This window comes from Kangiella marina (assembly GCF_039541235.1).
GTDB lineage: Bacteria > Pseudomonadota > Gammaproteobacteria > Enterobacterales > Kangiellaceae > Kangiella > Kangiella marina.
Map to the genome: position 1 here is coordinate 57529 of NZ_BAABFV010000001.1, position 57671 is coordinate 115199.

Genomic DNA, 57671 nt, shown 5'->3' on the forward strand with positions numbered 1-57671 from the left:
GATGGTGAGCGTATTGGCGGTTATGAAGACTTAAGAAGGCACCTCGGTAAAAAGGTTAAGGATCCAGATAAGAAGACTTATCGTCCGGTAATTGTGTTGTTTGTGATGGCGGTGTTAACGGCGATTGCTGCGAGCTTTGCGAGCTCAGGTGATGCGTTTACGATTAAAACAGCCGAATGGTTTGTGAGTTTTGCCATGGTGCTGTTGGCGATGCTTAAGTTACAGGACGTTGAGAAGTTCTCCACCATGTTCTTGAACTATGACTTATTGGCTAAGCGCTGGGTGCCTTATGGTTACGTCTATCCTTTTGCGGAAGGATTGGCTGGTGTGTTGATGGTTGCTGGCGCTTTGACTTGGATTGCCGCTCCCGTGGCCTTGTTTATCGGTACGGTGGGCGCTGTGTCAGTCTTTAAAGCGGTGTATATCGACAAGCGCGAGTTGAAATGTGCTTGTGTCGGTGGTGGTAATAATGTGCCGCTGGGTTTTATTTCCTTAACTGAGAACTTGATGATGGTTGGTATGGCGATTTATATGGGAAGTAAGTTGCTTTAGTTGTTTGTTGTTGGGTTACGAGTTGATTCCTTACCAAGAAAACTTCTAACCCAACCTATGGTGACTAGCCAGTCGAAGATCCCAAATTACCTAAAGGTATTTCCGCTGGTCACCATTTGGGATGACAGGCCTGCAAGTTCTGCAAAAAGCTTGTCATCCTGAGCCGTGACCAAAGGAAATCCCCTTGCGGGAACCCAGGATCTTATTTGGGTTAAGCAAGATTCCAAATTAAATTTGGAATGACAAGACGGTAAGTACATCGTATTCACTTGTAGTACTTATCAATAATCGGATTCATGACTTTTTTCCATAGTGGTGGCACTAAAGCCAATAACACCATGGTTGCGTAGCCTGCTGGTAACTGCGGGCTATCCTCATGATGACGCAAGACTTGATAGCGACGTTTAGGGAAAGCATGATGATCCGAGTGACGCTGCAAGTGAATCAACAGGATGTTGGTTAGGAAAAAGTTAGAGTTCCACGAGTGGTGGTGGGTGACGTATTCATACTTGCCATTGTCGCGTTTCTTGCGGCGCAAACCGTAGTGTTCAACGTAGTTGATAATTTCTAGTAGAACAAAGGCAACGATGCTTTGCCCTAAGAAGAATGTTAGGCCGAGCCAGCCAAAAGCGACGAATGATAGTATTGCCCATAGCGCACTAAGGCCGTACCAAGTAAAGAGCTCGTTATCCAAACTCCAGACAGACTTTCCTTTGCGGGATAATCGAATAGATTCGAGTTTCCAAGCGTTAGTAATGTTATGCCAAATGGCTCTTGGCAAAAAATGGTACAGGGTTTGATTATAATCAGCGGAAGAGGGATCTTCCGGAGTAGAAACGTTGACGTGATGGCCGCGCACATGCTCGACTTTAAAGCCACCATAGCACACTAAGCTGAGCAGTAGACCACCACAAAAGCGCTCCAGTTTGCTGTCTTTATGGATTAATTCATGAGCCACATTAATTGCCAAAACACCACTGACCACTCCAATACCCAACACCCAACCAATTTGGCCAGAGATTCGTATTTCAGGGCTTGCAAACTGCACTAAACCTAAGACCAATACTGCAAGCATCAGCGGAACCGTGAGCAGCGTCAGCCCAGTATAAAAGTATTCACCGGAAATGGCCTTGGTCAGTTCTTGTGGCGCATTGAGGCTGTCGCGCCCCAGCAATGCATCAAGAACAGGAATAACCCCAAAGAAAAACAGCAAGATAAAGTAGGGGGCTTGATTGAGTGATAACAGCTGAGAATCGGCAAGAGCAAGGGCTATAAAAGGAACAGCCCCAGAAATCAGAAACATGCCATAGGCGTATTTTTTCAGAGTAAAAGCCAGCGGTGGGCGGCTGATAGCGTTAGTTTCACTCATGGTGCTGCAAATGTTCAGTGATCAGACCTCTATTATTAGCTTGTTTGGCTTGTGTTGTAAATACGGTCGTTAATGACGCTATTTTAGATCAAGGACTTGTCGCAACAGTGGAATAAAACTAGTATGGTTTTTTGCTTTCATGATTGGGGACTTTTATGAACTGGGCTGATATTGCAACGGCAGCGGTGACGTTATTTTTGATCATGGATCCGCTGGGTAATGTGCCAGTGTTTAATGCCGTATTGTCGAACCTTGAGCCGAATAGGCGTGTCAAGGTTTTGGCCAGAGAGCTTGTGATTGCCTTGGTCATTTTGTTTGGGTTCTTGTTCGCGGGGAATGCTATTTTGGCTTTCCTTGGGCTGACTCAATCGTCTTTGAACATCGCAGGTGGTGTCCTTTTGTTCATCATTTCTCTGCGCATGATTTTCCCGGGACGGAGAGAGCCTGGGGACGAGATTGAGGAAGAGGAGCCTTTTATAGTGCCGCTGGCGATGCCCATGATTGCTGGGCCTTCGACCATTGCGGTGTTGTTGTTGCTGAGTTCGAATCAACCCGGGCAGATGGTCGAGTGGAGTCTTGCGCTATTGTCGGCGTGGGTGGTGTCAGCGGTATTGCTCATTCTATCGCCGAAGATTCTTGGCCTGATTGGGCAAAAGGGCTCGCGAGCCCTTGAGCGACTGATGGGCATGATTCTGATTATTTTAGCGACACAAATGTTGCTTAATGGTATTCGTGATTTTGTTGAAAGCTTAGCCTAAAGCTTGCTTGCTGTATAAATAATCAGCAGTTATAACCGATCATCAATAGCTTACCGCTATTAGGGTGATTTTCTTAACTTTGAACGAGAAATCACAGGTTACTTTTCGGGGCTGTTTGTGGAATAATCAGTCTAATTTTCGTAATTCTTATAAACATTTCAGTCAGTAGGTAATTTTGATGGATGACAACAAAAAGAAAGCGCTCGGCGCTGCTTTAGGTCAAATTGAGCGTCAATTCGGTAAAGGCTCAATTATGCGTCTTGGTGATGGCTCGGTAGCCAAAATTGGGGCGATTTCGACAGGTTCACTAGGTCTAGACATCGCGTTAGGTATCGGTGGTTTACCGAAAGGCCGTGTTGCTGAAATCTATGGCCCAGAATCGTCGGGTAAAACGACTTTGGCATTACAGGCTATTGCTAGCTGTCAGGCTGAAGGCGGTACGGCGGCGTTTGTCGATGCGGAGCATGCATTAGATCCGGTTTATGCTGAAAAACTAGGCGTTAACCTTGATGACTTGATTGTGTCTCAGCCAGATACGGGTGAGCAGGCGCTTGAAATCACCGACATGTTAGTACGTTCTGGCGCGGTTGATATCCTAGTCGTGGATTCGGTTGCAGCCTTGACGCCGAAAGCAGAGATTGAAGGCGAAATGGGCGACTCGCACATGGGTCTTCAAGCTCGTCTAATGTCACAAGCTTTGCGTAAGTTAACGGCAAACATCAAGCGTTCGAACACACTGTGTATTTTCATCAACCAGATTCGTATGAAGATTGGTGTGATGTTCGGTTCGCCAGAAACTACAACGGGTGGTAACGCATTGAAGTTCTACGCTTCAGTTCGTTTAGATATTCGTCGAATTGGTCAAATTAAGCAGGGCGACGAGATTATCGGTAATGAAACTCGCGTTAAAGTGATTAAGAACAAAGTGGCACCACCGTTTAAACAGGCAGAGTTCCAGATTTTATACGGCGAAGGTACTTCGCTAGAAGGCGAGATTCTGGATTGGGGCGTTAAAGAAGACTTGGTTGAGAAGTCGGGTGCTTGGTATTCTTATCAAGGCAACAAAATTGGCCAAGGCAAGCAGAACGTTATTCAGTTCCTTAAAGATAACCCTGAGATCAAGAAGGAAATCGAAGGAACGTTACGCAGTAAGCTGCTGGTGACCTCCAAGCCTGCGGACGAAGAAGAAGCGCCTGAAGAGGCTTAATTCGTCATTGGTCCTCGTTTAATCCTCATTAGCGGATTAGTTTATGGGCTTTAAAAAGCCACCACGCGACTATAAAGTTATCGCGATGGATTTATTAGCACGCCGGGAACATTCCCGGCGTGAGCTTATTGATAAATTAAAACTTCGCGAATTTGAAGGTGAAGAGGTCGAGGCTTACCTAGACCGCTTGGCTGAGAGAGGGTTGCAAAGTGATGAACGCTTTGCGCAAAGCTTCATTCGGCAACGCTCCCAGAATGGTTACGGCCCTTTAAGAGTTCGTCAAGAATTACGTCAAAAAGGGATTGAAGATTCAGCCATTAGTCGCCATTTTGAATCTATGGGCGTTGATTGGCATGAAGTCGCAGTCCAGGCATGGCGCAAAAAGTATCATCGTGCGCCAGGGCCAGATATGAAATTACGTGCCAAGCAAACTCGTTTTCTACAATATCGAGGCTTTGACTTCGATATGATTAATTACGCGTTATCATCCGATCCGGGTGATGATGAAGATTTTTATTAGAGATTTAGTTATTTTAAATCAAACACATAAAAGTGAATAGTAAAGTAAAAGGTTAATGTAAAGTGAGCATGACAGCTAAGACAATGACAACCAATGATATCCGAAAAGCTTTCTTAGAGTTTTTTGAAAAGAATGGACATAAGATGGTGGATAGCGCACCTTTAATCCCTGCTAATGATCCCACTTTATTATTCACCAATGCAGGTATGGTACCTTTTAAAGATTGTTTCTTGGGTACCGAACAGCGCTCTTATACTCGTGCCACAAGTTCTCAGCGGTGCGTACGTGCAGGCGGGAAACACAACGACCTAGAAAACGTTGGCTATACCGCTCGTCACCATACCTTTTTCGAAATGTTAGGTAATTTCAGCTTTGGTGATTACTTCAAAAAAGAAGCCATACATTACTGCTGGGAGTTACTGACAGAAGTCTTTAAGTTACCGAAAGAGAAGCTTTGGGTAACGGTTTATGCAGAAGACGATGAAGCCTATGATATTTGGGCGAAAGATATTGGCTTCCCTGAAGAACGAATTAGCCGTATTGGCGATAATAAGGGTGAACGTTATGCATCGGATAATTTCTGGGCGATGGGCGATACCGGCCCATGCGGACCTTGTTCAGAAGTGTTCTACGACCACGGCGAGCATATTTGGGGAGGCCCTCCAGGCACGCCAGAAGAAGATGGCGACCGCTTTATTGAAATCTGGAACTTGGTATTTATGCAGTACAACCGTCACAAAGACGGCACCATGGAGTCGCTGCCTAAGCCTTCTGTCGATACGGGGATGGGGCTAGAGCGTATTTCGGCGATTTTACAAGGCGTTCATAGCAACTACGAAATCGACACTTTCCAATATCTAATCAAGCAAACAGCAGAGCTGCTTAAAGTTGAGGACTTAGATAATAAGTCACTGCGCGTGATAGCGGATCATATTCGCTCGTGCTGCTTCTTAATTCTCGACGGCATCGTGCCGAGTAATGAAGGCCGTGGTTACGTTTTAAGACGTATCACTCGCCGCGCTATTCGTCATGGCCATCAGCTTGGCGCTAAAGGCAGTTTCTTTTCAAAGTTGGTGCAGGCTCTGGTCGATACGATGGGTGATGCTTATCCAGCACTTAAAGAGCAGCAATCGATCATTGAAGGCGTATTGGCTAAAGAAGAAGACGCATTTGCGAAAACCTTGGATAAAGGTATGCAGATTCTTGAAGCCGATATGGCGGATATTAAAGATAAAACCATTTCCGGAGAAACCGTTTTTAAGCTCTACGACACTTACGGTTTCCCACAAGACTTAACCGCAGACATCGCCCGTGAAAAAGGGTTAGAAATTGACTGGGACGGCTTCGAGAAAGCGATGGAAGCCCAGCGTGAGCGTGCTCGCGCATCAAGCAACTTTGGCGTTGACTATAATGATTCACTGAAGCTTGAAGAGGTGTCTGAGTTTACCGGCTATGATTATCTGAGTCAGCAAGTGAAAGTACTGAAGTTGCTCAAAGGTGATGAGGCGGTGGAAGCACTGAGCGAAGGTGAGAAGGGAATTATCATTCTAGAGAAAACACCATTTTATGCTGAGTCAGGCGGTCAAGTTGGTGATAAAGGAAGCCTCTACGGTTGTGGCGCTAACTTTATCGTTGAAGATACGCAAAATATTGGCGATGCGATTGCTCATATCGGCTATGTTGACAAAGGTGAGGTTACGACACGTTCAGAGCTAAAAGCGGATGTCGACGGCGGTTTACGCCAGAGCACGATGCGCAATCACTCAGCGACGCACTTATTGCATGCCGCTTTACGCGAGGTGTTAGGTTCTCATGTGCAACAAAAAGGTTCGTTAAATGATCCAGAGCGTTTGCGCTTTGACTTCTCAAATCCAGAAGGCGTCTCACGCGAGGATTTAGCGATGGTTGAGCGCATGGTTAATGAGAAGGTTTTTGAAAATCACCCTGTAGAAGCAGCTGTCATGTCGATGGATCAGGCTAAAGAGCAGGGCGCAATGGCGCTGTTCGGTGAGAAATATGGTGATGAAGTTCGCGTCTTAACCATGTCACCTTTCTCTGTTGAGCTTTGCGGTGGTACTCACGTTAAACGTACCGGCGATATTGGCCCATTCAAAATTGTTTCTGAGACAGGTATTGCCGCCGGTGTTAGACGTATTGAAGCCGTTACAGGAGAGCGAGCAGTCGCTTGGATGCAGCAGTCCGAGAGCAAGCTTCACAGCCTCGGAAAGCTTTTGAAAAGTGATCCGGCGCAATCGGTTGAAAAGGTTGAACAACTACTCGATAAATCCAAGCAATTGGAAAAGCAGATCCAGCAGCTGCAAAGTAAACTAGCATCGAGTCAAGGTAGTGATTTAGCCGAAAGCGCGGAAGACATAAACGGCGTAAAGCTATTGGTTTCAAATCTTGAAGGCGTTGAGCCTAAAGCGCTCCGTGACATGCAAGATCAACTTAAAAACAAGTTAGGTTCTAGTATCGTGGTTCTCGGTATCGCGGGAGATGACAAGGTGAGCTTAATTGCTGGAGTCAGCAAAGACCTTACGTCAAAAGTCAAAGCCGGGGATTTAATCAAAATGGTTGCTGAACAAGTCGGCGGTAAAGGCGGTGGCCGTCCTGATATGGCACAAGCTGGCGGCAAAGATCCTGCTGCTTTGCCTGCTGCACTCGATTCTGTCAAACCATGGGTTATGGAAAAACTTGCTTAAAAAGCAAGGATATACATTTGAGTAGGGACGCTGTATTCTTGTAACAGAAAGTATTTTTGTGACAGGACGCTCAAAAGTATAGTCTTGAATCCAATTTATTGATAGAATTCGCGACTTCCGGCGCTAGTGTCGGCTTTCTTTACACGAGTATTTGTAGATTTAAAATTTGTAGATAGTTGAGAGCGGCTTGGATTCAGCCAGGGATGCTCTCTAGGATAGAGGAGACTGGAATGTTAATTTTGACAAGACGCGTTGGCGAAACGCTTATGATCGGTGATGAGATCACTGTTACAGTATTAGGCGTTAAAGGCAACCAAGTACGTATCGGCATCAATGCACCTAAAGAAGTCGCTGTTCACCGTGAAGAAATCTATTTGCGAATTCAGCACGAAAAGCAAATGGAGAATTACCAACCAAATCAACCAGGTAATAATTCAGACGACGACTATAATTATTAAAAAAAGTTGGATTGGAGTGTTGCATTTTATCCTGAATAAGGTAACATTCCGTCCGCGTCAACGGTGAGGTGGCCGAGCGGCTGAAGGCGCTCCCCTGCTAAGGGAGTATACCCTAATCCGGTATCGAGGGTTCGAATCCCTCCCTCACCGCCATTATTTATTTATAATGGTCGGCGACAGATTAAAGAAAAACCTGCTTCTGGCAGGTTTTTTTATGCCTATCATTTATAATCCTTTTCGATATAAGGCGGATTGTTTGCGTCGGCTAAAACAGTTTTTTCTAAAAATTAATAACGGTAATTTTTATTTGTAATTCAATCGTTTTTAGGTAATATGAATTTAGATCCTGATAAAAATAAACCAATGAAGCCTAACCGATTAATTAAATATCTTTTTTTCTTGCTCTGTGCAATTTACGTCGTCAGTGCGTCCTACGTTGTTGAAAAATCTTTATCTGCTATATCAGCAGAGCAGATTCAGGAAGAGCGAATAGACTTTGCTAATGAAGTATCATTGGTACGCTCTAATATTGAGTCTGCTATATACTCAGAAATATATATTGCTAACGGTTTAGCGACAGTTTTAATGGTCGATAAAGATTTGGCTCTTTTTAAGTTTGAGCAACTTGCTGAAGCATTAATTAGTAATGGCAAATACGTTCGAAACATTGGCATTTCAACCGGCTACACCATTTCTGATGTCTACCCGCTGGAGGGTAATGAGAAAGCTCTTGGTTTTGACTATAGAAACGCCCCTAGTCAATTACAATCTGTTGAGGCGGCTAGAGAAGCTGGAACCATGACTTTAGCAGGACCACTGACTTTGGTGCAGGGTGGGAAGGCTGTGATTGCCCGTTATCCTATTTTTGATGACTTTCCTGATAATACAGTTTATTGGGGCGGCGTCAGTGTCGTTATCAACGTAGACCAGTTATTTGACGGTTCAGGGCTGTCTCAAATTTCTGAAGAGCATGCTATAGCGCTTAAAGGCGTTAACGGTACTGGTGCGGAAGGTGACATTTTTTATGGTGATGAATCGACATTTGATAACCCAGATGCCTACTTTTCAATTGATGTACCAAATGGTAGCTGGGTCATTGCCGGCAAATTAAAATTGAATAGGGAAACTGCCGGGTTTGCTTTTTCAACGATTTTACGAGTTCTAGGTTATGCTGTTGCACTCCTGTTAATTGTTTCTGCTACGCTACTGTATAGAGCGTATCAAGTGGCAACAAGTGCATCCTATAAAGATACATTAACAGGGCTTCCTAATAGACGATACGCGACAGAAGTGATGAGCAAGCTGCTTGCCCAAAAAGGTAGTAACGCTAAGTTTTCCGTCATTATCATCGATTTAGATAACTTCAAGTATATCAATGATACCTTCGGTCATGATGCCGGTGACTATGTTTTGAAGCGTATTGCAGAAATCTTAACTTCTACGCTCAGAGAGTCAGACTATGTCTTCCGATTAGGTGGGGATGAGTTTCTAATAGTCATACCATCGGTTAATATAAAAGAGCACCTAGATATTATTGTTGAAAAGATAAAGTCGGCAGTGTCAGAGAAAGACTACCAGTACAAAGGCGAACTGATCCAAGCTTCTTTCAGTGCGGGTTGTGGCCGATATCCGGATGACGCAACAGGATTGACTGATTTATTGAGTATAGCTGATGAGGCAATGTATGAAGATAAAAAGTCTCAAAAAGATAAAACTCAACAAAGCTAACTCGCTTAAGTTGGTGTTTTCGGGGGATGCAATTTAGTCATTTATTGATTTTTCAGGATGTTTTTTAAACAGAAAGTGTATAGTAAACATACAGTTAAGTGCTTTTCTTAAATATTCTGGAAAAAATTATAAAAGAGCGTTGACATATAAAAAGCTGGTGGCATAATACGCCCCACTAACGAAGCGCGTGTAGCTCAGTTGGATAGAGTACCTGGCTACGAACCAGGCGGTCGGAGGTTCGAATCCTTCCACGCGCGCCATTATTTAAAACCTCGCTACGGCGGGGTTTTTTATTGCCTGTATAAAAGTGGTGTTCAAGAACCTTCAGTTACAAGGAAGGGTGCTGGCAACGATCACCCGAATGGACATGAACAACAGTCGAATAACAGTTCTTATCCAGAATTTACTCCTTGCAATTCCGGTCTTATAGCCTCATGTGGTGACTTCCCCGAACCATTATCCCAGAAGGAGAGTCTGCATAACGACTCCACATCTAATTTGATGAAGTTGGACTTTATCCGCTGTGTTGACTAATATCTTTACAAAAGGAATGAATATTATAAATTATGAAAAAGCTATTGAACCCTTTGCTGGTGTTAATCATCATCACTTGTTTAGGAGTGGTGTTATATAAATTAAAAGATAACGGTTATATCAAGTTAGCAAAGCATGTTACTTGTCATTCAGTTCCACTAACAACAGTCTATAATGATGATTTAGACTTAAAAGCAGTTCACTTACTAAAACGGTGTGATGATTCTGATACCATAAAAAATACTGTTTTAATAGAAAATAAAGAGACAGGCTCTGAAGTTGTTTATCAGTCTGAGTTGGACTTCTCCGAAAGAATTTACTTGGTATGGGAGCAACACGATGGCTTGGTTATTGCAAAGCCTGAGCTGAGCGATGATTTGACTTCAAAGAAGTATCGGACCATATACAGCGTGACGTATTTACCGCTTAAGGAATTTAGGGTTGCGCTAGGACATGCTTTGACTGATTACAAGCACTCTTCTTTGAACAATGTTAACTCTCAGTAGTTATTTGGAATTATCATTTTTATAGTGGGTTATCTTGAGAGTGTTCCTAGAGCGAAATTTTTTGTGGAATAGACTCGACTGATTATCTGCTATAACTTTTTTATTTCTTACCTTTGTTTATACTAGCTCTATTGTTAATTTAATCTTATTCATGGAGTGGCTGTGATGAGTGTATTTAAATCTTTTATCGCTTTTGTGGGATTGATGTTTGTCTGTGCGAGCTATGCTGAGCCGTACGATGCTGAACTAGCAAAAGAGCTGGACGCTGACGACTACGGTATGAAGTCTTATGTCTTAGTGATTTTAAAAACTGGCGAGAATGATGAGTCCATAACTGATAAGGAAGAGCGGGCCAAGTACTTTCGGGGGCATTTCGATAATATGAAGCGTCTAGCTGATGAGGGTATGCTGGTTTTGGCAGGCCCTTTGGCTGAAGATGCTCCGAAGCGTGGATTGTTTATTTTTAATGTGGACTCTTTGGCTAAAGCAGAAGCTTTAGTGAAAACAGATCCCGCGGTCAAGGCGGGTATTTTTACATACTCTCTCACTAAGTTTTATGGCTCGGCAGCATTAATGAAAGTTAATGATATTCACAAGAAGATTCAAAAGAAACCGATATAAGTGTAATGAAAAGCCCAGTAATCAGCTGGGCTTTTTTAGACTTATTATACGACTTTTAGTCTCACATCCACACCGCCACGAGTGGCGTTAGAGTATGGACAGACTTGGTGAGCTTTCTCAACTAATGCTTCAGCGTCAGCTTTATCCATTCCTGGGATTGAAACCTGTAGCTCTACATCGATGGCAAACCCTCCATCTGTAGGGCCAATACCAACTTCTCCAGTGACGCTCGTATCTTCAGGCAGTTTTACCTTTTCCTGGCCAGCGACGTGTTGCATCGCGCCGATAAAGCACGCTGAGTAGCCTGCCGCAAAAAGTTGCTCAGGGTTGGTTCCGTCGCCGCCAGCGCCGCCTAGCTCTTTTGGTGTCGATAGGGTTACTTCTAATTTTCCATCGTTGGTTTTCGCTGAGCCTGTGCGTCCGCCTGTGGCTGTCGCTTTAGTCTTGTATGCAATTTCATTGGGTTTTTTCATGTAAAACTCCTTATGATTTCAGTGATTTCATATCAATAACAAAACGGTACTTAACGTCAGAGTCCATGACTCGTTTATAGGCAGTGTTGATATCCTGCATGTCGATCATTTCAACGTCTGAAACAATGTCATGTTCTGCGCAAAAATCGAGCATTTCTTGGGTTTCAGCAATACCACCAATCAATGATCCAGCGATACGTTTACGTCCAAGAATTAAACCGCCACCACTTAACTCAGGTAGCGGGGTTAAAGCGCCAACGATTACCATGGTAGCATCACGCTTTAGTAAGTTGACGTAAGGGTTTAGATCATGGGATACCGGAACAGTATTGAGGATAAAGTCAAAACTTCCAGCATGTTGCTTCATCGCTTCTTCGTCTTTTGACACTAAGACTTCATTAGCGCCCAAGCGCTTTGCATCGGAACCTTTTTCCGGCGACGTCGTGATCATGACGACTTCCGCGCCCATCGCATGAGCAATTTTGACACCCATGTGCCCAAGGCCGCCGAGGCCAACAACGCCAACTTTATCGCCTTTTTTAACGTTCCACTGACGCAGAGGAGAGTAGGTAGTGATACCGGCACACAGTAGTGGAGCGACAGCTTTAGTATCCAACTTTTCAGATACATTCAGCACAAACTTTTGATCGACGACGATTTGATTCGAATAACCGCCATGAGTTGGGCCGCCTAGTATTGGATCTTCGCTACCATACGTCATGACAGCACCATTTTCACAATATTGCTCAAGGTCATCGTCACAAGCGCTGCAAGACTGACAAGAATCAACCATACAACCGACCCCGACTAACTGTCCTTCTTTAAAGTTTGAAACTTTTGAACCGACAGCTTTAACGCGCCCGATGATTTCATGACCAGGGACTACCGGGTAGACAGTGCCGCCCCAATCGTTGTGAGCTGTGTGAATATCGCTGTGGCAAACGCCACAATACTCGATGTCTATATGAACGTCGTCATCTTTGAGTTGGCGGCGTTCGATTTCGATGGGGGTTAAGTCTGAATCGGCTGATTGTGCTGCATAGGCTGCTGTTTTCATTATTTCTCCTAACTCGTTTAGGGAATGTATTTAATCGATACGTTTATTTAATCTCGACTTATTATAGGTCTTTCAAGTGAAAATTTTGTTTAGACACTCACCATCTCTGACATATTTAATCTTTGACATACCTTAATATGGGGCTTTTTGAGGGTGAAACAAATATAAAGACTTAATTGAATGGTTGATTCTGTCTATGAGATCAGCTTTTAAACTTCACAAGAACTTCACTGATCATCGTTAAGATTAAGAAATCGTAGCTAAAGTCGTGAGCAGGGCGATCCTTGAACAGTTCATACCATCAAATCAAACTGATACTGGGAGACCAGTTAAATGCACAGCACAGCTGGTTTAAAGAGACCGATAAAAACTGTCTTTACGTGATCGCTGAATTGCATCAAGAGATGGATTACGTCAAACATCATGTCCAAAAAGTGTGTGCCTTCTTTCATGCGATGCAAAGTTTTGCAACTGCCTTAAATAAGGCTGGTCATGATTGTTTACATTTAACGCTCGATGACACCCAAGACTTTCGTAGTCTTCCAGCCCTGGTTAAGTCGTTAGTTGAAAAATATGACGCTTCTAAGTTTAGTTATCAACTTCCCGATGAGTACCGCTTGAGAAACCAGTTATCGTCTTTGTTACTTAACAATGTAGAGGTTGAGGTTTTTAGTACGGAGCACTTTTATTTAGAAGATGCGGAGCTTGGAGACTACTTTACACAAGACAAGCACAACAGGATGGAGTCCTTCTATCGAAAAATGCGGAAACGGTTTTCGATTTTAATGAGCGATGATAAACCGCAAGGCGGGCAGTGGAACTATGATCAGAAGAACCGAAATAAACTCAAGTCAGCGGATTTAGAGGATATTCCAGAGCCACTTCTGTTTGCCAATGATATGAGTTCTATCCTGAAAAGGCTTGAGCGGCACCAAGTAACAACTTTTGGACAAGCGGCAAGCTCCTTGTTGTGGCCGACAAGTCGACAGCAGTCAAGAGAGTTACTCAACCACTTTTGTCAGTACTGTCTTCCTCGGTTCGGAGAGTTCCAAGATGCCATGACTTTTAAATCCGATCATAAATGGTCACTTTATCATTCGCGGCTATCTTTTGCTTTAAACGCTAAAATGCTATCGCCCCAAGAAGTTATTAGTAAAGCGGTTGATGCTTACAATCAGTCGCAGAGTGTAGATATTGCACAAGTTGAGGGCTTTGTTAGGCAGATACTGGGCTGGCGCGAGTTCGTTCGTGGTATTTATTGGACTCATCCCAATTATGGTCACAACAACTTCTTTAAAGCTCAACGAGATCTGCCGCACTATTTTTGGACCGGTGATACTCGAATGCGCTGCCTCTCAGAGGCTATCAAGCAATCCTTAGATTATGCTTATGCGCACCATATTCAACGCTTAATGATCACTGGCAACTTCTGCATGTTGACTGAAATCGATCCCGATCAGGTTGATGATTGGTATCTGGGCATTTATGTGGATGCTATTGAGTGGGTGGAAATGCCCAACACGCGAGGAATGAGCCAGTTTGCAGACGGTGGGATTATTGCTACTAAGCCCTATGCGGCAAGCGCCAATTATGTGCACAAAATGTCCGACTACTGCTCTGATTGCTACTATTCTCATCAAGATAAAACGTCGCAACGTGCCTGTCCGTTAAACAGTCTCTACTGGCGCTTTATTGATGTTCACAGAGATAAGCTTGGTAATAATCAGCGAATGGGGATGATCTACAATGTCTGGGATAAGAAAAGCAACGACGAAAAAGAACAAATTTTGAACAAGGCGGCGGGTGTTTTAAGAAATATTGATGCTCTATAGTCCAATAGCTACTTTTTTATAGTGATTTTGTTACACTTAACCCACTATATAAATACCGAAGTAATTCATGGATTTCACTGCCTTTATTTCTGAAAACATGCCTCTGGTCATTATTCTTGGAGTTTTGCTTTTAATCGTTTTGCTCCTAGTTATTATGGTCAGTAAGCAATCTAAGACGATTCAGTCGATTGCGGAATCACAGTATGGCGCGACTGATGGTGTGAAAGCTTTAGAGCAAAAGCAAACCATGGCATTTGAATATGCCAAGGCAGACCTTCATCGTATGGCTGAGCAGAGTCAGCGATCATCAGAGAACTTCATCGAAAAGCTTCAAGGCAACCAGATTAAACTGGGCGAGTCGTTCCAAGCATTTCAAAATCAATTGCAGAAAGATCTGACGGGCTTTAAAGACAATTTACAAAAAGACATCTTCAAACTGAAAGAGCAAATCGAAACCAATCAAAAAGAGTCTCAAGCCCAGTTACACGAGCAGTTTAGACGAGGAATCAAAGACGTCAGGGAAGAACTGACCATCAGCCTTAAAACTCAAGGCGAAAATATTGAAAAGAACATGACCGGTTTAACCAAAGCGACTGACGAACGCTTAAAGGAAATCAGCGGACAAGTCGAGAAGCGATTAGCGGATGGCTTTGAGAAAACCACCAAAACCTTCCAAGATGTATTAAAACGTCTTGCGCTGATTGATGATGCGCAGAAGAAGATTACGGAACTATCCAGTAACGTCGTGAGTCTACAGGAAATATTATCGGACAAACGCTCACGAGGAGCTTTTGGTGAAGTTCAGCTGGAGTCTTTGGTGTCGAATGTAATGCCAACGACGCATTACAAATTCCAGCACACCTTTAACAATGGCAAAATTGCTGACTGTGCTTTGTTCTTGCCGGAACCGACGGGGGTGATTGGTGTTGACGCCAAATTCCCGCTAGAAAACTACCAAAAAATGGTTGATGTGGAATTGTCGAAACCTGAGCGAGATGCTTCTCATCGTGCCTTTGTGCAGGACATTAAGAAACACGTTAAAGACATTGCCAGCAAATACATTATTGATGGTGAAACGGCCACTGGTGCTGTGATGTTTATTCCTGCAGAAGCGGTCTTTGCGGAAATTCATGCGCATCACCCTGAGCTGGTCGAGTTTGCTCAGCAGAGTAAGGTGTGGATGGTATCACCAACCACCATGATGGCTTTATTGACCACTGCCAGCGCTGTACTCAAAGATGAGGCAACTCGTAAGCAGGTGCACATTATCCAGGAGCATCTTGGTAAACTATCGATTGAGTTTGGACGCTTTAAAGATCGTTGGGGTAAACTCAATACCCATATTGATCGTCTAACCAAGAGTGCGAAAGATATCGACACCACAGCGGACAAAATTACTCGCCGTTTCGATCAAATTGAACAGGTAGAATTACAGGATGACGATGACGACGATGATCCTATCGGTATTGGTCATCAGTCTTAGTAAACAAAGGTTATATTCATGCTTAAAAAATTGATACTGCTTACGACGTTAGGGCTAGTGTTTTCCTTGGCGCAGGCACAAGAGCCGTTACTGCTATCGCTCAAGGGTGATTTAACACAAGGGGGGTTAGTCGTTGGGCAAACGGTTAAAGGTGCCAAGGTGACTTTTGATGACACCAGTCTGGAAGTCAGTCCTGAGGGGTATTTTGTATTTGGCTTCCACCGTGACATGCCTGAAACCGCTGCTTTGACAGTAGAGAAAGGCGACAAGAAAGAAGTCCAGAAATTATTTATTCGAAAGCGTGATTATAATATTGAGCGCATTGATGGCTTGCCGCCATCAAAAGTAAATCCTATGAAGCCTGAAGTCCTTAAACGCATACGAGAAGAGGGCGCCTTGGTTGCCTCGGCTAGGAAAAATAGCAGCAGAGACATGTTTTTTATGCAGGACTTTATTTGGCCAGCGAAAGGTCGTTTGAGTGGTTTTTATGGTAGCCAGCGGGTACTGAATGGCGAGCCGAAACGACCCCATTATGGCGTAGACGTCGCAGCGCCAACGGGAACGGAAGTAGTTGCGCCTGCCGATGGAACTGTTCGTTTGGCTTATGACAATATGTTTTATTCTGGCGGTACTTTAATCATAGATCATGGTTACGGCGTATCCTCGACCTTTATTCATCTTAATTCGATTGACGTTGAGGAAGGACAGAAGGTTAAGCAAGGCCAGCGTATCGCCACTATTGGTGAGACAGGGCGTGCCACAGGCCCACATTTAGACTGGCGAATTAATTGGTACACCTCACGTTTGGACCCACAGTTATTGGTTCCTCCATTTGAACAAGAACAATAAATTACTATGAATATTGATGAATTTCGCAACAACTTCAATTTACTCGATTTTGTCCGAGAGCATTTAGAAGGGCATCAGCCTTTTTCAATGTCGCTTGATGACTTTTTAGTGACCTTTCACGACGTTGGCATTATAGAGTTTAAACCCAACCATGAGTCGCAACAATACTTAGCACTTTCTGCCGGGGTGCACGGTAATGAAACCGCGCCGATGGAAATCGTGTCTGACATGGTTCACGATTTACTTAACGATAAGCTCAAGTTGTCCTGTCACTTGTTGGTGATGATTGGACATCCAAAAGCTATGCTCAAAGAGCAACGCTTTGTTGATTTTAATTTGAACCGTATGTTTAGTGGCGAGTGGAAAAAGTATTGGCAGCAGCGTGATGAGATTTGTGAGGTCGAACGCGCCAAGCGATTAGAGCAAGCGGTGAGCGACTTCTTTGCCCAAAGCTGTGCTAACGACACTCGCACTCACTATGATCTACATACCGCAATAAGAGCGTCAAAATATGAAAAGTTTGCGATTTATCCCTACTTGGATAATCGCGAGCATAACCCCGCTCAACTGAACGTGATGCAAGACCTTGGCGTTAATACTGTTTTGCTTTATCACAAGCCAAGCACAGTTTTTTCATACCACTCAAGCCATAACTTTAAGGCTGACAGCATTACCGTCGAGTTGGGTAAAGTAAAACCGTTCGGTGAAAACAATCGTGAAGACTTTGCGGAGGCTGAAAAAACGCTTCGACAACTGGTCGAGTCTACTTATAGTTATGATCATACCTCGCGCTATAAAACCAATGGCCAAAAACTCTTCAAGGTAAAGCGTGAGTTGCTGAGAGTGAGTGATGATTCGCACCTCAATGTCGATGATGCTTTACCAAACTTCACAAGCTTTGAGAAAGGCTTTGAGTTACTCAGCGATCCAGAGGAGCCTTACATTGTCGAAAATGACGGAGAAGCTATCGTGTTTCCAAACAATAAAGTACCAATCGGACAACGAATGGCGCTGGTGGTAGAAGAAGTTTAGTTTATTTCTGTAGGTTAGTACTAAAATACCCCGTAAAAGTTAGCCTCTCGATACAAAATCATAGTGTGAACTGGGCATGGACAGCCCAGTTCAGCAAAGACGAAACATGGATGTTTCGTTTTGCGGCACGTTAAATTATTTTGAATCGAGAGGGAAGCGCAAGGCGTCTAACTTTTGGGGCGAGTTTTTTGGTTCGTTTTTTGCTCGTCAAAAAATGAACATATTAAGAATATTATAAATGTAGGTGCTTATAATCATTATATTGGTAATTTAGAGGTTTGCTAAAAGGCACTAGATCCCGCGGTTAAACCGCGGGATGACAAGAAAAGCCTAAAAAATCCTTCTTTCTATTCCTGTGTCATTCATAATCTTAACGGCCAATTCTTCCACCGATCGCGAGGTTGTATCAATAAACGGGATTCCTTGGCGGCGATACAGCGCTTCGACTTCGCGAGTTTCATACATACACTGCTGGAATGAAGAGTAGGTGCTATTGGGGCGGCGTCCTGTTCGGATTTCATGCAATCGCATCGGATCGATAGTCAGGCCATAGATTTTGTGTTTATTGCTCTGCAAACCGGGGCGAAGCTTGATATTGGGTAAGTCCTCATCGGTAAAAGGGTAGTTTGCCGCAAAAATACCAAATTGCATGGCTAAGTACAGTGAGGTGGGTGTTTTACCGCAACGCGATGGGCCAACAAGGATAATATCCGCTTGGTCATATTGCTTGGTGCTGGCGCCATCATCATTGTTTAACGCAAAGTTCACCGCGCTCATTCGGGTGTCATAGGCTTGCATATCATCGGTCGAGTGCGATTTACCCACACTAAACGAACTGCGTACACCTAATTCTTTTTCTAGCGGCCCTATATACGTGTGAAAGAAATCGAGCAAGATGGCTTCGGACTGCAAAATCGTTTTACGAATCTCCGGGCGCACAATGGTTTCAAAGACAAGAGGAGGGACTCCATCTCTTATGGCTGTTTGATTGATTCGCGCAACTGCTGCTAATGCTTTGTCCTCATCATCAACGAACGGAATAGTGTGGTACATAAATTCGACATGATCTTCGAATTGTGCGGTAAGGGATTGGCCGAGTAGTTCGGCCGTTATGCCCGTTCGATCTGAAATAAAGAAGACTGTACGTTTCATATTTGCGCAATAACCAGTAAAATGGCGACCTTTAATGACCAATGAGTGTGTGAATTTAAGCATTTACGCCTGTTTTCAGCAAGTAGCTGCTGGGATAGAAGGCGATTTTCTTTAATTTGCAGACCACAACGGGAGAGATACTTTGGATAAGTACGTACTTTGGTATGAAGAGTTAGGCATGGGTGACGTCGAGCGCGTAGGTGGTAAAAACGCGTCTTTAGGCGAAATGATCAGTAATCTAAGCAACATGGGTGTTAGTGTACCTGGCGGTTTCGCCACTACAGCTGATGCTTTTCGTGCATTTTTAGAGCAAAGTGGCCTAAACGAAAGAATCAACCAAGAGTTAGACGGATTAGACGTTGATGACGTTGAGAAGCTGGTAGAAGTCGGCGCAAAAATCCGTGGCTGGGTGATGGATACGCCGTTTATTCCTGAAATGGAAATGGCCATCACTGATGCTTACAACAAATTAAAAGGCGACTCTAACGAAGAGTTTGCCGTTGCTGTTCGCTCTTCTGCGACCGCTGAAGATTTACCGGATGCTTCTTTTGCGGGGCAACAAGAGACGTTCCTTAACGTTCGTGGCTTAGATAACGTCATGAAAGCGTTAAAAGAAGTGTTCGCATCACTGTTTAACGACCGCGCGATTGCTTACCGTGTACACCAAGGCTTTGAGCACAAATTAGTTGCTTTATCAGCGGGCGTCCAGAAAATGGTTCGCAGTGACATCGCTGCCAGCGGCGTGATGTTTACGATGGATACTGAGTCGGGTTTTAACGACGTTGTATTTATTACCGGCGCTTATGGTCTTGGAGAGACTGTCGTGCAAGGTGCAGTAAACCCTGATGAGTTTTATGTTTATAAGCCGACGTTAGAGCAAGGTCGTCAAGCGATTGTGCGTAAAACATTGGGCGGTAAAGCTATTAAGATGGTTTATACCGATAACAACGAGCACAACAAAAGCATCGAGACAGTTGATGTTGAGCACAATGAGCGCATGAACTTCTGTATCAACAATGCGGAAGTCCAAGAGCTAGCAAAGCAGGCCATGATCATCGAGAAACACTACAAGCGTCCGATGGACATTGAGTGGGCGAAAGATGGTGCTGATGGCAAGTTATATATCGTTCAAGCGCGTCCTGAAACGGTCAAAAGCCGTTCTGACAAAAACGTTATTGAACGTTACCAGCTAAAGAACAAGTCTGAATTAGTTGCGACAGGGCGTGCTATTGGCCAGCGCATCGGTAAAGGTAAAGCGCGCGTGATTAGCTCTATCGACCAAATGAAGGAAGTTCAAAAAGGCGACGTCTTAGTGACCGATATGACGGATCCGGATTGGGAGCCTGTCATGAAGCGCGCAGCGGCAATCGTGACCAATCGTGGCGGTCGCACCTGCCACGCAGCGATTATTGCTCGTGAGCTTGGTATTCCAGCTGTCGTGGGTTGTGGTGATGCCACAGACCGCATTAAAGATGGTGTCGAAGTCACGGTAAGCTGCTCTGAAGGTGATACCGGTAATATTTACCAAGGCTTGTTGGACTTTGAAGTTAATAAAAGTTCTATCGACAACATGCCTGACTTACCATTCAAAGTGATGATGAATGTGGGCAATCCAGATCGTGCTTTTGATTTTGGTCAGCTGCCGAATGCTGGCGTTGGTTTGGCACGTTTAGAGTTCATCATTAACCGCATGATTGGTGTTCACCCGAAAGCTTTACTTAACTATGACAAACTGGAAGACGATAACTTGAAGAAGACTATCGCCATGCAGATGTCAGGTTACGCCAACCCGAAAGAATTCTATATCAGCAAACTAGTAGAAGGTATTTCGACGATTGCTTGTGCCTTCGCGCCAGAAAAAGTGATCGTTCGTATGTCGGACTTTAAGTCGAATGAGTACGCGAACTTGATCGGCGGTAGCTTGTACGAACCACACGAAGAAAACCCTATGATTGGGTTCCGCGGTGCTTCGCGTTATATTTCGGAAGACTTCCGTGACTGCTTCGAACTTGAGTGTGAAGCGATTAAGCGTGTTCGTAACAAGATGGGCTTCAACAACGTTGAAATCATGATTCCATTTGTTCGTACGTTAGGCGAAGCGAAACGTGTGATCGAATTGCTTGAAGAGAACGGTCTAAAACGTGGTGATAATGGCCTTCGTGTCATTATGATGTGTGAGTTGCCATCTAACGCGGTATTGGCTCAAGAGTTCTTGAAGTACTTTGATGGCTTCTCGATTGGTTCGAATGACTTAACCCAGCTTTCGTTAGGTTTGGATCGTGACTCTGGCATCATCTCGCATTTATTCGATGAGCGCGATCCAACAGTCAAAGTGTTACTGGCAAACGCTATTAAAGCGTGTAAGAAAGCCAATAAGTACATCGGTATTTGCGGTCAAGGGCCTTCTGACCACCCTGACTTTGCTAAGTGGTTGATGGAGCAGGGCATCGATAGCGTTTCCTTAAACCCTGATACCGTACTAGAAACTTGGTTGTTTTTAGCGAAAAACGCTTAAGTTTCGGTCCTTCGGGGCAAGATTGAGCCGAAAGACTTGCCTCGAAGGCTGTCATATCCTATCAGTGATGCGTAGTTTTGCGCATCACGCCTCTTCTCACCACTCTAAATCACACGTTTACATCTCAGTCCTAACGTCACACTTTAAGGAATTTTACTTTGCCAAACGTCATCCGCGTGGCATACTTATCTGCGAGTTATACAGAAAATTCTAACTATATTAGGAGGTTAGCTCGATGAAACGTTTAGCTATAGCACTTTTGGCTTCAACTTTAGTGATTGCTTGTAGTGATGAAAAGCAAGAAGAAGTCAAGAAAGAGAGTAAAGAAGCCGTAGAGGCAATGAAAGATGCAGGTAGTGAAGCGATGGAAGCTACCAAAGAAGCCACAGCTACCGCAGTTGAAAAAACTAAGGAAATGGCTTCAGACGCAGCAGACGCTACAGCGCAAGCCGCTGAAGATGTGAAGCAAGCGACTGCAGATGCTTATGATGCGACTAAAGCAGAAGCTCAAGAAATGTTAGCCGACGCTGAAGATGCCCTTGATGAAGCGAAAGCAGACTCAAAAGCGGCCTTAGCCGAAGCAGAGAGAGAGCTTGAAGAAGCAAAAGAAGAGCTTGAAGAAGAAGATAACGGCAAACATTAATCTTTAGTGTTTGATTGAAACGAAAGCCACTTGACGACTCAAGTGGCTTTTTTTATACCTTTAATCGATGAAAATGATGATACAAGAAATTGAAATCAATGACGTTTACCCTTTACGTCAACGGGTCTTGAGACCGGGGCAGCCTATTGAATCTTGTCACTTTCCTGAAGATACGTTGCCTGGCGTTTTTCATTTAGGTGCGTCAGTAGAAAGTGTTATTGTTGGGATCGCATCATTCTATCCAGAAAAGCACCCCAAACTCGATGGGGCAGAGCACTGGCGACTTCGCGGTATGGCCACTGACGAGAGAGTGCGTGGTCAGGGATTGGGTCGAGAATTGTTACTTGAAGGTATAAAGTCTTGCGCTGAAAAGGGCGCTGATTTGTTATGGTGCAACGCAAGGGTCAGTGCCGCTGATTTCTATCACAAACTTAATTTTGAAATACATGGCGAAGCGTTTATTATAGAAAACATCGGACCACATTTTTTAATGTCCTATAAATACTAAAGATAACATTAATGGGTAGGAAAATAGCGTATGAGTCACTCAGGGGTTAGTCAGTTAGAGTTAGAAAATACTTTGTCAGCGTTCTATCGCTGGGAAAAGATTAAGGCGAAGCAACCATTTTTGCGCCAACCTTTTGGTAACGACTGGAAGGAATACACATGGGAAGGTGCGGGCCAACAGATTCGTAAAATGGCCAGTTACCTTAAACGTGAATTACCCGCCAACAGCAAAGTGGCTATTTTGTCTTACAATTGTTCGCATTGGGTTATGGCGGATTTAGCCATCATGCTGGCTGGCCATGTTAGTGTGCCAATTTATCCCAGTGCTGGTTCAGAGACTATTACCACTATCCTTGAGCATAGTGAATCCAAGCTAGTCTTTATTGGCAAGTTCCCTGAGTGGTCTAAAAAATCTGATGCTATTCCAGACAGCATTGCGACTATTGGGTGTCATGAATCACACCAAGGCGTTAAAGACTGGGATGAAATTATTGCAAGCGAAGAGCCTTACAATGAATCACCGATTCCAAATTTTGATGAACTAGCTACCATTATTTACACCTCAGGAACAACGGGAATCCCTAAGGGTGTCATGATCACGCATAAGATTTTATCCAATGGCGCGGCCGCAGCAGCAGCCTTCATTGATGTTAAAGAGGAGCGCTGTTTTTCATATTTGCCGCTGGCTCATTGTGCAGAGAGGGAGCTGACAGAAATTATCAGCATCCATACCGGAAGTGTGATTTCTTTTACTGAGTCATTAGAGCGTTTCCAAGAAAATATTCGTTCAGTAAGACCGACCATATTTTTTGGCGTGCCTCGGATTTGGTTAAAGTTCCAGCAAGGCATCGAAGATAAAGTTGGCAAAACAAAGCTCAAAGTGTTGCTCAAAATTCCTCTAATCAATCGCTTGATAAGAAAGAAAATTCTCAACGGATTAGGACTTGATGAAGCGAAAATTTGTTTGTCCGGCGCGGCTGCGTTGCCTGAAGGTACTTCGAAGTTCTTCCAGTCGATTGGTATTCGTATCTGCGAGGCATATGGTTTGACCGAGACCATGGCATTCTCACACGCCTCGTCACCAGAAACCTGGAAGCAAGGCTCTGTTGGCATCACCATGCCGACAGCAGAAGCGAAAATTGCTGAGTCTGGCGAAGTTCTATTGAAAAGCCCGTGTGTGATGCAAGGGTATTATAAGGAACCCCTTAAAACTAAAGACGTTATCGATGACGATGGTTATTTCCACACTGGAGATCTGGGGGAAATTGATGAGGATGGTTTCTTATTTATCACCGGCCGGGTCAAGGATATTTTCAAAACCTCCAAAGGTAAGTATGTATCTCCAGTCCCTATTGAAGCTACATTGGAGCCAGAGCTTGGGGTTGAGCATTTGTGCGTTATTGGCGATGGTTTACCATCACCAATCGCCATCGCGTCGATCTACAATAAACAGTTCCAGGACAAAGACGCCTACCTTCAGGAAGCTGAGCAATTGCTGCAAAAGATTAATAATAACCTGGAAGGTCACGAAAAACTGGCTAAGCTTATATTGGTTAACGAGGAGTGGAGCCCTGAAAATGGCTTGATTACGCCTACGTTAAAAATGCGTCGACAACAAATCGAACAACATTATAAGCCAAAGCTTGATAGGTACCTTAAATCAGAGAAGATCGTGCTGTGGGATGAGTAGCTAAGCCCGAATTTTGTCTTACTTTTGATAAAGTTAACGTTATTTTACGTTCAGTTAACAAACTTTATCATGCCTTGTGGCATACTGTTTATGGTCAATAATCAACATGATTAAGGAGTAATGACATGGGTATTTTAACTTGGATTGTCGTCGGACTGATTGCAGGTGCATTAGCAAAGCTGATTATGCCTGGTCCTGATAAAGGCGGCTGGATAATGACAATAGTGCTTGGTATTGTTGGCGCTTTTGTTGGTGGTTTCGTCGGTAAGTTTTTAGGTTTAGGCGGAGCTCAAGCGACAGGCTTTAACATTGAAACCTTATTAACTGCTACTGGCGGTGCTATTATTATTCTGTTTCTATACCGTACTTTCAGTAAGCCTTAACCATCATTCGGTTCATCTTCGATTCAGTTGAACCTGAGTAAACTGTCTCCTGAAATAAGCCAACTTTGTTGTTTGGTATCAGGAGACAGATTATGAAACTTACACAAAAACTCATTATCACATCTATTGCGCTATCAGCGCTTACCGTTCCATTAGCCGCACAGGCTGATCATAAATACAAAAAACATGCGCACTATGACAGTCGTTATGAACATGGGCACTTTGTTCGTGGTAAAGTCGTGGATGTTGAACCTGTTTTCGCGGCTGGTTACCGTTACAATGAACCCGTAAGAACTTGTCATTCAGAACGAACTCGTTATGATGCAGGAGACCGTCGTAAAAAAGCTCTAGTAGGGGGCGTCGTCGGCGGCTTAATCGGTTATAAGCTTGGTGATAAACAACGCCACAAGAATGCCGGCGCTGTTGCTGGTGCCTTGCTCGGTGCGACTATTGCCAAAAGTAGTTCTGGTGATAGAAGAACCCATTGCACTACGCATTACGAGGATCGCTACGAGCGAGGTCGTATCGTCGGTTATGATGTGGTTTATAAGTACCGTGGACGTCACTACACAACCTTTTCTGAATACAGACCAGGTCGTTGGATTGAAGTAGTGCGTCCAAGAAAATATCATCATTAATACATTGAATTCGTCAGTAACGGTGTTTAAGAGAATTAAATGATTAAGAAATTAACGCTTTTAGCTATATTGGTAACCGTTTTCAGCTATGGCCCGAGTGCTTTTGGAGCCACTGAAAAACGGTTGCCGACTCCTCAGCTACAAGAAAAAAAGTCCTGTACTCCCATTGGTAAAGGTGCCGCGATGAGTGCTGCTGCTCGAAGAATTGATAGCAAAGTGTTGTCTGCCAGTTTAAACATGCGGGCAAGACCTCCTGTTTATCGTGTCAAGGTACTCACAGATTCTGGGCGAGTTCGTTATATTTACGTAGATGCATGTACGGGACGTTTGGCTTAGTCGGGCAACGATTAAGGTTAAGAAATACTAGGGGTTAAGAACAATGAAAATACTCTTGATGGAAGACGATGACGCATTGCGTCAGCAGCTGGTCACGGCTTTGGAGAAACAAAGCTATGTTGTAGAACAGGCGCCCAATGGAGAGGAAGGCTTGTATTTGGGGCGAGAGTTCTCGTTTGATTTAGGCATTTTTGATCTTGGTCTTCCTGATATTTCAGGTATTGAAGTGATTGAAACTTTACGAAAAGAAGATATTGGCTTCCCAGTATTGATTCTGACTGCCCGTGGACACTGGCAGGATAAGGTCGATGGCTTAGCCGCTGGCGCAGATGATTATTTGGTTAAACCGTTTCAGATTGAAGAGTTATTAGCCCGCGTTAATGCTTTGCTAAGACGTGCATCAGGTTATGCTAAACCTGAGATCGTAAAAGGCCCGATTAGCCTTAATAGCCTAAAGCAAGAAGTTAAAGTTAACGATCAAGCGATGGATCTGACGGCTTACGAATATAAGGTTCTTGAATACCTAATGTTGAACCCAGAAAAAGTGGTGTCAAAAACTGAGTTAACAGAGCATTTATACGCCCAAGACTATGACCGAGACTCCAATGTTTTAGAAGTTTTCGTTGGCCGTTTACGTAAAAAAATTGATCCTGATGGTAGCTTAAAACCGATTGAAACCCTAAGGGGGCGTGGCTATCGCTTAAACAGTGATTTGGAAAAGTCGTAATTAGGAAACTTCCGTGGCGGAGCAGTCTGAGAACAAGGTTAAATTACCCAAGTCGTCGTACTCCTTACAAAGACGACTGTTATTAAATACCAGTATAGTGCTGGTATTTTTTATTGTTGCTATGAGTTTCGTTCTTCTCGACTCTTATAAAACAGGTATTCGCCAAGCGACTTTCGAGCGTCTTTATGCGCAGTTTTATAGCTTGTTATCTTATGCTGATGAACTAGAGCCTGGTGATTTGTTCCTGCCAGAAGAAATCCCTTCGGATAAACGTTTTAATCAATATAACAGTGGTCTGTCCGCTTTGGTTTACGATGAAACGGAAAGCTTAATTTGGAAGTCACTATCTGCTCGCTATGATCAAGAGCAACATAAGGTTCCACTGCCGTTAAGCTTACCCGGCGAGGGGACTCTCGCAGAAATCACCATGGAAGACACCGATTATTTCCGCTTTCATTACATTGCTGAGTGGGAATCGCCTGAGGGTGCGGTCTCTTTATATCACTTTGTCATCTTGGAAAATAAACGCCCATTTGACCAAGTAATTTCTGCTTACCGTAATCAATTATGGTTCTGGCTCTCCATTATGGCATTGTCACTGCTTGCCATTTTGTTTGTGGTGATGCGTTGGACTCTACGCCCAATTAGACGTGCGGTGAAAGAGCTTCGCCAGATTGAAAAGGGTTTACTCAATACGCTTTCAGATCAATATCCGCAAGAGCTTCAGCGCTTAACTGAAAATATTAATCGGTTTATTCAAAGCGAGCGTCATCAAAGTAAACGTTATAAAGAAACGTTGGGGAATTTGGCGCATAGTCTGAAAACACCACTAGCCGTGATGCATACCGCTTTACAAAACCAAAACGATGCTGATGAGTTATTGACAATCTGTTCCGAGCAAATAACACGGATGGATCAAATTGTTGCTTATCAATTACAAAGAGCCACCAGTGGGCCACAAGTGATGATGCGCTCGATGGAAGTGGAGCCAGCACTAGAAAAGCTCGCGACAAGCTTATCTAAAGTTTACCAAGACAAGGCTGTCTCCATCGATGTTGATGTCAGCAAAGGCTTAATGATTGCACTTGATGAAGGAGACTTTTATGAAGTCTTTGGTAATGTCTTAGATAACGCCTGCAAATGGACTCAGTCAAAAGTTCGAATCAAAGCGCAGCGAATTGCTGGTAAAGTCCAAATTACGGTAGAAGACAATGGTCCAGGTATTCCTGAGAACGTTCGACTCGCCATTCTGTCTCGTGGCAAACGACTTGACGAATCCGTTGAAGGGCAGGGAATTGGCATGTCAGTGGTTACGGAAATTGTCGCAGCTTATAATGGCAAGGTAGAGATTGATAGAAGTGAACTGGGCGGGGCTTTGATGAGGTTGAGTTTTTAATAATAAGACGCCCTCTAAACTATAATCATCAAGGCTCTGTTTTATTCTTTTCCGTTCCAGCATAAAATAAGTGATGCCTGACGCCTTACCTGAAATCCAAGCCAGTCGAAAAATTATCCATGTGGATATGGATTGCTTTTATGCAGCCATTGAAATGCGGGATGATCCTTTGTTACGTAATGCGCCAGTGGCGGTGGGTGGCTTGCCGGATAAGCGTGGTGTCATTGCGACCTGTAATTATGAAGCTCGATCTTACGGCGTTCACTCAGCGATGGCTTCAGCTCACGCCAAGCGTTTGTGTCCTAACCTTATTATTGTTCCGCCAAACTTTGAGAAGTACCGTCACGACTCTAAAGTCATTCGTTCGATTTTTGCACAATATACGCCTTTGATTGAGCCGCTATCATTGGATGAGGCATTTTTAGATGTTTCCGACTCGGTCGAGTACAAGGGGAGTGCGACTTATATTGCTCAAGCCATTCGTCATGATATTTATCAGGAGTTAAAGTTAACGGCTTCTGCTGGAGTCGCGCCCAATAAGTTTTTGGCAAAAGTTGCTTCGGATTGGGAAAAGCCTAACGGGCAGTTTGTTATAACGCCAGATGCGATTGATGCGTTTATGTTGGAGCTTCCGGTAAAGAAAATTCCAGGTGTTGGCAAGAAAACCTCAGAGAAGCTTCATAATATTGGAATTTACACCTGCGCGGACTTACAGGAGTTAGAGCTTATCGATCTGACTCAGCGCTTTGGTAGCTTTGGCCAAAGCCTGTACTATTTAGCGCGTGGTATCGATCAGCGTCCAGTGATTACCCATTATCCCCGTAAGTCACTGAGCGTCGAAAATACTTACGATAAAGACTTGTACAGCCTCGAAGACTGTTTAGCTGAAATTCCTCAGTTGCTCAGCACATTACGCCAGCGATTGGCGCGCTCAAAAGTGGATGCGCCTATTAATAAAATGTTCGTTAAACTCAAATTTAGTGATTTTTCAGCGACGACAGTAGAGCGAACCAGCTTTGGTATTAATGACGATATGTTTTATGAATTAATGGATGAAGGCTTTCATCGTCGTGAAAAGTCTGTGCGTTTATTAGGGCTCGGTGTGCGTTTTCAAAATGCCGAGTCATCCAACTTTGTGCAATTGCCCCTAGAGTACGCGGATGGGGCGTTTGACGAAGACTGATGATCAATAAAGTCACTAGCCAAGCTTTTCTCATAATGGTAAGGTTAGCCGATAATTTTAACTTATAAGTGTTATGGGGATCATTTCTTGGACATTATAGAAACAATTAAAAACGGACTGGATTTTCTAGATGGATTTCTAGGTTCTGCGGATTATTTTCCGTATTTATTAATTGGTGTAGGTTTATTTTTTACAATTTATCTGGGTTTTCCACAGGTTCGATACTTTGGACAAGCGGTTCGAATTGTAAAGGGTAAATACAGTAAAAAAGATGATCCAGGTGATACATCTCATTTCGCGGCCTTATCTACGGCTCTTTCAGGTACTGTCGGTACCGGTAACATTGGTGGCGTGGCGCTAGCAATATGGATTGGTGGCCCAGCGGCGATTTTCTGGATGTGGGTGACAGCCTTCCTAGGTATGACGACTAAGTTCGTGGAAGTGACCTTATCTCATAAATACCGTGAGAAAACTGAAGACGGCACCATGGCGGGTGGCCCCATGTATTACATGGAGAATAAACTCAACATGAAATGGTTGGGTATCATATTCGCTATCGCAACGATTATCAGTAGTTTCGGTACGGGCAATATGCCTCAAATCAATAATATTGCTCAGGTTATGAATGACACATTCTCGTTACCTAACTGGATTACGGGTGTTGGTCTGGCAATTTTATTAGCCATGGTTATTATCGGTGGTATTAAGCGTATTGCTAAAGTTGCTGAAAGGGTGGTCCCTTTTATGGCGGCTCTTTATGTCATCGGTGCTCTTTTGGTTATTTTCTATAACTATGAAAATATTATCCCTTCTTTCTCAGCAATTATCGGTAGTGTATTTTCTGGTTCATCTGCAGTGGGCGGCTTCTTAGGAGCGAGCTTTGCTTATGCAATGCAGCGTGGTGTTAACCGTGGCTTGTTCTCGAACGAGGCGGGTCAAGGTTCGGCAGCAATCGCACACTCAGCGGCGAAAGGCAAAGAACCCGCGTCAGAAGGTATGGTGTCATTATTAGAGCCTTTTATTGATACGCTAATCATCTGTACTTTAACCGCACTAGTGATTCTTTCTTCAGGCGTCTGGAAAGATAAGCATCAGAATACATTCGATAGAACTGATATGAAGTTTGTTGCTGGAGATTGGACGGATCAGAATTCTGAAGACATTGAGCAGTTGCGTCTATATCTAGAGCCGAAAAGTAAAGATAGCTCTGAGGTGAAGCCGTTCAGTGGCAGTATTTCATTGCAAGATGGTGAAGCAATTTCCGACGGTTACACACTTCTTAACGCTAACTCAGTGGCGGAAGAAGTTACTTACATGGAACTAGATACTAAGACTGAACAGCTCTCACCAATTACAGGTGTTATTACTGTAAAAAATGGTAGCTTAGAAAATCAAGATATTATCGTTCAGGGTAAGTCACTCATTCACTCAGCGAGCTTGACGGCCGAAGCATTTACGCGTGGATTTATGGGTGAGCATGGTAAGTATATTGTCTCAATAGGCTTGCTGCTATTCGCATTTACTACCGCCATTGCTTGGTCTTATTACGGTGACCGTGCGGTTATATACTTATTTGGCCATAAGGGTGTAATGGTCTACCGAGTTGTCTATGTGGTGATGTTTGCAGTTGCCGCAGTTATTGATACCACGGTGGTTTGGAAGTTAGCTAGTGTGGCTATTGTGATGATGACCCTGCCAAACTTACTCGGGATTATGCTGCTTCATAAGGATATGAAGCAAACCGTGAAGCAGTATTGGGATGACTTTAGAAAGGGTGATGCCCACTAAATAATCCAGCCTCATCGAAAGCCCCGACTCTATGTTGGGGCTTTTTTTTTACCCCAAACTTGTGCAAATCATAAACTGCGCTAGACAATCCTATTTTCTTTTTCCTATACTAAGCTGGTCAGACCAATTAAGAAGTTAAATAAACAGCAGTAATTGTAGGAGAACGTATGCAGTATCAAGCACCTGTAGATGACATGATGTTTCTTGTCAAAGATGTCTTTTCGCTAACAAAGCGACTAGGAGATATTGCGGATTTTTCGGACTTCGATGATGAGCTTTATGCCGCTATCTTAGAAGAGGCAGGTAAGTTCGCTAGTGGCGTACTACAACCTATTAACCGCTCGGGTGATGAAGAAGGCTGTCAGTATAAAGATGGTGTGGTGACGACACCAAAAGGTTTTAAAGAGGCTTACCAAGCTTATGTCGAAGGCGGCTGGCAGTCGATTACGGCTGATCCAAATTATGGTGGACAAGGTTTGCCGAAAGCGTTGCATGTCTTAATTGAAGAAATGTTTTACTCAGCGAACACCTCCTTTTGTCTCTACGGTAGTTTAACTGGCGGTGCGACTCAGCTTCTACAAGCCCATGCAGATGACGCGACAAAACAGCAATACTTGCCGAATCTTATCAGTGGTCAATGGTCTGGCTCTATGTGTTTAACCGAAGCGCATGCTGGTTCCGACTTAGGCTTGCTTAAAACCAAAGCCGAGCCGAATGATGATGGTAGCTATTCGCTCGAAGGCTCTAAAATCTTTATTACCGGCGGTGAACATGACATGGCTGAGAATATCATTCATCTTGTGTTAGCACGTTTGCCGGATGCCCCAGCAGGGCCGAAAGGGATTAGTTTGTTCTTGGTGCCAAAGTTCTTGGTTAATGATGATGGTTCATTAGGCGAGCGTAACGGAATTGAATGCGGCTCTATTGAGCATAAAATGGGTATTAAAGCTTCGTCTACCTGTGTGATGAACATGGATAATGCCAAAGGGTGGTTGATCGGGCCTCCGCACCAAGGGTTGCGCTGTATGTTTACGATGATGAACTTGGAGCGCTTGTCGATTGGTATTCAGGGTATTGGACTAGGGGAGATGTCTTTCCAGCAAGCCGATACTTACGCCCGTGAACGATTACAAGGTAAGGCTTCGGATGGTGAAGCACCTGCCGCTCTTATAAAGCATGGTGATGTCCAGCGAATGTTAAATACCATGGAGTCTTTCAACAAAGCAGGGCGGGCTTTAGCGGTCTGGCTTGGTAGCTATTTGGATGTCACATTCCACAGCGACGATAAAGAAGCCGTTAAAACAGCGGATATTATGTCGGCATGGTTAACGCCTATCGCCAAAGCCTATTTTACCGATGCCGGTTATGAAACCTGTACCATTGGTCAGCAGGTTTTTGGCGGCCACGGTTATGTCCGCGAGTGGGGGATGGAGCAGCACGTTCGTGATTGCCGTATTGCCCAGATTTATGAAGGAACTAACGGCATTCAGGCGTTGGATTTGATTGGTCGTAAGCTGATTGGCAGTCGTGGGGAGAGCCTTCAGGTATTCTTGTCAGAGATTAAGGTCGATTTAGAAACACTACCTGGCTCGGCACACAAAGAGAAAGTCGTCGAGTTGTTGAAGGAACTGGAAGCGTTATCGCTACACATCATGGAGCAAAGTCAGAGTGATGCAGAGATACCTCAGCTAGTTGCTTGTGACTATCTACACTATGTGGCTTTAGTCACTTATGCATACCTGTGGTTAAAGATGGAAGTCGCGGCAGGCGGAAGTCTTGATGAGAAGTCGAGCTTTTTCTTCAAGCGTGTATTGCCAAGATCGCTTGGTCTTAAAGCGAGTATCGAAAACGAGCTGTAGCACTTGATTCTTCAATGTCAGTAAAAGCCTCGCCAATGAGGGGCTTTTTGTTATCTACCAATAACTTTTGCACAAGATTTAACCTAAGAAGTTGAAATCCGACAAAAATTAGCAGGATTTATCTTCGGATACTTGAGTGATAAGTCTAAATATGGTGTTATTAGCGGCTAGGATCAGTTCCTTCCTATTACAATAAACAATTAAACGGTAGAAATAATGGCAACAAATAGAGGTCAATTTAACTCTCGTCTAGGGTTTGTGCTGGCTGCAGCAGGTTCGGCTGTAGGCTTAGGTAACATCTGGAAATTTCCCTTCGAAGTTGGTGCCGGTGGCGGTGCTGCATTCGTAGTTATTTATTTAGCATTCTGCTTTTTATTGTGTTTCCCGGTTATGATCTCGGAGATCGCGATTGGCCGTAAAACACAGTTAAATGCGGTAGGCGCGTTCAAAAAACTAGGTCACCACAACTGGGCTTGGATTGGCTTGCTAGGCATATTGGCCGGTGTATTTATTCTATCGTTCTATAACGTTGTTGCAGGCTGGGCATTCGGCTACTTCCTTCAAATGGTGCAAGGCAACTTTGAAATAGGTCAAAATTTCGGTAGCTACATTAGCAAGTGGGAATCGATCGGGCTCTATGGTTTAGTCTTCATGGGTGTTACGGCTTTGATTGTCTCTAAAGGTATTCAGGGCGGTATCGAGAAAGCGGCAAAAATTTTGATGCCAACGCTATTTGCCATGATTATTGGCCTTATGATTTATGCTTTTACGTTAGATGATGCTATGGCGGGTATCGAATACTATTTGATTCCTGACTTTTCTGAAATCACCGGTGAAGTCATATACTCAGCATTAGGTCAGGCTTTCTTCTCCTTATCACTCGGTATGGGCGCTTTGATTACTTACGGTTCATATGTATCGCGTAAGCAAGATATTGTTCGCTCGGCAGCAATGATTACCCTGACGGATGTATCGGTTGCATTCCTAGCCGGTTTAATGATTTTCCCGCTGGTTGCTTTCTTGAACTCGGGTGACATGAGCAGTGTTTCGGGTGGCGCAGGCCTTATCTTCGCAACCTTGCCAGGTGTTTTTGAAGGCCTAGGGCCAATCCTGGGTATTGTTATTGGCGCAACCTTCTTCTTGTTATTGTCATTTGCGGCTTTAACTTCGACGGTTTCGCTGCTTGAGGTTCCTGTTGCTTACTTAGTTGATGAAAAGAAAATTAAGCGTCCAGTTGCCGTATGGGGCATGGCGACATTAATTTTTGTATTGGGTATTCCGTCTCTGCTTGGTAATGGTGCCGTTGAGCAATTAACGAGCTTCATGACATTGTATCGTGATGGCCAGGAACAAATGATCTCATTCATGGACTTCGTAGAGCTGATTGCCAGCGATACATTCTTACCATTAGGCGGTACGGTAATCGCTATTTTCACAGCTTACGTTTGGAAGAAGCACAACCTAAACGCAGAACTTATGGAAGGACGTGAAACTAACTCGCAATGGATGATGAACTACATCAACTTTGCCGTTATGTTCTTCTGCCCAATCATTCTTGGAGCCATTACCATCATTACGATTTTAGAGCGCTTCTTCGGTATCCAAGTATTTTAATCATTCATTTATTTTGGGGATTGCACTTATGTTAGTAAATAAATTCTCAAAATCCTTCTTAGCAGCCTTCGTTGGGGCTGCTTTTTTGGTTGGCTGTGGTGAAGATGAGCCAGCAGTCCACCCGAAGGATTCTGATAGCCAAGCTTTTGTTTCTCAGTATAAAGCTAAAGAATATCATCCTGTACTAATTAAAAACGCGACCATTTTAACTGCGACCGGTAAAAAAATTGAGAACGGTAGCATTTTGTTCAGCGATGGAGAAATTGTTGAAGTCGGTACGGATGTTGATGAGTCGGGCGATAATTTAGAAATTATCGACGCTCAAGGAAAGTGGGTAACGCCGGGGATCATTGATGTGCATTCACACTTGGGCGTTTATCCTGCGCCTGGCGTCGAGTCGAGCGCAGATGGCAATGAGATGACAGCTCCAGTAACCGCTGACGTTTGGGCAGAGCACTCAGTTTGGCCGCAAGATCCACAGTTCCAACTGGCTATCGCTGGTGGCGTTACAGCTATGCAAATCCTTCCGGGCTCAGCGAACTTGGTTGGCGGACGTGGCGTGACATTGAAGAATGTTCCAGGCCGTTCAGTTATGGAAATGAAGTTTCCTAACGCACCGTATGGCTTGAAAATGGCCTGTGGTGAAAACCCGAAACGTGTTTATGGCGGCAAAGGTCAAGCGCCAATGACTCGTATGGGTAATGTGGCGGGTTATCGTAAAGCTTGGATTGATGCGCAAGAGTATATGGAAGCTTGGGATAACTATGAAGCTGGCATGGGTAACGGCAAAGCACCTAAGCGTGATCTTCGTTTAGAAAGTTTAGCGGGCGTTTTGCGGGGTGAAATCCTCATCCAAAACCACTGCTACCGTGCTGATGAAATGGCGGTCATGATGGATATCGCTAAAGAATTCGATTTTAAAGTAACCACGTTCCACCATGCTGTTGAGTCTTACAAAATTGCTGACAAGCTAGCTGAAAATGAGGTCTGCTCAGCAATGTGGTCTGATTGGTGGGGCTTTAAACAAGAAGCATACGATATGGTGCCATCGAATGTCGCGTTGGTTGATAAGGCGGGTGCATGCGCAGTCGTACACTCAGACTCCGCAACGGTTATTCAGCACCTGAATAAAGAAGCTGCTAAAGCCATGGCTTCAGGAAATCGTTTGGGCATGGATATTTCGCCAGCTCATGCGATTAAGTGGATTACTATCAATGCTGCCAAAGCTATTGGAGTTGAGGAGCAAACTGGTTCACTCGAAGAAGGGAAAATGGCTGACATCGTACTTTGGGATGGCAACCCGTTTAGTGTTTACACCAAAGCCGAGAAAGTATTTGTTGATGGCGCATTAATGTATGACCGAAAAGACGCTACTAAGCAGCCAGTCAGTGACTTAAGACTCGGCACGTCAGAGTTTAATCAGAAAACACAAAAGGGGAGTCGACTATGAAATTTTTAGTTAAAACAATAGCTGCTCTTTTGATGGTAGCCGTTTCTTTTGCCAGTAACGCGCAAACTATCCTTATTAAGAATGCCAAAGTGCATACGCAAACATCGGCCGGTGTGTTGGTCGATACTGATATCCTTATTGAAAATGGTTTGATTCGAACCATTGGCGAAGGTTTAACTGCTGATAGTGCCCTTGAAATTAATGCTAAGGGAAAAGTAGTAACGCCAGGTATTTTCGCCGTGATGAACCAAGTTGGTTTAGTTGAAATCGGTGCTATCGCTGGAACTAACGATGCAGGCGTTGAAGAAATTGATGGCTTGGGTGCTTCGTTAAGCGTTGATGAGGTTTTCAATCCGAAATCCACATTAATACCGATGAATCGCGCAGGCGGTGTCACTCGTACTTTAATCAAACCTTATAACGGAACGTCTTTATTTGCTGGGCTCGGTTCGGTTATGGATATGTCGGGCGACTATGATTCGTTAATCGTCAGTGATGTTGCGGTTTTTGCAACTTACGGCGAGTATGCCGCTTCTCTAAATGGTGGCTCTCGCGCAGCAGCACTTCGCGATCTTGAGCAGGCATTCTCACAAGCTAACGAGTATCTAGACAATGCAGGTGCAGTTAAAAGCGGTGAGTATCGCGAACTCGATTATAGTTTAAGTGATTTAGCAACGCTGGGCAGAGTGCTCGACCAAGAAATTCCGCTTGTGGTCAGCGTTAACCGCGCTAATGATATTCTTACGGTACTGGATTTTGCCAAGTCGCATGAGCTAGCTCTAGTATTAGAAGGGGCGGCAGAAGGCTGGAAGGTCGCTGATAAAATTTCAAAAGCTGGCGTGCCTGTTATTTTGAATCCGATGGATAATATTCCAAGCAGCTTTGAGTCATTAAACAAGCGTTATGAAAATGCTGCGTTGTTGAATAAAGCGGGTGTTAGAGTGATGTTCTCAAGTGAAACGCATAATGCGCAAAACGTGCGTTACGCAGCCGGTAATGCGGTGGCCTATGGTTTGCCGTATGACAAAGCACTTGCAGCGATGACTAATGCTCCGGCTAAAGTGTTTGGCGGTGCTAGTAACTACGGCAAGCTGATGCCTGGTTTTAAAGCTGAGTTGGTGGTTTGGAGTGGCGATCCACTTGAAGTTACGACTCATGCTGAGCAGGTCATTATCGATGGCAAAGTGACGGATATGATGACTCGTTCTAAACGTTTAGAGCAGCGTTACAAAGACATCACTAACGATAACAATACTTACTACCGTAAATAAGAGGTTTTCATGGCAGATACATCAACCCGCCAACCGAGTATGCTACAAGCGCTATTACCGATAGGGCTTCTAGTCATTCTGTTAGCGTTTTCCGTTTACATTTACGGCAGCGACTCATCTTACGGCGCGAATCAAATTGCACTGGTTATTTGTGCCGCAGTAGCTTTACTGGTTGGTTTGCGTAATGGACAGACCTGGAAAGAGTTAGAGCAGGGCGTGGTTGATGGTATTAGTATTGCTCTTGGTGCGATATTAATCTTGTTAATGGTTGGCTCGCTAATCGGTGCTTGGATCCTCGCTGGTACCGTTCCGACCATGATTTATTATGGCTTGCAGATCTTATCACCAGAGTATTTTTATGTGGCGACTTGTGCGATTTGTGCTCTGGTTGCGCTGAGTATCGGTAGTTCATGGACTACGGCAGGTACGGTGGGTATTGGCCTTATTGGTGTTTCCCAAGGCCTAGGCTTGTCGATGGAAATAACAGCGGGAGCCATCATTTCTGGTGCCTATTTTGGCGATAAAATGTCGCCATTGTCAGATACAACTAATTTAGCGCCTGCTGTGACCGGCACGGATTTGTTTACTCATATTCGTCACATGGTTTGGACAACGGCTCCAGCTTTAGCAATCGCTTTGGTTATCTTCACGATTATTGGGTTAAATGCTGACAGTGAGCAACAGGTTTTGGTGTTGCAAGATACACTTAACTTATTAGATAACAACTTTAATATTTCGCTGTGGACCCTCATTCCGTTAGTTGTAGTGTTTGTCATGGCCTTCAAGAAAATTCCGGCTGTAGCGACCATTTTAGTGGGCTCTTTGTTAGGCGGTATTTTCGCTATCATTCTTCAGGGTGATGTGATCAAAACTTTCGTTAATAAACCTGAAATGCATGTGGCTTTGGTTTACTTAGAAGGTGTTTGGACATCGTTATTCTCCGGCTTTACCGTGTCCACAGGTAACGAGGTCTACGATGACCTTCTCAGTCGCGGTGGCATGGCGAGCATGTTGAACACGCTTTTCTTAATCATCACTGCGATGAGTTTTGGTGCAGCGATGGAAGTTACCGGACTTTTGCATAAATTGATCAAGACGGTGATCGGTTTGGCTAAATCGACCGGTGCTTTAATTGGCTCCGTGCTTGCCACCTGTATTGGAATGAACTTCATTACTGCTGATCAGTACATCTCAATTGTACTGCCGGGACGTATGTACAAAGCCGAGTTTAAGCGCCGTGGGCTTGATGCGAAAAATCTATCGCGGACTCTTGAAGACTCAGCCACTATCACCTCTCCACTAATCCCGTGGAATACTTGTGGTGCCTATATGGCCGCAACCTTAGGTGTTGCCACTGGCGCTTATTGGATTTACTGCTTCTTTAATTTGCTTACTCCAATTGTGTCGTTCATCTACGCCTTACTTAACTTCAAAATCACTCCGATAGAAGGCGATGAAATCGACGGTTAGTACTTTAAGAAATACGCTGCTAAAACTGATCCTTTTAGCAGCGGCTTTACTGCTCGTTTCATCCTATTCTCCATTCCAGCGTCTGTGGGATTCCGCTTCACCAAAAAGTTTTACTGAGTGGTACCAAATTAACTGGCAAGGCCAGGTTGTTGGCTGGGCTAAAAAAAGTCTTGAGCAAACGTCAGATTATTACAAAGTTACAGCAGTCGAGCATTTTGAAGGCCGTGTCCGTGGGCAGCGTGTTAAGTTTATCTATCAGCACACATACTTCTTTGACAAAGAAGCTCCCTATAATGTCGTCAAAGGTTCTGCAAAGCTTGTCGAGCCACAATTAACGATGACGACGCAGTTTTATAACAACGAAGCGCTTAGAGTTGAACAAGTTCGAAATGACATAGCTTCAAATGTTATAGAGCCGCAGGTAAGTTACCATTTAGACGATTATCTTGCTAAGCGACAGTGGATAGAGGGCCAACCCACTAAAGGCGATTCACTGACGTTCTTAACGCTCAATCCCCATAGCTTGAGTACTAGCCCTGAACAACTCACCGTAACGCGTAACCCTAGTGGGCGACATCAGCATTATCAGTTACAAACGGATAGCGGCAAAAGGTTTGAGCTCAGTTTACAGGGGCAGGTACTGGTTGAGCGCCGTGATCGTGGTATTGAGCTTGTTGCTAGTAAACATAAACCTAGTTTTAACCCAGAAATGCAAAGTGACTTGTATTCCAACATTGGCTTGCCAAGCAATAAACCGTTAGGTGATATCTATAAAGTTAAATCATTAGTATTACAACTCAATGAGAAAACTGCTGATTGGCTAACAGTTCATCCTACTGCCACAAAAGATAAAACGAGCCTCATTATTCAGTCTGGTGCTAGTCATAAGTCTACACCCGATGAAGTGAATCATTGGCGGTTCGAACCCATTAGTGACATTGTTGATAAAATACAGCCTGATCTAAGCGAGGTTGTTAACGATAAAGACAAAGTTAATCACTTGGTTAAATTTGTTCATGATTATCTGTACTATCAACCAACCCCAACAAGCTTCACCACAGAAGAAGTGATCACCAACGGCTATGGCGATTGCACCGAATATACGCAGTTGTTGCTTGCGCTACTCAACGCACAAAGAATCCCTGCGCGTGAAGTGAGCGGTTATATTTATCTTGGCGATGATGAGCAACGTTTTGGAGGGCACGCCTGGGTCGAAGCCTTAATCGATGGTCAATGGGTGGGGGTTGATCCGACTTGGAATTTAACCTCACTGACAGCGGGTCATCTGCCGATCACCATCCCACAAGAAAAGTCAGTCTCAGACTTGGATTTTACCGTCGAGCAGATACACTATAAGTAACTTTTCAAAAGACAGGTTATTTATGTCGAATTCAGTGAGCTCGAAAACCTTTTATTCAATTAATGGAAACAGTCAAAAGCTTGATGGCGGCGCTATGTTTGGTAACGCTCCCAAGGCTTTGTGGGAGCGATGGACTGAGGTGGATGAGTTAAACCGCATACCACTCGTTTGTCGTGCCATGCTAGTGCAAGACCAAGGAAAGAATATCCTTTTTGAAACGGGCATTGGCGCTTTCTTCGAGCCTAAATACCGCGATCGATACGGTGTTCAAGAATCTCACCATGTGCTGCTAGAGTCTTTAAAAGAATCCGGCTTTAGTCATGAAGATATTGATATTGTGGTGTTGTCGCATATGCACTTTGATCATGCGGGTGGTTTATTGACGCAATGGGAAGAGGGCAAAGATGCGGAGCTGTTATTCCCTAATGCTGAGTTTGTGATTGGACAGGAAGCCTGGGATAGATCGGTAAATCCACACCCAAGAGACAGGGCCTCTTTTATTCCTGGCTTGACCAATCTTCTTGAAGCTACGGGCAGATTACATCTCGTTCAAGGCGAAACCTCCGATTTGCTAGGCGACGATTACACGTTTCATGTCTCTAATGGACATACTCCGGGAATGTTAATTACTGAAATCGCGACCTCAGATGGCCCTGTTGTTTTTGCAGCAGACTTGATTCCTGGGGCGCCATGGATGCATCTGCCTATCACTATGGGGTATGACAGGTTTCCTGAAAGTTTGATTGATGAAAAACGACGTTTGTTAGATCGTCTATTGGAAAAAGGTGGTAAGGTTTTCTTTACTCATGATCCTGTAGTGGCCCTAGGGGAAGTTGCTAAAAACGAGAAGGGCAAATTTTTCGCAGATAAGCCACTTAAAAATGTTATTAACTTATCGCTTTAATTTATTGAAATATAAGTATTTACTTGTTTTCAGAGTAGAAGTGAGATTGGTATCTAAAAAAATATCCCATAAAAGCGGAACTTATTAGTCAGAGAGTGCTCAAAGATTATACAAGTAGCAAATACAGCATTTTATGCTTAGATGCTTACTTGGTTGTCATTGTCACTTCTCTTTAATGAGTAAATTCTCATACCGGGCCATGTTAAATGGCCCGTTTTTTATGTGTTATCATACCTTCAATATTTTGCTTCTCAGTTCCGTACTAACATCACGGCTAAGCTCAAGCCGAGCTTAGCTCCTAAACCAGAACAGATACTATGCACTTTAAGTTTGATAGAGAATATCAGTTACAGATAAATCATAACAAAATCAATGTCGTCGAATGGGGAGATCCCGATGGGGAGCCTGTGCTGTGCCTCCATGGCTGGCTTGATAATGCCGCCACTTTTCATTATTTGGCACCCTTGTTAACTAACACTACAAAGTATCGTTTAATTGCTATTGAATTTCCCGGGCACGGTCAGTCCGAGCACTTACACCCAGCCGCTGATTATCAGTTTATTTCTGGTATTGCGATTATGGATGGTGTCATAGATATCTTAAAGCTCAATAAACCCAAACTTTTAGCACACTCGATGGGCGCTGCTTTATCGTCAATTTATGCTGGCGTGTTTCCACAGAAAGTAGCGAGTATTGTTTCATTAGATGCGCTCGGAGCCTTAGTCTCAACGCCAGAGGGAACGGTAAAACAGTTGGCGAAAGCGCTAGAGCAAAGAAAAGCGAAGCGCAATAAGAAGCGATACTTCCAGACACTGCAAGAAGCAGCTCAAGCCCGGGCGCAAGTAAGCGAACTGCCTGTTAATATTTTGCTGCCCCTGATTGAGCGAGGGGTGACCTTATGTGAAGATGGTTACCAATGGTCAAGTGATGCTCGTTTAAAGCATTTATCATGGTTACGGCTGACCGAGCCGCAGATGGAAGCTGTGATGCGTGAAATTGCATGTCCTGTATTGGTCGTGATGGCTTCTGATGGCCTATACAAGGATTATCCTGCCATTGAGCAGAGGTTTGATTATTTACAGCATGTTGAGCGCATCGATATTGAAGGCGGTCATCATTTACACATGCAATTTGCTGACCAAATTTCAGGAAAAATACTCGAATTTTGGTCTAAAAATGAGCAAAAGAGTTTAAACTAACAGTAAGTGGTCGGAATAGTTGCGATAAGTCGTGGAATCATGTAATTTTCTTGTCCAACAATTCATAATCCATTCGCATATCTAATAGGTTTATTCATGGAAAAAGTGTGGCTTAAAAATTATCCAGAAAAAGTACAGCAAACAATCGATACTGATCGCTATGCGAACTTGACGGATATTTTGTCTGAAACGGTTGAAAAGTACGGTGATAAGCCCGCTGTAACCAATCTAGGCCTAACGCTTACTTATAGTGAACTTGCGCAAAGAGTTAATGATTTCGCAGCTTATTTACAAAACGACTTAGGCCTAGAAAAAGGCGATAAGCCCGCGCTCATGATGCCTAATTTGTTGCAGTATCCGATAGCCTTGTTTGGCGCATTAAAAGCAGGTCTTGCCGTTGTTAATGTGAACCCACTGTATACACCTCGTGAATTGGCCCACCAGTTAAGTGACAGTGGCGCTAAATCGATTGTTATACTGGCTAACTTTTCGGACACGCTAGCGGAAGCACTTGATAAAGTAGAACTTGATAATATTATCGTGACTCAGGTCGGTGATGTCTGTCCTCAGCCTAAACGTTTCGTCGTTAACTTTGTGGTGAAATACATCAAAAAGATGGTGCCTAAAGCAGCATTGCCTAACACCATTAATTTTGTTGACGCTCTGCAAAAAGGAAAGCGTAGCACTTTCAAGAAAGTCGAAATAGGTCATGATGATGTTGCTTTCCTTCAGTACACCGGCGGTACGACAGGGGTAGCCAAAGGCGCAGTTTTGAGCCACAAGAACATGGTGGCTAATGTACAGCAAACCTATGCTTGGATGGGGCCTTTCCTAGATGAGGGTAACGAAACTATTATTACCGCATTGCCGCTGTATCATATTTTTTCATTGTGCGTGAATTGCTTATTGTTTACCAAAGCTGCGGGCCATAATATTTACATCACTAACCCACGTGACATGAAGGACTTCTGTAAAAGTCTTCGCGCTTACCCGTTTACTACTCTTACCGGTGTTAACACTTTGTTTAATGGGTTACTGAACCAAGAAAGTTTCCGCCAATTAGATTTTTCACAATTAAAACTCACTGTCGGCGGCGGTATGGCGGTTCAAAAGTCAGTGGCAGAAGAGTGGCAAAAATTGACGAAAACACCTTTGCTAGAAGGTTACGGTCTCACCGAAACGTCACCAGTGGTGAGTATGAATCCGTTAGATTTAGAGGCTTATAATGGCACCATTGGTTTACCAGTGCCTTCTACCGATGTTCAGATCCGAGATGAAGAGGGCAATGAGCTGGGTTTCGATGAGCCGGGCGAGTTATGGGTAAAAGGCCCTCAAGTTATGGTTGAATACCTAGGGCGGCCAAAAGAAACCGACGAGGTGCTACAGGACGGTTGGCTAGCGACAGGTGATATGGCGACTATTGATAAAGACGGGTTTTTGCGAATTGTCGATCGCAAGAAAGACATGATTTTAGTCTCTGGTTTTAACGTGTATCCAAATGAAATTGAAGATATTGTTGCGCTGCACCCCGGAGTGCTAGAAGTCGCGGCTATCGGTGAGCCTGATGACGTTAAAGGTGAAGTGGTAAAAATTGTGGTCGTTAAGAAAGATCAGTCGCTTGATAAAGACACTTTGATTGAGCACTGTCGAGAACATCTAACCGGTTATAAAATTCCTAAAGTGGTAGAGTTCAGAGACGAACTGCCGAAATCCAACGTTGGAAAAATTCTACGCAAGGAACTGCGTAAGTAGGTTATATATTGAGTCGATTTGAATTAGATCATCATTCCGAAGTAGTCGCTGTTGAGAAAGTTACAACCGAGCAGCGACTGCAAGAACTCTGCCAGTCATGGGTCAAGCAAGACGTTTTAGCGATCGATACCGAGTTTGATCGCACCAATACCTATTTTCATAAGTTGGCTTTAATCCAACTCTATGATGGTGAGGAAGTTTACCTTATTGATCCTTTGCAAATAGACGATTTAAGTGCGCTAGGGCCTGTTCTGGGGAATGAAGAGACTTTAAAAGTCCTACACAGCTGTAGTGAGGATTTAGAGGCCTTACATAATAGTTATGGCTTCCCTATCAAGTCGATTTTTGACACCCAAATCGCTGCTGCGCTATGTGGCCTCGGGCCGATGCTGGGTTATGGCAATATGGTTGATATCATGCTCGGACTGACACTCGATAAAGAGCATACTAAAACCGACTGGTTGAAGCGTCCTTTGAGCGAAGAGCAGAAAATTTATGCGGCACAAGATGTTCAGTTCTTACTGCCGTGTTTTTTCCGGTTGCGTGAAAAGTTACTGGAAAAAGGTCATTTTGGCTTTGTACTGGAAGATACTCAATCAATTTACGAAGCCATAAGTCACTTGGATGACTTTGAGCACGCTTATCTAAAGGTTAAAGGCGCTTACCGCCTGAAGCCACAATACCTTAATCGGTTGCGTAAAGTCGTCGCTTGGCGAGAAACAGCGGCACGAGAAAAGGATATTCCTAAAACCTTTATTTTTCGCGATCATCACTTATTAGAAATTTGTCAAAATCCAAAACCTTCTACCAGCTTGTTGTTACAGCTAGGCTGTAATCGAGCCAGTATCCGCAAGCATGGGTCGGAACTGTTGAGTCAGATTTCGAAAGCCGATAAAGAGGATGCTTCAGAATGGCCCGAAGCTATCCAAGCATTCCATAAGCTTCCTGAATCAAAACAAAAGCTTAAAGCATTAAAGCAAGAATCCGCTAAAGTTGCAGATGAACAAAATATTCCTGACCAAGCATTAAGCAGTAAACGTCTGTTAGAATATGTCATACAGACTGATTTGGGTTTAATGTCACGTCCTAATCAGTTTTGGAATAGTTGGCGTAAGGAATTGCTCCAAGAGCGATTTCAAAAACGTCTATCTGAATTTTCTTAACGTTTAAACCTAAAGAGATTGTTACCGCTATGATGTGCAGTGTTTATAAAAGCGCAAAGAAGCCCGATACCTATTTGTATGTACCTTATGACTGTGACTTTGAAGAGTTACCGGAAGGACTGACAAGTGTTTGGGGTGAGCCAGAACTTGTGATGCATATTGACCTTGCTAAACGGGATAGGCTGGCTTTGGTCGATATTAGTGAGTTGAAGTCAAAACTAGAAGAGGATGGCTATTATTTACAGATGCCTCCTACTCAGGAAGAGCTTGCTGGCTTGATTGAAAGTAACTCAAAAGCGCAAATTACTCGTTAATTTAAAAGGCAGACAATCAGCAGCCGTGAACACTCCCGTTGATAAATTTTGGCTAACTACGCCTATGCATGAAATGTCTCATGAGCAGTGGGAGTCTTTGTGCGATGGGTGTGGGAAATGTTGCCGCATACAGTTTCTGGATGACGACGATACTATGCTCATGCAAACGGATGTAGCTTGCGGATTACTCGACACAGATACTTTGCGCTGTACTGATTATGATAATCGCCTTAGTAAAGTGCCGGATTGCGTTCAGATCACCCCTGAGACATTGAAAGACTATTACTGGCTACCGAGAAGTTGTTCCTACAAGGTTGTTGAGCGAGGAGAGGACTTGCCACAATGGCATCACTTAGTTTCTGGCGACCCTGATCGTATTCATACGCTAGGGCATAGTTTACAGGGGAAGTTGGTCAGCGAGCGCGATGTTCCAGAAGAGCAAGTCGAAGAGCGTATTATTGAGTGGATAGCCATAACTGATTGATATTTAGCCTTTTTGTATGCGTTTTAAACGTTTTTAGAAAAAATTAAATAAAATCGAAAAAAAGTGTTGACGAGATCCGAGAACGCCAGTAATATGCGCGTCGTTGACCGATGAGGTCACCCAGCAAAACACTCTAACAAAGCACTTTCGAGTACTAAGTTAGACATCGCGGAGCGGTAGTTCAGCTGGTTAGAATACCGGCCTGTCACGCCGGGGGTCGCGGGTTCGAGTCCCGTCCGCTCCGCCACTATTTAAAAAGCAGCCTTAGGGCTGCTTTTTTTGTATCTGTCAGTGAAAGGGCGAGAACTCGCGACTGTAAGGAATCCATTTAGGGAGAAGCGGTGTTCGACAAAATCGTCTGGAACGATTTTGAACATCGGAGCTTGCGACGATGGCCACGAAGTGGTCAATAACATGGACGTTATTGATAGTCCCGTCCGCTCCGCCACTATTTAAAAACCTGCACACTGCTGCAGGTTTTTTTATGCCTGCCTTTTATGCTTTGCATTGTTAAACAATGGGTTCGTATAGGTTGGGTTAGAAAGCGATCTATTTCGTAACCCAACGTTTAACTTGATGGGTTACGCTGAGAGCTAACCTATCCTATATGTAGATGTTAAGCGGTAAGTTAATTTGAATCATCGGTTAGATAACAAAAAAGGCAGCCGAAGCTGCCTTTTCAGTATTGCTGATTAAAGCAATTATTTGATCTCACACATACAGTGTAGGTACGCATGGTTTGGATCATTGTAGTCTGTCACCAGCTTATACGCTTCACGAACTTGTGAGCTGATAGCATGAACCAGTGGGTTAGACTGTGCAGTTAAAGCTTGAACTTTGGCAACATCACCAGAAGCTTCTGCGTTGTTTAAGATATCACGAAGCATTTGCTCTGTTGGGTTAATGTCGCGCTTGATAAATCTGACTTCATAGTCGCTGACATTCGCGAGCTTGGCAGCTGACTCTACAGCATCATCCAAGTCGCCCAGCTTATCAACAAGACCAAGGCGGTGTGCATCTTCACCCGACCATACACGGCCTTGAGCAATCTTATCGACTTCCTCTACAGTCATGTCACGGCCATTCGCAACAAGCGTTAAGAACTCGTCGTAGCCATGCTCAATGCTTTCTTGAATAAGCGCTTTTACGTCTTCAGAAAGTCCTGACATGACGTCGAATGAGCGTGACCACTTTGTGGTACCAACACCATCACGGTATACGCCTAATTCATTCAATGGCTGTTCAAAAGTAGGAATCATTCCGAAGATACCAATCGAACCAGTGATCGTCGTAGGGTGCGCCCAGATTTCGTCAGACGTTGCTGAAATCCAGTAACCACCCGATGCAGCCATGCCTGCCATAGAGGTAACGACTATTTTTCCTTCTTTTTGCGCTTGGACGATCTCGCTACGAATAACTTCGGAAGCAAAAGCACTGCCCCCAGGGCTGTCTACACGCATCACAATGGCTTTCACTGAATCGTCTAAACGAGCCTTACGGATAAGCTTTGCAGTGCTATCACCGCCGATTGTGCCTTCTTTGCGACTACCGTCAACAATCTCGCCTTTAGCAATAATGACCGCAATCTGATCCTTACCACTCGGTAGCTCGACTAATGGACGGCGTGCTTTTAAGTAATTTTTGTAGCCAATCGCTTGGTACGAATCTTCTTCATCGTTGAAGCCGACTAGGTCGATCATGTAATCGCGGAATTCTGCACGCGTAACTAGCTTATCGACAAAACCGTTGTTAACAGCAACTGCAGCGGCATCACCTTTTTGCGCTTTCATTAGTGGCAAGAAGTTTTCAATAAAGCTGTCCATTTCGGCTGAGGTCATGTCTCGAGAACCTGCGATGTCGTCACGCATATGACCCCACAAGTCGCCTAGCCATTCGATATTCGCTTCTTTAGCTGCTTCCGACATGCTGTCACGCAAGAAAGGCTCTACGGCAGACTTAAAGGTTCCTACGCGGAAGACATGAACATTCACACCCAACTTGTCGAGTGCAGACTTGTAGTAAGTGCCTGTACGCGCCATACCTTCGAACATCAATGCGCCACGTGGGTTCATTAATACTTCATCAGCGGAAGAGGCGAGGTAGTATTGGCCTTGACTATAATTGTCACCAATAGCAATCACTTTCTTACCAGAGGTTTTAAAGTCATCAATGGCTTTTCGTAAGTCCTGGTACTTACTGATACCACCGTAGGCACCGGCTAAGTTGTTGGTTTGCAGAACCAGCACGCTAATGTTGTCATCGTTTTTTGCGTACTCAATAGCATCCAACAAGTCATACACTGACGTTTCAGGGTTTTTAGTGCCCTGAGCATCTGCGATGATTTCTTCAATCGGATCCATATAAGTGGTTTGCTCAACTAACGTACCTGTAGGATTAAGTACAAGCGCAGAGCCTTGATTAACTTTTGGTAAGTCTGGTCCGCTTACGCAGCCTCTTACTAAAAATACAAGGATGGTAATTGCGATTAAGCCGATCAATAATCGACCAGCAACGTCTACTGTTTTCCAAATGCGGTAAAAAAATCTACCGATCAATGAGTTAGGTTTTGTCACGTCTTTTCCTTCTCTAACTAGTTAAATATTACGAAACTGCGCTAATTCTAACCAAATTGCTTATTTTATGACTAGTACATAAATGTAACGAAATGATAACTTACTGTTTTATATAGAATAATCGCCAGTTTTTATTGTAATGAAATATGTCTGTAAGCATTGCATGATACTGGTTATACCAGTAGACTTAAGCTCAAGAGTCAAGATACTAAGAGACAACTGACAATCGTGAAATATCCAAAGCTACTAGAACCCCTTGATTTAGGGTTCACCACACTTAAAAACCGTGTCCTCATGGGCTCGATGCATACCGGCCTGGAAGAAGAAAAGGGCGGTTTTGTGAAGATGGCTGAATTTTATGCCGCACGTGCTCGTGGCGGAGTTGGCTTGATGGTTACTGGCGGTATTTCACCAAATTTTCGTGGTCGTCTTGGGCCTCATTCTTCTCAACTGAGTAACCGGCGCCACGTTAAAAAGCACAAAATCGTTACCCAAGCCGTGCATAATGCTGGTGGTAAAATTGCCTTGCAAATTTTGCATGCAGGTCGCTACGCTTATCATCCACTTTCAGTTTCTGCATCAGACATTAAGTCACCGATTACACCATTTAAGCCCAAAGCTTTAACCGAGCGGATGATCCAGAAAACCATCAAGCACTACGCTCGTTGCGCACGATTAGCGAAAGAAGCAGGCTATGATGGTGTGGAAATTATGGGATCAGAAGGCTACCTCATTAACCAGTTTATCGTGACTCGAACCAACAAGCGTGATGACAAGTGGGGCGGCTCCTACGACAACCGAATCCGTTTTCCTCTAGAAATTATCAAGGCCGTTAAAGAAGCGGTTGGTGATGACTTCATCACGATTTACCGGCTTTCAATGATCGACTTGGTAAAAGGTGGCAGTAGTTGGTCTGAAGTTGTTCAATTAGCTAAAGAAGTCGAAAAAGCTGGCGCCACCATTATTAACACCGGTATTGGCTGGCATGAAGCGAGAGTTCCGACGATTACGACGTCGGTACCAAGACGAGCTTTTACTTGGGTCACTAAAAAACTTCGTGAAGAAGTGAACGTGCCTCTAATTACTTCAAACCGTATTAATACGCCTGAAGTTGCCGAGCAAGTGTTAGAGGACGATTGTGCGGATATGGTGTCGATGGCGAGACCACTGCTTGCAGATCCTGACTTTGTGGTAAAAGCTGAAAAAGAGAAAAGTTATACCATCAACACCTGTATTGCCTGTAATCAAGCGTGCTTAGACCATGTCTTTAAGCAACAACGTGCAACCTGTTTGGTTAATCCCAAAGCCTGTTATGAAACAGAGCTGATCGCGCAACCTCTAAACTTTAAGAAAAAATTGGCGGTCGTGGGCTCCGGGCCTGCGGGACTAGCATTTGCCACTGAAGCGGCCAAGCGTGGCCATGAAGTACACCTTTTTGATCGAGCAAAAACCATTGGTGGGCAGTTAAACATTGCGAATCAAATTCCTGGCAAAGAAGAGTTTTACGAAACCATTCGATACTTTAAGCACCTACTTGAAGAAACAGGGGTTAACCTCCATCTAGAGACAGAGGCAAAAGCAGAAACTTTATCGAAAGATTTTGATGAAGTCATTGTTGCGGCTGGCGTTAAACCTCGAACTCCTGGCATTCCAGGTGTCGAGCATGAAAAAGTGTTGTCGTACATCGATGTCTTATTGCATAAAAAACCTGTTGGCGAGAAAGTCGCTGTTATAGGTGCTGGTGGCATCGGTTTTGATGTCTCGGAATATTTAGTGCACCAAGGTGACTCACCAACCTTAAATCTTGAGGAGTGGCTAAAGGAGTGGGGCATTGACCGTTTGTATCAAGATGAAGGCGGTTTATTGGATGAAGCTGAAATCACGCCTCCAGCTCGACAAGTAACCATGCTTCAACGTAAAGAAAGCAAAATGGGGAAAGGGCTGGGTAAAACCACTGGCTGGATCCACCGTACCAGTTTGAAGCACAAAAAGGTCAAGATGGTTACGGGCGTAGACTATAAAGAAATCAATGATGAAGGCTTAGTGATTGAACACAAGTCTTCAGGCAAAACTGAAACGCTAAGCGTTGATAATATCGTATTGTGTGCTGGTCAGTTACCAAATAGAGATCTAGCTCAAGAGCTGGAAGAACTGGGCAGCACTGTTCACTTAATTGGCGGTGCCGATGTTGCCGCTGAGCTTGATGCGAAGCGAGCGATTCGCCAAGGTACTGAACTCGCGCTAAGCATTTAACAAGCACATTTAACAGAATCATTTTTGGAGAAATAGATGTCACAACCGACAGCACATCTTGATGTGGAATTAACCGAACATACTTATAGTATTGGCGAGGAAATTGCCAATGCGATGAGTCATGCTATTGGTGCTTTATTGAGTGTGGCCGCAATGACCATGATGATTATGGTATCTTTGGAGCCGCTCAATGGCTGGAAATTAGCCAGCGCTATTGTTTATGGGTTTAGCCTTGTCGTTTTGTTCACGACATCAACCCTTTACCATAGTTTCCAACCAGAAAACCTAAAAAAGATCTTCCAAACATTGGATCACTGCGCCATATACTTTTTGATCGCGGGAACCTACACGCCGTTTGTACTGATCAGCCTTAATGGTATTTGGGGCTGGTCGCTATTTGGTGTTATCTGGGCTTTGGCAGTATTTGGTGTGACCTTTAAAGTTAAGTTCAAACAACGCTTCCCGAGAGTGTCCTTAATTACCTATATTTTGATGGGGTGGGTCATTGTCGTCGCTGCCCCTGAAATGTTGGACAAAGTCGCTCCCGGCGCATTATGGTTACTTCTAGCGGGCGGTTTATCTTACACTTTAGGTACCGTTTTTTACGCTGCAGACCGCAAGATACCATTCAACCACGCTATTTGGCACCTATTCGTCCTCGGCGGCGCCGTGTGTCACTTCCTCGGCATTTATTTGTTCGTGTTTTAAGTCCTAAGCAGCACCTTTCCAATAGGACGGGTTAGCATTGAAAAGATGCGTCACCCATCAATATCACTCCCAGCAATTAACGTTTTCCTCTTGGCCTTCTTCGAGAATAAATGTACTCTGACCCATTAATTTTTTCCAACGTCTGTGGAGCGTCTAATAAAGCTTAATAAGATACTTGAGCCAAACCAAGGCGCCATTAATTGGGCTGCATGTACATTATTTTGCGGTTACTAGGAGGAACTAATGTATTTTGAAGATGGTAGTATTTACGACTATAAGTTAAAGCACCCTTTTACCCTAATAAAAAATATTGGTTGGTTGGACAGTAAGCACCCTTATACACAGGGAAGTGTAAGCGAAGAGTTTTTAATGAAGTTATCTTCTGTACTCTTTAAAAGAGGGAGTTGCGAGCCTACTTTTAATATAATTAGAGGAACCCATCGGTGCAATTTATGTAATGAAACTGAAGTTTGTATTTACCAAAGCCAAAGCGGCAACTCTAAAAGGTTGGGGGGAAGTGAAATCCTTATTCCAAATGTTGTTGGGGAGGGATATTTTGCTTCACCATCAATGATATATCATTATATAGCAAAACACTCCTACATGCCTCCAAGAGATTATATTGACTCGGTACTAAACTTTGATTTAACGCAACAATTTAATGCTGAGGAACTTTATACAAAGTTGGTTGATGATTCGTATAATAATAAATAGAATGGATTTAATGTGGTCAGTAAATTAATTTTTGGCTTACAGGGAGAGTAGCATTTGACTGCTTCTCGGTTGTTCCTAAATAAATGTACTCTGACCCCATTAAGTTTTCCACTTGGCCTTCTTCGAGAATAAATGTACTCTGACCGCATTTATTGAGTTTATTGTTATAATAAACACAATTAATGCAAAGAGGTGAAATCTGCAATGATTAATAGAGAAGAATTAGCTAGAGAAACTAGAAGCTTGGTTAAAATGTTAAAATATTACGAAGAAGAGTACCCTGCAGCAGGTGAGCTACTCAGAAGAAAACAAGAACTATTTAGCTCAGCAGTCGAAGAGAGGATATCAACCCCACTCAGAGAAGGCTTTTTCCCTGAAGAGCTTTGGATGGATGGGGAGTTATTTGAACTAACAGGACTTTGTGACTGTGCTGCTCGTTTTAGTATATTACTCCAAGGCTGGAGTTCTATCGAAGAGTTTCGTCCAGAATTAATGGGGTCAGAGTAAATTAATCCTCAAATTATAATTAATGGGGTCAGAGTTAAATTAATCTTTGGCTTACAGGAAAGCATTTTAATAGTACGGGGTGGCATTAATTTAAATACGTAACCCATCAACACCATTCTAAAGTTCACGTTCTCCTCTTGGCCTTCCTGGAAAATAAATGTACTCTGACCCCATTAAGTTAAGTCGCTCCTAAAGTAATGGGGTCAGAGTACAATTATTGATATTTCTTAGCAAAAAGGCGCCAAGCGGCGCCTTTTCTTTTATAGGAGCACGATGGGTTACGGCTATCGCCTAACCCATCCTATAAAATTACCAACCGCAGTTACGGCCTTCGTTTTGCTCGTCTAACCATGTTTTCAGTGGCGCGTAGTACTCAAGTACTGCTGTTGCGTCCATTTCACGGCTGCCAGTCATGGCTTCAAGTGCGTCAGGCCATGGACGTGAAGAGCCCATTTCTAGCATCTTGATGAGCTTTTCGCCGACTTCTTTGTTGCCGTAGAACGAGCAACGGTGAAGTGGACCTTTGTTGCCAGCCATGTCACACATTTCACGGTAGAACTGGAACTGCAAGATGTGTGCTAGGAAGTAGCGTGAGTAAGGCGTGTTGCCTGGAATGTGGTATTTCGCACCTGGATCGAAGTGGTCTTCAGTACGAGCCACTGGCGCTTCAATACCTTGGTACTTTTCACGCAGTTCCCACCAGCCTTGGTTGTATTCTTCTGGCGAAATTTCACCGTTGAATACTTTCCAGCGCCATTGGTCAACCATTAAGCCGAACGGTAAGAAAGCAACTTTGTCCAGCGCTGAGCGCATTAATAGTGCAATATCAGCACTTGCGTCTGGCTCTTTGTCGATTAGGCCAATCTGCTTCAAGTATTTTGGAGTAATTGATAGTGCTACTGTGTCGCCGATTGCTTCGTGGAAGCCATCGTTAGCACTGCCTTTGTAGAAGATCGATTGATCTTTATAAGCACGTTGATAGTAGTTGTGGCCGAGTTCATGGTGAACGGTTTGGAAATCTTCACCGTTGATTTCGGTACACATCTTAATACGAATATCTTCTTCGTTGTCGATATCCCATGCGCTAGCGTGACATTGAACATCGCGATCACGTGGCTTGACGAATAACGAACGCTCCCAGAATGTTTCTGGAAGAGGGGCGAAGCCTAATGAAGAGAAAAAGTTTTCAGCAGTTTTAACCATCTTCTTAACTGCGACTTCTTTTTCTTCATGGCTGACGTTTTCTTTGTCGACGCCATAGTGCTTACGCAAGATAGGATCGATGTCGATGCCTTTGCCTGCATTTTTAGGGCCTGCGATGTCGTAGATATTGCCCCATTGCTGTGCCCACATGTTGCCTAATAGGTGTGCTGGAATCGGCTTATCCATCGCAACAACCTCGTCGCCATACTGGTCATTCAACTCAGCGCGGACGTGGCAGTGTAGTGCTTTATAAAGTGGTTGCACCTGACCCCATAAGCGATCCATTTCAGTGGCGAAGCCGTCAGCGGGCATATCGTACTTAGAGCGCCACATGGTGCCGGTATCAGCGTAACCAAGTTCTTTTGAACCTTCGTTAGCGATGTCAACCATTTGCTTATACAGCGGACGCATTTCTTTAGAAATTTCACGCCAGCCTGTCCAAGCTTTTAATTGCTCGTCAGCGTCGCGTGATTCTCGTAAAACTTGGCTTAATTGACCAAGGCTACGACCGTCAGGGCTCTTGCCTGTGGCATAAATACTGTCTAGTTTAGACGTGATTTGTGCCAATTGTTTGGTTTTGTCAGCATCAGCTGGAGCCGGTAAAGTCAGGCCTAGCTTGATCATTTCAATCTTACGATTAACGTCGTAAGGTAAGTCCAAACCGTTAAACTTCTTCGCTTTATTCGCTAGCTCAACGCCTAGCTTAGTGTAGTCTTCACCAACCTGAGCGTTTAGCGCCGTGGTGTCATGAGTCACAAAATTCGCATTAACCCATGCAATGCGTGCGGCATATTCTGCAATTTCTGTTAATCGCTTTTCCGCATCAGCAACAAAAGCAGCCGCGTCTTCGGCAGTGACTTTTTGTTTATGATCGTCGGCGATAACAGGTTGTCCTAATAAAGCACCTACCAATACCGCAGTACTGACGGCTTTTTTAAGCGTTATCATAGAGTTACCCTTTATTGTTTAAGTTGATAATAATCATTATCGTTTCATAGTCGCGCACCATTATAGCGACTTGTTTTCATTTGAGAAATGGAATTCATCATGGTCGTTATTTGGCGGATCGGTTATCATACGGCTCATTGGTATTGGGCGTATGCTCTTTACGTTTGGTCATTCCCGCCTTCGCGGGAATGACGTGTAGATAAATAATACAGGATACATTATGCCAATTGGCCCTTTGATGCTGGATCTTGATGGTCTAGAGGTGAATGCCGCAGAAAAAGATATGTTACAAAATCCGCTATTAGGCGGAATCATCTTCTTCAGTCGTAATTATGCCAGTCCACAACAAATTGCAGAGCTATCGCAAGCCGTTCGCGAAACAGCGGGACGCGATATTTTAATTGCCGTGGATCATGAAGGAGGGCGTGTTCAACGTTTTCGTGATGGCTTCAGTCAAGTGCCAGCTATGGCCAGCATTTTGCAGAATGCTAACGATTTAGCTGAAGCGAAAGCGTCAGCCTATCGCTGGGGAAGCTTGATTGCGATTGAAGTTCAGGCCGTAGGCATTGATTTCAGCTTTGCTCCAGTTTTGGATTTAGGGAATGAGATTAGCCGCGTTATTGGTGATCGGGCTTTTTCGACTCAAGTTGATGAAGTGATTGAGCTAGGTCGTGAGTTTATCAAAGGCATGAACGATTTTGGAATGGCAGCGACCGCAAAACACTTCCCCGGTCATGGCTCTGTTGAAGCGGATTCACACGTCGATATTCCTGTTGATGAACGTCCGCGTGAGCACATTATTAGCCAAGACATGCGTGTTTTTGCAGAGTTAGCCCAGAATTATCAGGCGGTGATGCCAGCCCACGTAATTTATCCCAACGTTGATTCTCAGCCAGCAGGTTTCTCAGAGTTGTGGTTACAGGATATCTTGCGCAAGCAGCTAGGTTTTGATGGGGTTATTTTTAGTGATGACCTAAGTATGAAAGGAGCGGAAGTGGTCGGTGGTTATTACGAGCGCGCCAAAGCAGCGGTAAATGCCGGTTGTGACATGGTTCTTGTCTGTAATCATCCGCAAGAAGGTCGGCAACTCATGTCGCAGTTTGACCTAAAGGTTTCTCCAGACTCTGCTGCAAGATTAGAAATAATGAAGGGCAAATCGCTCAACTATTCGTTAACACAAGTACGTCAAGGTAATCATTGGCAACGCTTACAGCACGACTTACATCTTGATAACCTTGTTTAAATTAAATTCTTAAAATATTGATTTTATTATGAATAAAGATATAAATCCTGGACAAAACGACACCCAGCAGAAAACAGACAGCTTTACTCAGCTGACGCCTCGCGAAGAGCTGGTCGCCAAGCTGAATGGCGAGACCGCAGTGGTCGAGTGGAAAGAAATCGAGCGCTTTTTCGCTAAAGGCAACTTGCTTTTGATTGATCAAAGTGTCGATCTGATTAATTGTGCAGCGGATTTATCCTTGGACAATGCGGAGGAGGTTAAACCTTTGATTGATTCAGAGAAGATCCAGCGCATGCCGATGGAGTTTGTTAAGGAAAACTGTAAACCTGAAACGGAATTTTGGACAGTGGTTGTAGCGCCTTATATTTTATCGCAGCTTAAGAAGTAGTAGTTAGGCATCAAAAAAGCGGCTATTGAGCCGCTTTTTTATTGTTCAATCACTTCTTAACCGTGATGAACTACTGAGTGAATCACATGGTCATACTCGAAATAAACGGTGTAGCCATTATAAACCCATTTAGTAATTGGCGGATCACCGACAGGGCCTTCAACATTGTTAGGAGCTCCAAACTTCTGCTCAACGTATGACTTTGTGACGCCGCGCTTAGGCACCTGAATATTGTGCTTGCCTTGCTTTGCCACTGGTACTTTGACTTCTTCGGCTTTGGCCGTGTTAAGACCAACCCCTGCACCGAAGCTCAACGATAGAGCGCAAATTGCGGCTGTTATTGTTTTCATGATGTTGACTCCTCAAACATAATTTTCTCTAGAATATCAAAAAATTAGCGTTATATCCTAATCATAATTAACATTAATTCTACTCCATAACTTGACTACAAATTGTGAACCATTCAATATGACGCCAATTTAAATTAACCAGAAAGCACCATGAGGCTTCCTTTTTCGCTATTCGTTGGGCTGCGTTACACCAGAGCAAAGCGCCGCGATCACTTTATTTCCTTTATCTCTTTGATCTCCATGATAGGCATTGCCTTAGGCGTTATGGTGTTGATTACGGTGATGTCGGTGATGAACGGTTTTGAGCGTGAGCTTCGTGATCGTATTCTTGGTATGGCACCTCACGTCTTGGTTAGCGGCGTCGGTAGTAATATCGAGAATTGGCAAGCTCTAGAAGACGTTGTGATGAAAAATCCAAACGTTATTGGTGCTTCTCCTTATATTCAGTCCGAAACCATGTTCCAGCACCTTGGCTCTGATCAATTCGGCGTGGTGCAGGGCGTTTTGCCAGAAAAAATTGGCGAAGTGACGATTGTTAAAGACCACATGCGTAATGGTTCTTTTGACTCTTTGACCGAGGGAAGCTACAACATCATTCTCGGGGCGTCGTTAGCCAGAAGTTTAGCGGCTAACGTGGGTGATAAAGTGACTTTATTATTCTTAAAAGAAAGTCGTTTCTCGATAGCTGGGATTCAGCCACGCGCCAAGCGGTTTACTGTCTCTGGTGTTTTCCAAACCAAGTCGGAAGCAGACAAAGGAATGGCATTCGTTCACTTAAATGATCTTGCCCAAATCCTTCGCATTACCGATGGCGTTTCAGCTTTGCAGCTAAAAACCAAAGACGTCATGAAGGTTCACGAAGTCAGTACATCGATCACGGAGCAGCTTGATTATAACTACTTTGTGACTAACTGGACTCGACAGCACCAAACCCTATTTAACGCCATTGAGATGGAAAAGAAGATTATGTTTATTCTTCTGACCTTTATTATCGCTGTGGCCGCATTTAATATCGTCACCTCACTGGTGATGCTAGTTAACGAGAAACAAGCCGATATCGCTATTCTGCGCACTTTGGGCGCAAGTCCTGGCTCGATTCTGCGAATATTTATGACCAGCGGCATTATCAATGGACTTATCGGTACGGGAGCGGGTGTTATTTTAGGCGTTCTATTGGCTTTAAACTTGCCAGATATTGTGAATTGGCTCGAAGTGACTTTTGAGATGAGTGTTTTCCCAAAGAATGTTTACTTCGTGAATTTCTTGCCAACAGAGCTTATTTGGGATGATGTTATTAAAATTGCT

At 43.9% G+C, this 57671-nt stretch carries 50 protein-coding genes and 3 tRNA genes (2 of these 53 only partly in view); 46 read left to right on the plus strand and 7 right to left on the minus strand.

All coding sequences use genetic code 11. The features are described 5' to 3' along the window. Positions 1 to 552, plus strand: the 3' portion of a protein-coding gene (locus tag ABD943_RS00285; protein WP_345291204.1) for a MauE/DoxX family redox-associated membrane protein. The gene continues 198 nt to the left of window position 1, outside the view; 552 of the gene's 750 nt are visible here — the last part of the coding sequence; its start codon lies off the left edge, out of view; it ends in the stop codon at positions 550 to 552. Between the two features lie 265 nt (positions 553 to 817). On the opposite strand, the gene ABD943_RS00290 is transcribed toward ABD943_RS00285, so the two are convergent. Beyond that, positions 818 to 1921: an alkane 1-monooxygenase gene (locus ABD943_RS00290; protein ID WP_345291205.1), complete on the minus strand. Its 1104-nt coding sequence runs from the start codon at positions 1919 to 1921 to the stop codon at positions 818 to 820. A gap of 155 nt (positions 1922 to 2076) precedes the next feature. Here ABD943_RS00290 and ABD943_RS00295 point away from each other — a divergent pair, with 155 nt between their 5' ends. From ABD943_RS00295 to ABD943_RS00340, 10 genes are all read left to right on the plus strand, one after another. Continuing rightward, the gene (locus ABD943_RS00295) at positions 2077 to 2679 is read left to right on the plus strand and encodes a YhgN family NAAT transporter (protein ID WP_345291206.1); all 603 of its coding nucleotides are present in this window, start codon (positions 2077 to 2079) and stop codon (positions 2677 to 2679) included. A gap of 178 nt (positions 2680 to 2857) precedes the next feature. Next, positions 2858 to 3886 carry a recombinase RecA gene (gene recA, locus ABD943_RS00300; RefSeq protein WP_345291207.1) on the plus strand — a complete coding sequence of 343 codons (1029 nt, stop codon included), beginning with the start codon at positions 2858 to 2860 and terminating at the stop codon, positions 3884 to 3886. A gap of 43 nt (positions 3887 to 3929) precedes the next feature. Continuing rightward, a complete protein-coding gene (locus ABD943_RS00305) occupies positions 3930 to 4406 on the plus strand; it encodes a regulatory protein RecX (RefSeq protein ID WP_345291208.1) in 477 nt (158 codons plus the stop codon). A gap of 83 nt (positions 4407 to 4489) precedes the next feature. After that, the gene (gene alaS, locus ABD943_RS00310) at positions 4490 to 7108 is read left to right on the plus strand and encodes an alanine--tRNA ligase (protein ID WP_345292664.1); all 2619 of its coding nucleotides are present in this window, start codon (positions 4490 to 4492) and stop codon (positions 7106 to 7108) included. Between the two features lie 230 nt (positions 7109 to 7338). Next, positions 7339 to 7566, plus strand: coding sequence for a carbon storage regulator CsrA (csrA, locus tag ABD943_RS00315; RefSeq protein ID WP_046561223.1), 228 nt, complete (start codon positions 7339 to 7341; stop codon positions 7564 to 7566). 62 nt (positions 7567 to 7628) lie between these two features. Further along, positions 7629 to 7719 (plus strand) — tRNA-Ser (locus tag ABD943_RS00320). 180 nt (positions 7720 to 7899) lie between these two features. Continuing rightward, entirely contained in the window at positions 7900 to 9294 is a 1395-nt protein-coding gene (locus ABD943_RS00325) for a diguanylate cyclase (protein ID WP_345291209.1), read from the plus strand. Between the two features lie 183 nt (positions 9295 to 9477). Beyond that, positions 9478 to 9554, plus strand: a tRNA-Arg gene (locus tag ABD943_RS00330). Positions 9555 to 9860: 306 nt separating this feature from the next. After that, positions 9861 to 10334, plus strand: a complete 474-nt coding sequence (locus ABD943_RS00335) for a hypothetical protein (protein ID WP_345291210.1) — start codon at positions 9861 to 9863, stop codon at positions 10332 to 10334. 165 nt (positions 10335 to 10499) lie between these two features. Continuing rightward, entirely contained in the window at positions 10500 to 10955 is a 456-nt protein-coding gene (locus tag ABD943_RS00340) for a YciI family protein (protein WP_345291211.1), read from the plus strand. A 44-nt stretch (positions 10956 to 10999) separates the two neighbouring features. Here the strand turns inward: ABD943_RS00340 and ABD943_RS00345 are convergent, their stop codons facing one another. Then, a complete protein-coding gene (locus tag ABD943_RS00345) occupies positions 11000 to 11428 on the minus strand; it encodes an organic hydroperoxide resistance protein (RefSeq protein ID WP_345291212.1) in 429 nt (142 codons plus the stop codon). A 10-nt stretch (positions 11429 to 11438) separates the two neighbouring features. After that, the gene (locus tag ABD943_RS00350) at positions 11439 to 12485 is read right to left on the minus strand and encodes an NAD(P)-dependent alcohol dehydrogenase (RefSeq protein ID WP_345291213.1); all 1047 of its coding nucleotides are present in this window, start codon (positions 12483 to 12485) and stop codon (positions 11439 to 11441) included. A 284-nt stretch (positions 12486 to 12769) separates the two neighbouring features. Here ABD943_RS00350 and ABD943_RS00355 point away from each other — a divergent pair, with 284 nt between their 5' ends. The 4 genes from ABD943_RS00355 (at position 12770) to astE (ending at position 17681) form a co-directional block, all read left to right on the plus strand. Beyond that, positions 12770 to 14317 (plus strand): cryptochrome/photolyase family protein, encoded by a 1548-nt coding sequence (locus ABD943_RS00355; RefSeq protein ID WP_345291214.1) that lies wholly within the window; start codon positions 12770 to 12772, stop codon positions 14315 to 14317. Positions 14318 to 14384: 67 nt separating this feature from the next. Further along, entirely contained in the window at positions 14385 to 15800 is a 1416-nt protein-coding gene (locus ABD943_RS00360) for a DNA recombination protein RmuC (RefSeq protein ID WP_345291215.1), read from the plus strand. Positions 15801 to 15818: 18 nt separating this feature from the next. Further along, positions 15819 to 16649: a M23 family metallopeptidase gene (locus ABD943_RS00365; protein WP_345291216.1), complete on the plus strand. Its 831-nt coding sequence runs from the start codon at positions 15819 to 15821 to the stop codon at positions 16647 to 16649. A 6-nt stretch (positions 16650 to 16655) separates the two neighbouring features. Further along, the gene (gene astE / locus ABD943_RS00370; RefSeq protein ID WP_345291217.1) at positions 16656 to 17681 is read left to right on the plus strand and encodes a succinylglutamate desuccinylase; all 1026 of its coding nucleotides are present in this window, start codon (positions 16656 to 16658) and stop codon (positions 17679 to 17681) included. Positions 17682 to 18011: 330 nt separating this feature from the next. On the opposite strand, the gene ppsR is transcribed toward astE, so the two are convergent. Next, entirely contained in the window at positions 18012 to 18833 is an 822-nt protein-coding gene (gene ppsR, locus ABD943_RS00375; protein WP_345291218.1) for a posphoenolpyruvate synthetase regulatory kinase/phosphorylase PpsR, read from the minus strand. 142 nt (positions 18834 to 18975) lie between these two features. On the opposite strand from ppsR, the gene ppsA reads away from it, so the two are divergent. From ppsA to ABD943_RS00495, 24 genes are all read left to right on the plus strand, one after another. Next, a complete protein-coding gene (ppsA, locus tag ABD943_RS00380; protein ID WP_345291219.1) occupies positions 18976 to 21348 on the plus strand; it encodes a phosphoenolpyruvate synthase in 2373 nt (790 codons plus the stop codon). Between the two features lie 235 nt (positions 21349 to 21583). Then, positions 21584 to 21991, plus strand: a complete 408-nt coding sequence (locus ABD943_RS00385; protein WP_345291220.1) for a hypothetical protein — start codon at positions 21584 to 21586, stop codon at positions 21989 to 21991. 67 nt (positions 21992 to 22058) lie between these two features. Then, complete coding sequence (locus ABD943_RS00390; RefSeq protein ID WP_345291221.1) at positions 22059 to 22499, plus strand: GNAT family N-acetyltransferase; 441 nt, start codon at positions 22059 to 22061, stop codon at positions 22497 to 22499. 30 nt (positions 22500 to 22529) lie between these two features. Further along, positions 22530 to 24188 (plus strand): AMP-binding protein, encoded by a 1659-nt coding sequence (locus ABD943_RS00395; RefSeq protein WP_345291222.1) that lies wholly within the window; start codon positions 22530 to 22532, stop codon positions 24186 to 24188. Positions 24189 to 24313: 125 nt separating this feature from the next. Next, entirely contained in the window at positions 24314 to 24571 is a 258-nt protein-coding gene (locus tag ABD943_RS00400; RefSeq protein WP_345291223.1) for a GlsB/YeaQ/YmgE family stress response membrane protein, read from the plus strand. A gap of 92 nt (positions 24572 to 24663) precedes the next feature. Beyond that, the gene (locus ABD943_RS00405; RefSeq protein ID WP_345291224.1) at positions 24664 to 25209 is read left to right on the plus strand and encodes a glycine zipper 2TM domain-containing protein; all 546 of its coding nucleotides are present in this window, start codon (positions 24664 to 24666) and stop codon (positions 25207 to 25209) included. 39 nt (positions 25210 to 25248) lie between these two features. Beyond that, entirely contained in the window at positions 25249 to 25545 is a 297-nt protein-coding gene (locus ABD943_RS00410; protein WP_345291225.1) for a PepSY domain-containing protein, read from the plus strand. Positions 25546 to 25588: 43 nt separating this feature from the next. After that, positions 25589 to 26272 carry a response regulator transcription factor gene (locus ABD943_RS00415; RefSeq protein ID WP_345291226.1) on the plus strand — a complete coding sequence of 228 codons (684 nt, stop codon included), beginning with the start codon at positions 25589 to 25591 and terminating at the stop codon, positions 26270 to 26272. 13 nt (positions 26273 to 26285) lie between these two features. After that, positions 26286 to 27668, plus strand: a complete 1383-nt coding sequence (locus tag ABD943_RS00420) for an ATP-binding protein (RefSeq protein ID WP_345291227.1) — start codon at positions 26286 to 26288, stop codon at positions 27666 to 27668. Between the two features lie 73 nt (positions 27669 to 27741). Next, the gene (gene dinB, locus ABD943_RS00425; protein ID WP_345291228.1) at positions 27742 to 28851 is read left to right on the plus strand and encodes a DNA polymerase IV; all 1110 of its coding nucleotides are present in this window, start codon (positions 27742 to 27744) and stop codon (positions 28849 to 28851) included. A 96-nt stretch (positions 28852 to 28947) separates the two neighbouring features. Then, complete coding sequence (locus ABD943_RS00430) at positions 28948 to 30639, plus strand: alanine/glycine:cation symporter family protein (RefSeq protein WP_345292665.1); 1692 nt, start codon at positions 28948 to 28950, stop codon at positions 30637 to 30639. A 167-nt stretch (positions 30640 to 30806) separates the two neighbouring features. Continuing rightward, the gene (locus ABD943_RS00435; protein WP_345291229.1) at positions 30807 to 32498 is read left to right on the plus strand and encodes an acyl-CoA dehydrogenase family protein; all 1692 of its coding nucleotides are present in this window, start codon (positions 30807 to 30809) and stop codon (positions 32496 to 32498) included. Between the two features lie 216 nt (positions 32499 to 32714). Continuing rightward, a complete protein-coding gene (locus tag ABD943_RS00440; protein ID WP_345291230.1) occupies positions 32715 to 34112 on the plus strand; it encodes a sodium-dependent transporter in 1398 nt (465 codons plus the stop codon). A 28-nt stretch (positions 34113 to 34140) separates the two neighbouring features. Continuing rightward, positions 34141 to 35562, plus strand: a complete 1422-nt coding sequence (locus tag ABD943_RS00445) for an amidohydrolase (RefSeq protein ID WP_345291231.1) — start codon at positions 34141 to 34143, stop codon at positions 35560 to 35562. Then, positions 35559 to 36833, plus strand: a complete 1275-nt coding sequence (locus tag ABD943_RS00450; protein WP_345291232.1) for an amidohydrolase family protein — start codon at positions 35559 to 35561, stop codon at positions 36831 to 36833. The genes ABD943_RS00445 and ABD943_RS00450 overlap by 4 nt, the downstream gene beginning before the upstream one ends. Before the next feature lie 9 nt (positions 36834 to 36842). Next, positions 36843 to 38303 (plus strand): Na+/H+ antiporter NhaC, encoded by a 1461-nt coding sequence (gene nhaC, locus ABD943_RS00455; RefSeq protein ID WP_345291233.1) that lies wholly within the window; start codon positions 36843 to 36845, stop codon positions 38301 to 38303. Continuing rightward, positions 38287 to 39663 carry a transglutaminase-like domain-containing protein gene (locus ABD943_RS00460; protein WP_345291234.1) on the plus strand — a complete coding sequence of 459 codons (1377 nt, stop codon included), beginning with the start codon at positions 38287 to 38289 and terminating at the stop codon, positions 39661 to 39663. Before nhaC ends, ABD943_RS00460 begins: the two co-directional genes overlap by 17 nt. Before the next feature lie 22 nt (positions 39664 to 39685). Further along, the gene (locus ABD943_RS00465; RefSeq protein WP_345291235.1) at positions 39686 to 40567 is read left to right on the plus strand and encodes an MBL fold metallo-hydrolase; all 882 of its coding nucleotides are present in this window, start codon (positions 39686 to 39688) and stop codon (positions 40565 to 40567) included. 317 nt (positions 40568 to 40884) lie between these two features. Next, on the plus strand, positions 40885 to 41766 hold the full coding sequence (locus tag ABD943_RS00470; protein WP_345291236.1) for an alpha/beta fold hydrolase: 882 nt from the start codon (positions 40885 to 40887) through the stop codon (positions 41764 to 41766). 96 nt (positions 41767 to 41862) lie between these two features. After that, positions 41863 to 43518 carry a long-chain-fatty-acid--CoA ligase FadD gene (fadD, locus tag ABD943_RS00475; protein ID WP_345291237.1) on the plus strand — a complete coding sequence of 552 codons (1656 nt, stop codon included), beginning with the start codon at positions 41863 to 41865 and terminating at the stop codon, positions 43516 to 43518. Positions 43519 to 43526: 8 nt separating this feature from the next. Beyond that, positions 43527 to 44681: a ribonuclease D gene (rnd, locus tag ABD943_RS00480; RefSeq protein WP_345291238.1), complete on the plus strand. Its 1155-nt coding sequence runs from the start codon at positions 43527 to 43529 to the stop codon at positions 44679 to 44681. Between the two features lie 29 nt (positions 44682 to 44710). Next, positions 44711 to 44995, plus strand: a complete 285-nt coding sequence (locus ABD943_RS00485) for a YcgL domain-containing protein (protein WP_345291239.1) — start codon at positions 44711 to 44713, stop codon at positions 44993 to 44995. Positions 44996 to 45020: 25 nt separating this feature from the next. Continuing rightward, positions 45021 to 45479 (plus strand): YcgN family cysteine cluster protein, encoded by a 459-nt coding sequence (locus ABD943_RS00490; RefSeq protein WP_345292666.1) that lies wholly within the window; start codon positions 45021 to 45023, stop codon positions 45477 to 45479. A gap of 170 nt (positions 45480 to 45649) precedes the next feature. Then, a tRNA-Asp gene (locus ABD943_RS00495) sits at positions 45650 to 45726 on the plus strand. 454 nt (positions 45727 to 46180) lie between these two features. On the opposite strand, the gene sppA is transcribed toward ABD943_RS00495, so the two are convergent. After that, entirely contained in the window at positions 46181 to 48052 is a 1872-nt protein-coding gene (gene sppA, locus ABD943_RS00500; RefSeq protein ID WP_345291240.1) for a signal peptide peptidase SppA, read from the minus strand. Between the two features lie 228 nt (positions 48053 to 48280). Between sppA and ABD943_RS00505 the strand changes: the two genes are divergently transcribed. The 4 genes from ABD943_RS00505 to ABD943_RS00520 all read left to right on the plus strand — a co-directional run bounded on the left by ABD943_RS00505 (position 48281) and on the right by ABD943_RS00520 (position 52234). Beyond that, positions 48281 to 50305 carry an oxidoreductase gene (locus tag ABD943_RS00505; RefSeq protein WP_345291241.1) on the plus strand — a complete coding sequence of 675 codons (2025 nt, stop codon included), beginning with the start codon at positions 48281 to 48283 and terminating at the stop codon, positions 50303 to 50305. 36 nt (positions 50306 to 50341) lie between these two features. Next, positions 50342 to 51013, plus strand: a complete 672-nt coding sequence (gene trhA / locus ABD943_RS00510) for a PAQR family membrane homeostasis protein TrhA (RefSeq protein WP_345291242.1) — start codon at positions 50342 to 50344, stop codon at positions 51011 to 51013. Positions 51014 to 51256: 243 nt separating this feature from the next. After that, positions 51257 to 51727 (plus strand): DUF7919 family protein, encoded by a 471-nt coding sequence (locus ABD943_RS00515; protein WP_345291243.1) that lies wholly within the window; start codon positions 51257 to 51259, stop codon positions 51725 to 51727. Positions 51728 to 51931: 204 nt separating this feature from the next. Further along, positions 51932 to 52234, plus strand: a complete 303-nt coding sequence (locus ABD943_RS00520) for a hypothetical protein (protein ID WP_345291244.1) — start codon at positions 51932 to 51934, stop codon at positions 52232 to 52234. 309 nt (positions 52235 to 52543) lie between these two features. Here ABD943_RS00520 and ABD943_RS00525 read toward each other — a convergent pair whose 3' ends face one another. Beyond that, a complete protein-coding gene (locus tag ABD943_RS00525; RefSeq protein WP_345291245.1) occupies positions 52544 to 54385 on the minus strand; it encodes a M2 family metallopeptidase in 1842 nt (613 codons plus the stop codon). 226 nt (positions 54386 to 54611) lie between these two features. On the opposite strand from ABD943_RS00525, the gene nagZ reads away from it, so the two are divergent. After that, the gene (gene nagZ, locus ABD943_RS00530; protein ID WP_425559458.1) at positions 54612 to 55628 is read left to right on the plus strand and encodes a beta-N-acetylhexosaminidase; all 1017 of its coding nucleotides are present in this window, start codon (positions 54612 to 54614) and stop codon (positions 55626 to 55628) included. Between the two features lie 28 nt (positions 55629 to 55656). Beyond that, a complete protein-coding gene (locus ABD943_RS00535; RefSeq protein WP_345291247.1) occupies positions 55657 to 56016 on the plus strand; it encodes a DUF2288 domain-containing protein in 360 nt (119 codons plus the stop codon). A 56-nt stretch (positions 56017 to 56072) separates the two neighbouring features. Here ABD943_RS00535 and ABD943_RS00540 read toward each other — a convergent pair whose 3' ends face one another. Then, a complete protein-coding gene (locus ABD943_RS00540) occupies positions 56073 to 56366 on the minus strand; it encodes a hypothetical protein (protein WP_345291248.1) in 294 nt (97 codons plus the stop codon). Between the two features lie 150 nt (positions 56367 to 56516). On the opposite strand from ABD943_RS00540, the gene ABD943_RS00545 reads away from it, so the two are divergent. Beyond that, positions 56517 to 57671, plus strand: the 5' portion of a protein-coding gene (locus ABD943_RS00545) for a lipoprotein-releasing ABC transporter permease subunit (protein ID WP_345291249.1). 93 nt of this gene lie beyond the right edge of the window; only the first 1155 of its 1248 coding nucleotides appear in the window; its start codon is at positions 56517 to 56519; its stop codon lies beyond the right edge, outside the window.

What these genes read in the sequence shown, in the direction of transcription:
- dinB (WP_345291228.1), top strand. Translation starts at nt 27,742, where the DNA reads ATGCCTGACGCCTTACCTGAAATCCAAGCCAGTCGAAAAATTATCCAT.
- ABD943_RS00465 (WP_345291235.1), top strand. Translation starts at nt 39,686, where the DNA reads ATGTCGAATTCAGTGAGCTCGAAAACCTTTTATTCAATTAATGGAAAC.
- ABD943_RS00335 (WP_345291210.1), top strand. Translation starts at nt 9,861, where the DNA reads ATGAAAAAGCTATTGAACCCTTTGCTGGTGTTAATCATCATCACTTGT.
- ABD943_RS00390 (WP_345291221.1), top strand. Translation starts at nt 22,059, where the DNA reads ATGAAAATGATGATACAAGAAATTGAAATCAATGACGTTTACCCTTTA.
- ABD943_RS00385 (WP_345291220.1), top strand. Translation starts at nt 21,584, where the DNA reads ATGAAACGTTTAGCTATAGCACTTTTGGCTTCAACTTTAGTGATTGCT.
- ABD943_RS00445 (WP_345291231.1), top strand. Translation starts at nt 34,141, where the DNA reads ATGTTAGTAAATAAATTCTCAAAATCCTTCTTAGCAGCCTTCGTTGGG.
- ABD943_RS00410 (WP_345291225.1), top strand. Translation starts at nt 25,249, where the DNA reads ATGATTAAGAAATTAACGCTTTTAGCTATATTGGTAACCGTTTTCAGC.
- ABD943_RS00400 (WP_345291223.1), top strand. Translation starts at nt 24,314, where the DNA reads ATGGGTATTTTAACTTGGATTGTCGTCGGACTGATTGCAGGTGCATTA.
- ABD943_RS00415 (WP_345291226.1), top strand. Translation starts at nt 25,589, where the DNA reads ATGAAAATACTCTTGATGGAAGACGATGACGCATTGCGTCAGCAGCTG.
- ABD943_RS00365 (WP_345291216.1), top strand. Translation starts at nt 15,819, where the DNA reads ATGCTTAAAAAATTGATACTGCTTACGACGTTAGGGCTAGTGTTTTCC.
- csrA (WP_046561223.1), top strand. Translation starts at nt 7,339, where the DNA reads ATGTTAATTTTGACAAGACGCGTTGGCGAAACGCTTATGATCGGTGAT.
- ppsR (WP_345291218.1), bottom strand. Translation starts at nt 18,833, where the DNA reads ATGAAACGTACAGTCTTCTTTATTTCAGATCGAACGGGCATAACGGCC.
- ABD943_RS00515 (WP_345291243.1), top strand. Translation starts at nt 51,257, where the DNA reads ATGTATTTTGAAGATGGTAGTATTTACGACTATAAGTTAAAGCACCCT.
- ABD943_RS00350 (WP_345291213.1), bottom strand. Translation starts at nt 12,485, where the DNA reads ATGAAAACAGCAGCCTATGCAGCACAATCAGCCGATTCAGACTTAACC.
- ABD943_RS00395 (WP_345291222.1), top strand. Translation starts at nt 22,530, where the DNA reads ATGAGTCACTCAGGGGTTAGTCAGTTAGAGTTAGAAAATACTTTGTCA.
- ABD943_RS00305 (WP_345291208.1), top strand. Translation starts at nt 3,930, where the DNA reads ATGGGCTTTAAAAAGCCACCACGCGACTATAAAGTTATCGCGATGGAT.
- ABD943_RS00435 (WP_345291229.1), top strand. Translation starts at nt 30,807, where the DNA reads ATGCAGTATCAAGCACCTGTAGATGACATGATGTTTCTTGTCAAAGAT.
- astE (WP_345291217.1), top strand. Translation starts at nt 16,656, where the DNA reads ATGAATATTGATGAATTTCGCAACAACTTCAATTTACTCGATTTTGTC.
- ABD943_RS00520 (WP_345291244.1), top strand. Translation starts at nt 51,932, where the DNA reads ATGATTAATAGAGAAGAATTAGCTAGAGAAACTAGAAGCTTGGTTAAA.
- ABD943_RS00405 (WP_345291224.1), top strand. Translation starts at nt 24,664, where the DNA reads ATGAAACTTACACAAAAACTCATTATCACATCTATTGCGCTATCAGCG.
- ABD943_RS00540 (WP_345291248.1), bottom strand. Translation starts at nt 56,366, where the DNA reads ATGAAAACAATAACAGCCGCAATTTGCGCTCTATCGTTGAGCTTCGGT.
- ABD943_RS00340 (WP_345291211.1), top strand. Translation starts at nt 10,500, where the DNA reads ATGAGTGTATTTAAATCTTTTATCGCTTTTGTGGGATTGATGTTTGTC.
- ABD943_RS00535 (WP_345291247.1), top strand. Translation starts at nt 55,657, where the DNA reads ATGAATAAAGATATAAATCCTGGACAAAACGACACCCAGCAGAAAACA.
- fadD (WP_345291237.1), top strand. Translation starts at nt 41,863, where the DNA reads ATGGAAAAAGTGTGGCTTAAAAATTATCCAGAAAAAGTACAGCAAACA.
- ABD943_RS00290 (WP_345291205.1), bottom strand. Translation starts at nt 1,921, where the DNA reads ATGAGTGAAACTAACGCTATCAGCCGCCCACCGCTGGCTTTTACTCTG.
- recA (WP_345291207.1), top strand. Translation starts at nt 2,858, where the DNA reads ATGGATGACAACAAAAAGAAAGCGCTCGGCGCTGCTTTAGGTCAAATT.
- ABD943_RS00450 (WP_345291232.1), top strand. Translation starts at nt 35,559, where the DNA reads ATGAAATTTTTAGTTAAAACAATAGCTGCTCTTTTGATGGTAGCCGTT.
- ABD943_RS00440 (WP_345291230.1), top strand. Translation starts at nt 32,715, where the DNA reads ATGGCAACAAATAGAGGTCAATTTAACTCTCGTCTAGGGTTTGTGCTG.
- nhaC (WP_345291233.1), top strand. Translation starts at nt 36,843, where the DNA reads ATGGCAGATACATCAACCCGCCAACCGAGTATGCTACAAGCGCTATTA.
- ABD943_RS00460 (WP_345291234.1), top strand. Translation starts at nt 38,287, where the DNA reads ATGAAATCGACGGTTAGTACTTTAAGAAATACGCTGCTAAAACTGATC.
- ABD943_RS00470 (WP_345291236.1), top strand. Translation starts at nt 40,885, where the DNA reads ATGCACTTTAAGTTTGATAGAGAATATCAGTTACAGATAAATCATAAC.
- alaS (WP_345292664.1), top strand. Translation starts at nt 4,490, where the DNA reads ATGACAACCAATGATATCCGAAAAGCTTTCTTAGAGTTTTTTGAAAAG.
- ABD943_RS00525 (WP_345291245.1), bottom strand. Translation starts at nt 54,385, where the DNA reads ATGATAACGCTTAAAAAAGCCGTCAGTACTGCGGTATTGGTAGGTGCT.
- ABD943_RS00325 (WP_345291209.1), top strand. Translation starts at nt 7,900, where the DNA reads ATGAATTTAGATCCTGATAAAAATAAACCAATGAAGCCTAACCGATTA.
- ABD943_RS00485 (WP_345291239.1), top strand. Translation starts at nt 44,711, where the DNA reads ATGATGTGCAGTGTTTATAAAAGCGCAAAGAAGCCCGATACCTATTTG.
- ABD943_RS00345 (WP_345291212.1), bottom strand. Translation starts at nt 11,428, where the DNA reads ATGAAAAAACCCAATGAAATTGCATACAAGACTAAAGCGACAGCCACA.
- ABD943_RS00360 (WP_345291215.1), top strand. Translation starts at nt 14,385, where the DNA reads ATGGATTTCACTGCCTTTATTTCTGAAAACATGCCTCTGGTCATTATT.
- trhA (WP_345291242.1), top strand. Translation starts at nt 50,342, where the DNA reads ATGTCACAACCGACAGCACATCTTGATGTGGAATTAACCGAACATACT.
- ABD943_RS00295 (WP_345291206.1), top strand. Translation starts at nt 2,077, where the DNA reads ATGAACTGGGCTGATATTGCAACGGCAGCGGTGACGTTATTTTTGATC.